We start from the raw sequence: 50,049 nt of genomic DNA on the forward strand, positions 1-50,049 counted from the left end.
CGAACTCAGAAGTGAAACGCCGTAGTGCCGATGGTAGTGTGGGTATTACCCATGTGAGAGTAGGGTGCCGCCAGACTTTTAAATTTTAGCTTTATAGACACACCAAATACGGTGGAGCGGTAGTTCAGTTGGTTAGAATACCTGCCTGTCACGCAGGGGGTCGCGGGTTCGAGCCCCGTCCGTTCCGCCACCTTATTTAGGGGCGTAGTTCAATTGGTAGAGCACCGGTCTCCAAAACCGGGTGTTGGGAGTTCGAGACTCTCCGCCCCTGCCAAAATAATTGTTTTGCCTTAATTTTAGCCGTTCAGTCGTTTTTACAAGTATAAATAAAAAAATTTTGTTTACAGATTAACTTAGTTAATTATAATTCCCGCCCAACTACTTTTACAACTTAGAGGATATAAGATGGCTGAAAGTTTTATAAGTCAACAACGTTTTTTTGATAATAAAAATTATCCTAGAGGATTTTCTCGCCACGGAGATTTTACAATTAAAGAGGCTCAAATTTTAGAAAAGCATGGCTGTGCTTTTAAAGATCTAGATACAGAAATCAGAAAGCCTGTTACAGCTGAAGAAAAATCATTTGTTGCTGTCTGTAAAGGAAAAAAAGAACCTTCCACTGAATTTGAAAAAGCTTGGTTAAAATATCTATCCCGTATTAATAAGCCAAAACGTTTTCACACATTATCAGGTGGCAAACCACAAGTAGATGTCACTGATGATTTTGTTGATACTGATGATTAATATCATTAGCCAATGTTTTTATGTAATTGAATTAATAACCTGTCCATAGAACGATAACTCAGTGCTTCTGAAATGTGTTTTCGTTTTATGGTATCAGACAAATCTAAATCAGCAATTGTACGTGATACTTTCAAAATTCTATGCCACGCTCTTGCTGATAGTCCTAATTTTATTAAAGCTTGTTCTAAAAACTCATTATCTTCTTCCGATAACTGGCAATAGCATTGAATTTCGTTAGGGTTTAGTTGATTATTTAATTTATGACTTCTTTTTAATTGCCTGTTTCTGGTTTCTAACACTCTTTTTTTGACAATTTCGGTTGTTTCCGTTGTTGTTACTTTCTTACTTAAGGTTCCTTTAGGTAAAAGCGGTACTTCTATAGAAATATCAAATCTATCTAAAAAAGGTCCTGAAAGTCGATTCAGATAACGAATAATTTGTTGTGGTGTTGTACGATTATGCGTTCCCTGATAATGACCGGTAGGACTTGGATTCATCGCAGCAATAAGTTGAAACCTTGCTGGAAATTTGATTTTAGCATTAGCTCTAGAAATAATAATTTCTCCTGATTCAATTGGTTCTCTTAACGCATCTAGAACTTTTCGATTAAATTCAGGTAATTCATCTAGAAATAGCACGCCGTTATGTGCTAAAGACACTTCACCTGGTTTAGGAATTGAACCACCACCAACTAAAGCCGCTGTTGAAGCACTATGATGAGGTGCTCTGAAAGGCCTTTGACGCCAGTTTTTAATTGTTCCATTTGCACTAACTAAACTGGTTATGGCTGCACTTTCTAAGGCTTCTTCATCTGAGAGTGGCGGTAATAGTGATGTAAGCCTTGTTGCTAGCATTGTTTTACCTGTTCCTGGCGGTCCTATAAACAAGAGATTGTGCCCACCAGCTGCTGCTATTTCTAGTGCTCTTTTAGCATGCTCTTGTCCAATAATATCCTCTAAATTCCTATCGGTGTTATAATTACTCTCATATTCCCGATATTCTACTGAAGATAAACTAGTTTGATTTGATAAATGTTGGCAGACTTCTATCAAATTATTTGTAATTAAGGTGTTGCTTTGATGTATCAACGAGATTTCAGATTGATTCTCTGCGGATATAATTAGTGTGCGTTTTTTCTTTTGTGATGAAATGGCCGCTGGAATCGCGCCTTTTACTGCTCGAATATCGCCAGTTAAAGCAAGTTCACCTAAAAACTCATAATGTAGCAATTTATCGGTTGGAATTTGTGCGGTAGCTGCAAGAATTGCGATAGCAATAGGTAAATCAAAGCGACTGCCTTCTTTTGGAAGATCCGCAGGGGACAGGTTAACTGTGATCTTTTTGGAAGGAAAAGTAAAACCACTATTAATAATTGCACTTCTAACGCGATCTTTTGCTTCTTTAACCGTTGCTTCAGGAAGACCAACTAAGACAAATCCAGGTAATCCATTACTGATATGAATTTCGACATTAATTTGAGGTGCTTGTATGCCTATTGATGCTCGAGTATAAATAATTGCAAGTGACATAGTATTTACTTTAATTAAATAATTAATTTGTGTTATTACCTTAATTACTATGCGTAATATTTAAATTAACCAATTTAATTAATTCGTTTTTAGTCACAAAAAATGTTTAATTTTTTCAAATTTTACTCGTTTTTTCACCTAAAAATAATTTTGAAATAAGCAATGATATAAAAAATAAACAAGTATTACTTAATACAACTGATGGTCCTGTTGGTGTGTCATAAATTAATGAGAATAATAACCCACAAATGATCGATAACATTCCAATGATAATGGCAATTAGTGCCATTGATTCCGGTGTTTTAGAATAGTATTTTGCTGTTGCAGCAGGAATTATCAGTAAAGATGTAATAATTAGCGCCCCAACAAACTTCATTGCAATACCGATTGTTAAAGCTAGTAATAACGTTAAAAGCAGTTTTGTAAATTGAATGTTAATACCATGACTAAATGCCAATTCTTCACTAACGGTGATAAAGAGAAAATCATTCCAACGCCATAATAATAAAATGCCTATTAATGCAACACAAATTATAATTTGATAGACGTCAATAAACGTCACTGATAAAAGATCGCCAAATAAGTATCCCATTAAATCGATACGGATATTATCCATTAAACTAATTACGACTAAGCCTAGAGAAAGTGCGCTGTGGGCTAATATTCCTAGCAATGTATCTATTGGTAATTGTTTTTGTGCTTCTAACCAAAGTAAACCTAAAGCTAGAATAAGCGTAATGAAAATAACAGAATAGAATAAATTAATATGCAGTAAAAAGCCAAAAGCGATACCAAGTAAAGCTGCATGGGATAAAGTATCACCAAAATATGACATTCTGCGCCAAACAACAAAAGTACCCAATGGTCCAGTTACTGTTGTCAGACACAAACCAGCTAACAATGAAGGTAATAATAACTCAATCATAGTTTTATGTCCTAATTAGAGCATGTAACGCAATTATTATGATGATCATCATCTTGCTTACAAAGATCATGTTGATGGTTGTGATGATGCTTGTAAACGGCAATTTGTGATGCGCCATGTTGACCAAAAAGAGAAATAAATTCAGGATCGTTAGAAACAATAGCAGGCGTTCCTGAACAACAAACATGGTGATTTAAACAAATCACTTCATCTGTCTTTGCCATAACAATATGCAAATCATGGGAAACCATTAATACACCACAATTAAACTCATTTTTGGCATTAATAATGAGATCATATAATAGCACTTGTCCGTTAACATCTACGCCTTGCGTAGGTTCATCCAGAATTAATAATTGTGGACGTTTAGCTAAGGCTTGCGCAAGTAAAACGCGTTGTAATTCGCCACCTGATAGCTGGTGCATTGATTTATCGATTAAATATTCTGCTTTAACCATTGTTAAGACTTTTAGGATATCCTCATTATTAAGTCGTTTATTTAGCCGCATAAACCGTTTTACAGTAATGGGTAAAGTTGGATTTAATTTAATGGATTGAGGAACATACCCAATTGTTAAATTGTCGGAACGATTGATTCTTCCTGAAGAATAAGGGGTTAATCCAAGGATAACTTTGACTAATGTTGATTTACCTGCGCCATTTGGTCCTAGTAAGGTGACGATTTGATTCGTACTGATAGTAAATGAAACATTATCTAATATCTTTTGTTGGTTAAGTTCAACCGAAACCCTATCAAGTGAAATTAGCTGTGTCATATTAGTGTAAATCCTTGCTCACTGACATGTTATGTTATATTATAACAATTAATGCATCTATAATATCATATTTTATGAATATAAGGTAATAATGTGAAAAAATATATATCACTAAATTTTAAACAGTTATGGCGGATTTTGATACTACTAAGTTTGGTATTTATCACACAAAGTATTGCTATTCGTGCCAATGCCAATGTCTTAACTTCAGTCAAACCTATTGGTTTTATAACTCAAGCTATAACTTATGGTGTTACCGAGACAGATATTTTATTACCCGATGGCGCTTCTCCCCATACTTATTCTTTAAAACCTTCTGATTTAGTTAAAATCAAACAAGCACAATTAATAGTTTGGGTCGGTGAGGATTTAGAAGCTTTTATGCCGACCGTTTTAAAAGGAATAGATAAAGACAAACAGATAGAATTAATGGCGATACCAGACATCAAAAAACTACTTAGAACGGGTACTCAAAATCATGAACATGGCAAGTTGGATTTCGATGATGAACATGACCATCATGGTTCATATGATGAGCATATATGGCTTTCTCCACAGATAGCGAAAATCATTGCAAAGACTGTGCACGATAAGCTTATCGACTTATATCCTGATAAAAGAGATTTAATTGATGAAAATCTAAACGAATTCACTATTAAACTAGCAGAAACGGAACAAAACATTGCAAAAAAACTGATTAACGTACAAAATAGCGGGTATTTTGTGTTTCATGATGCTTACGGGTATTTTGAGTCACAGTTCGGATTAAAAAACCTAGGAAGTTTTACCATAAATCCAGCAGTACAGCCCGGTGTTCAAACGGTTTATGCGATTAAACAAGAGTTGAAAGAACATCAAGCAGTATGTGTATTTAGAGAGCCACAGTTTAGCCCTGCAGTTATTCAAAAATTAGTGAATGGAACTGATGTTCGAATTGGGGAATTGAATCCCTTAGGTACAGATATCGCTTTATCAAAAAATGCCTATTCACAATTTTTATTGAGATTAACACAGCAACTGTTGGATTGTTTAGATAAGAATTAGTTTAGATAATAAATAGTTAAGGTTAATTTTGGCACGAAAGATTGAATCCCCTAGTATTGAAAAAAATAAATTTAAAACTCCCTATTTTTCAGTATTAGGCGTCCTTCTTATTGTTATTTTATTTACCATATTATGGCGACCACTTAATTTGGATCGTACGGAATATGTTCCTTTAACTCCTCAAGCAGAAACGACTGTCACCGATGACGTAAATTCTCCTGTTGTTGTAGGTGATGGTCGAATAGAAGTGGTCGGTGGAAAATCTAAAAATGAAGAGGTTACTGAATCATCAGATGTTCCCGAAGATGAGATTGTTAAAGATGAATTAGATGACATTATTGATGATAAAGACAACACCGTGCAATATACTATTGCGCGCGGCGATACTTTGCATGATATTTTGCAACGCTATAATGTTAATAAAAATGATGTTTATCAATTAACCACTAAATTCAAACAACTAGCAAATTTAAGAATAGGTCAACAAGTTAGTTGGACAACTGATGATGATCATAATCTACAAAGTTTTACTTGGACCATTTCTAGTAATAATATCCGTATATATGAAAAATCAGGCGATAAATTTATTGAGAGTTCTGAAACGGCAGAAGCCGTTCCAGAAAATGTGGTTATTAAAGGTGAAATTAAAGCTAATTTTGTCGCCGATGCGCGTAAAAGTGGTTTAACCAGTAGTGAAATAGGCATTATAACCCGAGCGTTACAATGGCGGTTAGATTTTAGACGATTGCAAGTCGGTGATAAATTTTCGGTAGTATTATCGAGAGAAATGCATGGTAAACGTTTATCTAATAGTCAACTATTAGGCGTTAGAATTAAAAATGGTAGTAAAGATTATTATGCCGTATTAGCTGATGATGGTAAGTATTATGATATAACTGGTGGCAGTTTATCACAAAGCTTTTTTCGGTATCCTTTAGCTAAGCAAGCGCGGGTATCGTCCAATTTTAATCCTCGTCGTTTACATCCTGTTACAGGTATTGTTACGCCTCATAATGGTGTTGATTTTGCTGTCTCTCGCGGTACGCCTGTTTTATCTGTTGGTAATGGTGAGGTCGTGATTGCCAAATATAGTGGTTCAGCAGGTAATTATGTGGCTATCCGCCATGGTCGGCAATATATGACCACTTATATGCATTTAGACAAGATTTTAGTCAAACCAGGTCAACAAGTAAAACAAGGTGAAAAAATAGCATTATCTGGTAATACTGGTCGTTCAACAGGTCCACATTTACATTTTGAATTACATATTAATAACAAACCCGTTAATCCGTTAACTGCAAGTTTACCAATTTCGGAAGGATTGACTGGTAAATCTAAAAAAGCATTCATAGAAAAAGTTAAAGATATTAAATCCCAACTTGTTTTTTAAAGCTTGTGATTTTTTAACTACTAAACTGAATACTTACTTCAAACTCTTTACACAAACAATGCCATAATATCGGCTAAAAAATATGTTATTATATGACGAGTTTCATAAAATCTAAATTTTAGGTGCAGTTTGAATACATCAACTCAAAAACGAGCCAATAAAAAAGCTAAAAAAAATAAGATGACACTAAAGCGAAGACTTTGGTCGTTATTGTTTAAACTTTTTCTTATTTTTGCTGCAGTGACCGTTCTTTACGGTATCTATCTTGATCAACAAATAAAAGAGAGAATTGATGGTAACGTATGGGAATTACCAGCGGCAGTTTATGGTCAGATCATTGATCTTGAACCTGATAGTGAATATAGTTTAAGTGATGTCGTTAGTATGTTAGTGGGCGCGCAGTATCGTCAGCAAGATACTAAAGCCACCCGCCCAGGTGAATTTATTGTTAGTAATGATTCTATTGAAATTTACCGTCGACCTTTTACTTTTCCAGATGGTGAAGAACAAGCATTTCGTGTCAAAATAACGTTTTATGAAAACCGCGTTGATCGTATTATTAATTTAGATACAGGGCGTGATTTTGGCTTACTACGCATTGATCCAAAATTAATTACCATGATGCACTCTCCAAATGGAGAACAGCGATTGTTTGTTCCATTAAAAGAATTTCCTGATTCTTTGCTGCAAACATTAATCGCCACAGAAGATAAACGTTTTTATGATCATCACGGTGTTAGCTTGTATTCGATTGGACGAGCAATTTTTGTTAACCTCACTACAGGACGTACTGAAGGCGGAAGTACTTTAACCCAGCAGACGGTTAAAAATCTTTTTTTGACTAATGAACGCAGTTTATCTCGAAAAATACGAGAAGCGTATATGGCACTAATTTTAGATGCTCGCTACAGTAAAGAACGCATATTAGAACTCTATTTAAATGAGGTCTATTTTGGGCAAGCTGGCAGTGAAGAGATTCATGGTTTTCCGTTAGCAAGTCTTTACTATTTTGGTCGCCCCGTTAATGAATTAACTTTAGATCAACAAGCTGTTTTAGTGGGTATGGTAAAAGGCGCATCACTGTATAATCCATGGACACAGCCACAGCAAGTGATTGAACGTCGAAATGTTGTTTTAAAACTGACTGAACAACAAGGAATTATAGATGATGAGCTTTATAATTTATTAAGTCAGCGTCCACTTTCAGTTTTACCTAAGGGCGGGGTTATTTCTCCTCAACCTGCATTTATGCAAGTCGTTCGTAGCGAATTACGAAAACAATTAGGTGATAAAGCTGATCACCTATCAGGCATGAAGATTTTTACCACCTTTGATCCTGTTGCTCAAGCTGCTGCGGAGCAAGCTGTTACTAACGAAATAGATGCTTTGCGTAAATCAACGAATAAAGATTTACAAACAGCGATGGTCGTTGTGAGTCGAGAAACCGGCGAAATTCGTTCCATTATTGGTAGTGCAGAGCCTCGTTACCCAGGTTATAATCGCGCTTGGTTAACAAGGCGAGCAATTGGTTCTTTAGCTAAACCATCAACTTATTTGACAGCACTAGGTCAACCTGATCGCTATCAACTAAATAGTTGGCTCAATGACACACCAATATCAATTAAACTTGATAATGGCACGTATTGGGAACCTAAAAATTATGATCGTAAATTCCGTGATAGAGTGATGTTAGTTGATGCATTAGCGCTCTCACTTAATGTGCCCACTGTTAATTTAGGGATGGCCTTGGGATTAGATGCAAGTAAAAATACATTAGAAGCCTTAGGTATACCGTCAGATCGTATTCCTAATCTACCATCACGATTACTTGGTGCTTTGGAGTTAACTCCCTTAGAAACAGCGCAGATGTTTCAAACTATTGCTAACAATGGACAACGTTCTCCGCTTACCATTTTAAGATACGTATTAACTGATAAAGGTGAATTGGTCTATCAAAGTTACCCCCAACAGTTACAAGCGGTTTCTCAACAATCAGCGTTTCTTACAACTTATGCTATGCAACAAGTTGTTGAATCCGGTACTGCGCGATCGCTAAAAACAAAATATAGTGGATTTAAGTTAGCTGCAAAAACAGGGACAAGTAATGATTCGCGTGATAGCTGGTTTACTGGTATTGATGGTAAAAATGTTGCTGTCATTTGGATTGGACTTGATGATCATTCCCCGATGAAATTAACCGGGGCAACGGGTGCATTGAAGATTTATAGTGAGTATTTACAAAATAATCCTCCGAAAAAATTGGTATTACCTATGCCACAAAATATTTTTATGATACCTATTGATAGTAATGGCAAATGGCAATGTGACGGCAGTGGTAGTAGAACATTACCTGCTTGGACTATCAACCCTCAGAGTTTGTGTTCGGGTAATAATCAATCCATGCAAGGACAGCAAGCACCCACTTGGGTCACTGATATGTTAAATAATTGAGTAACTAAATATGCCTGAATTACCTGAAGTTGAAACAACCAAAAGAGGGATTCTGCCTTATCTTAAAGGACAAACCATTAAGCAAATTATTGTTCGGCAATCTAAATTGCGTTGGCCTATCAGTGAAGCTATTTTCAACGCTCATGGCCAAGAAATTTTAGATGTAAAACGACGGGCAAAGTATTTGTTGCTCCAGTTACCTAATAATTGGATTATTATTCATTTAGGTATGTCTGGTAGTTTAAGGGTATTATTAAATCCTCAACAAGCCGCTAAACATGATCACGTAGACTTAATTCTTGAAAATGGTGTGATATTACGTTATACCGATCCAAGGCGTTTTGGTTCTTGGCTTTGGGCAAAAAACCTTGACCACGTTACTCAGTTACAGCATCTAGGGCCTGAACCATTAAGTGATGAATTGACTGCCAAATATTTATTCTCAAAAGCTCAAAATCGTCATGTGCCAATTAAAACGTTCATTATGGATAACCCTATAGTAGTGGGGGTTGGTAACATTTATGCATCAGAATCACTGTTTATGGCAAAAATAAACCCTAATCGTAAAGTAAATACTTTATCTTTATTCGAATTTGAACAGTTAGTGATAGCTATTAAACATGTTTTGGCTAAATCGATTGAACAAGGTGGTACAACCCTTAAAGATTTTCTTCAATCAGATGGTAAACCTGGCTATTTTGCTCAAAAACTGCAAGTGTATGGTCGAGATGGCGAAAAATGTTATCTTTGCCAAACCGAAATAAAATCACAAAAAATAGGGCAACGTAATACATTTTATTGTGAGATATGCCAAAAATAATAATTTTATAAAAATAAATCATAATGTTATGTTTTTGTTGTTTGTATGTAACAACTGATATATTTGTACTGGATAATCAAATAATTTTGTCTAAATATTGTATATTATTCCTCTTTCAACCTTAATAAAATCGGATTAGTATATACAACTAATCACTTAGTCATAATTGTTAATCTTAAATGTATTGATAATAGCGAGTAGGTAAAAAGTTAATATTTTGAAAATCTTTTTATTTTGAAGAGTATGGACTTGTTACGCGATATCGGCTATCTTTCTGACTGTAAAAGTTTTAATCTTTTATAAAGTTTAATATATAGTACTAAATGATTGTAATATATTAAAAAATCACGGATTTTTCTTGCGCGTTATTTCTTGTTTGCATTTATTTTTAACGCAATTTATTTTGTTTTTATTAAGGAATCTAAGATGATCAAATTTGCTTCTCGCTTTTTGATAACTTTTTTTGTGTTATTTTATACAATGATTGCGAATGCAGAAGTTCGCATTATTATTACCGATGGTGTTAGTACTGCTAAACCAATAGCTGTGGTGCCTTTTAAATGGACGGGTTCGGGCGAGCCTCCACAATTTATAGAAGACATCGTTGCTTCAGATTTACGTAATAGTGGTAAATTTAATCCTATTGATGTGAGCAGCATGCCACAAAGACCAACATCACCTTCAGAAGTTAACCCTGCATTATGGAGTAAACTAGGTGTTTCTGCTGTCGTTGTGGGTACTATTCAACCTGATGCCTCTGGAAAATATCTTATCAGTTACCAATTAATCGATACCGTAACTCGCCCGGGTGCGGTATTAGCTCAAAATCAATACGCTATCGAAAAACGTTGGTTACGTTATGCTGCACATACAGCTAGTGATGAAATTTTCGAATCACTAACTGGTATCAAAGGTGCATTTAGAACGCGTATCGCTTATGTTGTAAAAACAACTAAAGGACCGTTTACTCACGAATTGCGAGTATCTGATTATGATGGCTTTGATCAAATGACAGTACATCGTTCTAAGGAACCATTAATGTCACCAGCTTGGTCACCAGATGGAAAAAAATTAGCGTATGTAACTTTTGAGGGTGGTCATTCATCATTAGTAATCAGAACGCTAGATAGTGGAGCTTCTGAAACTGTTGCTTCTTTCCCTAAACATAATGGTGCGCCTGCATTTTCTCCTGATGGTAGTAAATTAGCGTTCGCCTTATCTAAAGATGGGAGTTTGAATTTGTATGTTATGAATTTGGGCTCTAAAAAAATCACACAAATTACATCAGGTCGCAGTAATGATACTGAACCATCATGGATGCCAGATAGCCAAACTATTGTTTATACATCAGATCAGGCAGGTAGACCTCAACTTTATAGTATCAATATTAATGGTGGAACATCACAACGCTTAACATGGGATAATACCCAAAATCAAAATGCGCGCGTTGCACCAGATGGTTCTTTCATTGCAATGATTTCAACTAACAATGGTGAACAACATATTACTCGTTATGATATGTCAACAAGTACTTATCAACGTTTAACCGATACATTCTTAGATGAAACACCAAGTATTGCACCAAATGGTACTATGATCATCTATAGTTCAACACAAGGATTAGGTACAATTTTGAATTTAGTTTCAACTGATGGTAACTTCAAAGCTAAATTACCAGCGACTGACGGACAGGTGAAATTCCCTGCTTGGTCACCTTATTTATAAGAAGAGATTAAAATTTAATCGATATTATGAATATTAAAATTGTACAAAATGTTAGGTCGTTATAATATATAGCGCTAATCTGACTAATTAGTAATAATTGTTACTGAGTAGTCAGATAAATAAAATATAAATAATAATTTATTCAAACACAAAGGAGTTAATACAATGCAATTTTCTAAATTTCTTAAAGTAGCTGCGGTTGCTTTACCATTAATCGCACTTACTGCATGTTCATCAAGCAAAAGCAGCAATGCTGGCGGTAGTGCAAACGGTTCTTTGTCAAAAGAAGCTTTAGAACAACTTCACAGATTACAACAAACTAATACTGTATATTTTGATTTTGATAAATATAATGTTAAATCTGAATATACTACATTATTAAATGCACATGCAGAATTTATGCGTGCAAATTCTTCTGTAAACGTAGTTGTTGAAGGTCATGCCGATGAACGTGGTACACCAGAATACAATATCGCTTTAGGTGAACGTCGTGCTGACGCAGTTAAATCATACCTACAAGGTAATGGTGTTTCTGGCTCACAAGTACAAGTAGTATCATATGGTAAAGAAAAACCAGCTGTATTAGGTCATGACGAAGCAGCTTATGCTAAAAACCGTCGTGCTGTAGTAACTTACCCTGGTTATTAATAGCTTGTGATAACGGCTGATAATTCAGCCGTTTTATTTTAAAGTTCACGCCGAGTATATAATATGTATAAAAAAACACTCATATTGTTCTTATTTCTTTTGTTTACCGGTTATGGTTGTGCCGCTGGTAGTTCTGAGCTCGATAGAACAGTTCAAGCTCAAGGTCAATTATTAATACAAAATCAGCAACAAATTAGTGATTTACAATCAGATTTGGATACACTTCGTGGCCAATTGGAAGAAACTAAATACCAACTCAACCAAACTATAGAACGTCAAAAGATGATTCTTCAACAAATGGTTGGTGGTTCAGGATTCTCATCAAATACTAATTCTTCACAAGATAATTCGTCTTCACCTGCACCTGCTCCATCTACTGATTCTCAATCAGCTACGCCATCTTCAGACTTATCAAGTTGGACAACATCAGGTAACGATAAAGCAGATTATAACTTTATCATGCAATATGTCTCTGAGGGTAAACAAAACAGTGATTCTATCGCTGCCTTTCAAAAGTTCATTGAAGCTTACCCAAAGTCAAGTTACCTAGCTAATGCAAATTATTGGCTAGGTCAACTTTACTATAAAGAAGGGAAAAAAGATAAAGCATCGTTTTATTATGCGACAGTCGTAAAAGATTTTTCAGCTTCTCCTAAAGCAGCAGACAGCCTTTATAAGGTTGGTATAATCTTATTGGACAAAGGCGATAAAAAAACTGCTAAAACCGTTTTTCAACAAGTTGTCAGTAAATATCCTAAAGATAAAAATACCGTTGATCTTGCTAATAAAAAATTAGCATCACTTTAGTAAAATGTATAAATAACCAGCTATTGGATGCAAAAAGCAAGAAAAGGGTTGCACTGCTTGATAATAGTAAGTAATATAGCAACCCGAAATTGCTTGTAACTTTAATTCTTAAGGACATTGCAATTGTTATCTAAAATGGGTTGTTAGCTCAGTCGGTAGAGCAGCGGACTTTTAATCCGTTTGTCGAGCGTTCGAATCGCTCACGACCCACCATCTTTCTCTTCATATTTCAAATATCAAAACAGACCAATTTAAAAGATATTAAACTCAAGTGAGTTAGTTCGATATTAATCAGTTTAGAATAGATTTCAACTTTACTTAGTATTAGACTTGAATAGCTAAAGCAAACATTTTTATTTAATGAAATTATCCTGCAAGCTAAAAAATTACTAAAAATAGTATTTTTTGAGTAATCACCGAACTAAACCACATGACCTATTTTTCTATGATCTTAATTCATCTTTATAACGATAAAAAAACTATTAATAAAGATAAATACTTATTTGATGTCACTAAAAATTGAGGTTACTTTGGTATTTGTTATCTAGCTCATGCAAATTGGTTTACAGAATTAGAAATTAATAATAAAGATTGATAAATAATAATGATAATAATCAATCTAAATGCTCTGGATTTACAGTGTAAAATGAGAGTGGTAGATTTATTTATCGCAATTTTTATAAGCCTTGTTTGCTTTAACTAATTTGTTATATAAAGAATATTGGCGGTGAAGTCGTATGTCTGGTAAGCCGTGCACCTTTTTTATGACGGTAAGTTATAAATCTAGAGTGCCGTAGCTTGCTAAATGTATGATAGATTTCAATTCAAATTAAAGTTGAAAGCAGAAAGCTGTAACTCATTGATACAATGTATAATTTAAATAGAGGGAATAATTTCCCTCTTTCATTAGATGATCAAACTTTATTTGCTAATTCGATGATTTTCATTGTTACTTCAAATGATTTAAGGAACGATGATAATGGTAAAAATTCAAAGCAAGAGTGAAAGTTATGAGCACCTGTAAAATAATTAGGTGTGGTTAATCCTCTTGCTGATAGTGCCGAACCATCAGTACCACCACGCATAGCAATAGTATTAGGCTCAATATTCAATTGTTCAAATGATTGATAAATTAAATCGATACAGCGACGATCATCACCTAAATAGTTGGCAATATTACTGTAAGTATCTGTAATTTTACATTCAATTTTAGCTCTTGGATATTTACGACTAATAAAGTCTACTACGTCTTGAATATATGCTTTACGAGCTTGATATTTTGCTAAATCAAAGTCACGAATACTCATTTTTAGTGTCGTAGTACTTTGGTTACCAACGATATCATTAAACCAAAAATAGCCTTCTTTACCTTCTGTGTGTTCAGGCGTTTCGAAACTATCAAAACAATTAATAATATCATTTGCAACGCGTATAGGATTGATTAATACATTTTTAGCTGACATTGGGTGGGCAGATACCCCTGTAATATCAATGATTGCTGAACCAGCATTAAATGTTTCGTACACCACTTCACCCAACTCACAACAATCAATAGTATAAGCAAAGTCAGGTTTGAAACGGTTCAAATCAAGTTTTTTAGCGCCATTTAAACCGACTTCTTCATCAGGTACAAAAGCTACATAGATATCACCATGAGTACAATTTTGCTTTTGTAACTGATCTAACATCGTCATAACTATTGCAATTGCGGCTTTGTTATCTGCACCTAGAACACTTGTGCCATCAGTGACAATCAACTCTTGATTAAGGTATTTATTTAATTCAGGGTGTTCATTAACTTTAAACCAGATGTCTTTATCTTTATTTAATAAAATATCCTCACCATTAAAGGTAACGCGTTGAGGGTGAATTTTATCTGATAAGGCTACATCCACCGTATCTAAATGAGCAACATAACCAATGTTAGGGGCATGTGGATTATTGCCCGGTAATTTAGCCGTAACAATACTGTGCTCATCAAGATGTACATCTTGCAAATTCAGTTCAATCAATTCTTGCTTAAGTAATTTAGCTAATTCGGTTTGTCCAGGAGTAGAAGGTACTTGCGCAGATCCAACTACACTTTGACTTGGAACACTAACATAACGCAAAAAACGTTCAACTAATTGTTCAGTAATATTCATAATAAAATGACCTCTTATTGGTACTAATTATTTACGGGTGGATAAACGTAACCACTATCAAACCCAATTGGTAGACCTAAGAACCAAAAGAGTAACAAGTTTACAGTTAATGCAATAAGCAGCGCGGCAGTATAAGGAATCATCATAGAACTTAATGTGCCTACGCCTGTGTTTTTGCAGTATTGCTGGCAATAGGCAATAATTAGCGGGTAAAACGCAAACATAGGTGTGCTTACGTTCACTGCCGAACTGATACGGTAAGCGGCTTGCGTTAATTCAGGCGAAATACCCACAGACATTAACATAGGCACAAAAATTGGTGCCAAAATAGCCCATTTAGATGAAGCAGAGGTAATTAACACATTTAACATACTGGTTAAAATGATCACACCAAATATTGTTACAACCGAAGGTAAATGTAACGCTTTCAAAAACTCAGCGCCACCAATTGCAATCAATGTGCCTATTTGAGAATTGGAAAACACATATAAAAATTGCGCACAAAAGAAAGCAAAAACAATAAAAGGAATAAGTGATTTAGTGATATTTTCCATCGATTTAACAATATCGCGAGAAGACTTAAATGCCCCAGTAATAAAGCCGTGAATCAAGCCCGGAATTGCAAAAAACACAAATAATAATGGCACAATAATTTGCATAATTGGTGCTTTATTACTTGTTAAGCTGCCATCAGGTGCACGTAATAAAGAGTCTTGTGGTAATAATAAAAGTACCAAACCAGCAGCGATGACTAAAAATACGATTGATGCAACTTTAAATGCTCGATTTTCAATAGGGGTGATTGCTGGTGAATCAGCAAGGTTATCTAACTGTAAATCAGTATTTATAGGCATATTGGCCTTTAAGCGGGGCTCAACGATTTTATCGGTAACAAACCAACAAGCTAGTAGAACAAAAAAAGTACCGCCAAAACTTAAAAAATAGTTACAAAGCACATTAACTTGATAAGATGGATCGATGATCTGTGCAGCACTTTGGGTAAAGCCTTGCATGATAGGATCGATAATTGAGGGTGTATAACTAGAGCTAAAACCACCGGCTAATCCCGCAAAAGCGGCAGCAATGCCCGCAAGAGGATGACGACCAGTGGCATAAAACATCATGGCTGATACCGGCATTAAAATAACATAAGCTGAGTCTGACGCAATATGACAAACCATGCTAACAAAAATGACTGATGGAGTGACCAATTTTTTAGGTGTAACTGCCAATAACTTTTTGAGTAACACATGAATATAGCCGCTACTTTCAGCAATACCAATACCTAATGTGGCAACGATAGTAATACCAAGAGGTGGAAAACTAACAAAATTTGGGACCATTTTAGTAAAAAAAGTTACTAAATGATCGGGTGCTAGCATATTAGCGACAACTAGTTTTTCTTTGGTAACAGGGTTGATGTAATCGAAACTGACAAAAGAAAGTAATAAAGAGGCAATAAAGCAGATAACTAAAGCATAAAAGAAAAGTGTTGTTACATCGGGGATTTTGTTGCCTATTCGTTCAATAGTATTTAAAAAGCCGCCCGTTTTTATAGGTGACGGATTTGTTGTTTGATTCATAAAAAAATTAGTGTAAATGTTGTTCGGGGCGTCAATTTATCACATATTTATAGTGCAGGCAAATAAGCAAAAACGTATGGTTTTTATACTTAAACATTATGTTAACCTTAATCACTTTTACATAAGTATGATGTTACTTCGACTTTTTTATAAATTAACTTCGTCATTGTTTGCAAAAATAGCATTTTCTTCAAAACTAAGTTTATTGAAAAAAGCATGGTGCTTTAAACGAATAGTTTGTAGACTATGTTTCATTGTCAGTGTTAAGTTATATACTTTGTATATAAATCGAATATGAATCTTTTAAAATCTTTAGCTGCCGTAAGCTCTATGACAATGGTATCGCGTGTATTAGGATTTGTACGTGATGCTATTATTGCCCGTTATTTTGGGGCAGGAATGGCAACCGATGCGTTTTTTGTTGCTTTCAAATTGCCTAATTTACTTCGACGTATTTTTGCTGAAGGTGCCTTTTCACAAGCTTTTGTACCAATTTTAGCTGAATATAAAAACCAACAAGGTGTTGACGCTACTCGTACATTTGTTGCTTATGTTGCAGGATTACTAACATTAGTATTAGCTATAGTGACATTAATCGGCATAGTAACTGCACCTTTTGTCATTATGTTAACCGCACCTGGTTTTATGCAAGAATCTACCGAAAAATTTGAACTGGCCACCAGCTTATTACAAATTACTTTCCCTTATATCTTTTTTATTTCGCTTGCGTCACTTGTTGGTGCAATACTTAATACTTGGAATCGCTTTTCTGTCCCCGCTTTTGTGCCAACTTTACTCAATGTTAGCATGATCATATTTACGCTTTTTTTAACGCCTTATTTTAATCCACCGGTGTTAGCATTAGCTGTATCGGTAGTCGTTGGTGGCATCTTACAATTACTTTATCAACTTCCTGCTTTAAAAAAAATTGGCATGCTAGTTTTACCGCGTATTAATTTTAAAGATAGCGGTGTTTGGCGTGTATTAAAACAAATGGGGCCGGCAATTTTAGGGGTCTCTGTTGGACAAATTTCGTTAATTATTAATACTATTTTCGCCTCATTTTTAATTTCTGGTTCGGTTTCTTGGATGTATTATGCTGACCGCTTAATGGAATTTCCAGCAGGTGTACTTGGCGTTGCTCTTGGTACAATTTTGTTACCTTCATTAGCTAAAAGCTTTTCGAAAGGTCATCATCAGCAATATTCAGAATTGTTGGATTGGGGATTAAGATTATGTTTTTTATTGGCATTGCCAAGTACTGTGGCGCTTGGGGTTATTTCACGACCGTTGATTTCAACACTCTTTGAATATGGACAATTTACTTTAAATGATACGTTAATGACACAACGTGCATTAGTTGCTTATTCCATTGGTTTACTTGGTCTAATTTTAATTAAAGTGTTAGCCCCCGCATTCTATTCCAGACAAGATATTAAAACGCCAGTTAAAATAGCCATTATTACGCTTATCTTAACGCAGTTGATGAATTTAGTGTTTATTGGTCCACTACAACATGCTGGTTTATCGTTATCAATTGGTGTAGCGGCATGTTTTAATGCAGGATTACTGTTCTGGCAGTTACGTAAAAAACAACTATATCAACCACAACCAGGATGGTATAAATTTTTAACTAAAGTTATTATCGCAGTCATTTTTATGTCTATAGTATTATGGCTTGGCGCACAACTATTACCAGATTGGTCAACGGGTTCAATGCTACTGCGTTTGGCACGGTTATTTTTACTGGTTATTGTTGGCGTTTTTGTCTATTTTGCATCACTTATTGCAATGGGTTTTAAATTAAAGCATTTTATTAAACGTATTGACTGATTAATAAAAGATAATTTACTAAATTATATTAGTCGTTGAACATAAACTATTATCGGCGAAGTTAGCTTTAAATATTGCGTGAACATTAGCTAAATGCCGTTATACTTTCATCATCATTATTTAGAATTTAGCCTATGATGTTGTGATTTGGGCTAAATTCTTAATCGTATTTATGCCAATTTTACTTTTGATTGTTATTTATACAGTAGGTTGACAAAGTAAATTAAGCTGGGAATTAAATTGGCTTTATCTGGATAGATTTTACGGATTTAGACGTAGTAAATAACCACAACAAATCAGGTATACACAGCATTAAATATCGATTTTATTTGTTTGCTAAATAGTTATTTGAGCAATATGAATAATCAATTTTAAAAAATTTGGACGTCAGTGTGGCAAAACAGAAGTTATAAATCACTAAACGTCCAACCTAAAAACTAATTAAAAATTTTTTTAGTTATAATCGTAATAACTATAATTTTAAATTACCTTGCTTATAAGAAGGAACGATAAGGTAATTCTGGTTCATCAGTAAAGATATCCCTAAATCCACGATAGTGTTGATAATGCATTTTATTTTTATCGGTCGGGTAAGTATATTTACCACCAACTTGCCAAAAGAATGGTGTAAATTGATATTCAAGTCGATCTTTTTTCATTTGCCAAAGCACTTCAATTTCTCGCGGATCACTTTGGAAGTTTGACCAAATATCATGATGAAAAGGAATCACAACTTTGGTGTTAAGCGATTCTGCTGCACGTAAAATATCAGCAGATGTCATCTTATCAGTAACACCACGAGGATTTTCACCATACGAGAGTAAGGCAACATCAATTTTATGATCATTACCATGTTTAGCATAATAGTTAGAGTAGTGTGAATCACCAGAGTGATAAAGTGAGCCCCCTGATGTTTCAAATAGGTAGTTAACTGCGCGATCGTTCATACCATCTAAAATGGCTTTATCTGTTGATGAAACACCCTTAGGAAGAGTAACAAGTGAAGTTCTATCAAAAGAATCTAGTATTTTAATGGTGATATCACCTACAGTGATTGTGTCACCCACTTTAGCCACAATACAACGATCTTCTGGCACGCCCCAGCTTTTCCATAACTCAACACAAGCTTTAGGCCCAATAAATTTAACTTTAGGTGAGCAATTTTGAATCACGGCTGCTGCAACATTAACATCAATATGATCAGCATGATCATGCGTTGCCATAACTGCATCGATTTCTTTAATTGCAAAAGGATCCAACACAAATGGGCTGGTTCTTAAGTTAGGTTGTAATTCACGTACTCCCCCCATTCGCATCATTTGATGTTGCTTATTCATCAATGGATTAGCATGGGTTTTTTTACCCGTACCGCACCAAAAATCGATACAAATATTGGTATTACCTGCTGATTTTAACCAAATTCCTGTACAGGCAAGCCACCACATGGTAAAGGTATTGGGCTTAACTTCGGTCGCTTCGATCTCTTCATTGAGCCAAGTTCCCCATTCAGGGAAGGTATTTAAAATCCAAGAGTCACGGGTAATTTCGTTTACTTTACTCATACTATGTTCCTTATTTAATAGTTAGACTAATATCACTTCAACTCCTTGCTTCTTAATGCATTCAATCACTTCCTTATTCGCTTGTGTGCCTGTAATTAAAATATCAATCTTGTTTACTGGGCAAAAAAGCATGCCAGAGTTTGCTTTGGTATCGATTTTTGAACTATCAACGACAACCACTAATTTTTCGGCTTTTTCTAATATTTGTTGCTCGGCTACTGCACTTAAAATTTCATTTTTGTAAAGACCGGTGGGTGTTAATGTTTTACCGCTAGTAAACATCCATTTAGCTGCATAAGAATCGGTAATGCTTGCGATTGGATTAAGAATAATGTTTTGGGTTTTGTTATATAAACCGCCCATAATAATGACGTTTTCATGATCATGTTCTATTAAGTAACAAGCGAGTGGAAAGTAATTCGTGATGATAGAGACATTTTTTCCACATAATTCCCGACCTAATAAAAATGCGGTTGAACCACAATTAATCACGACATTTTCATCGTTACCACATAATTTGGCTGCTCGAATAGCAATTCGCGCTTTTTCGTGATAATGATCAGTATTGTTGTTGGCTATTGGTGCCCAGATAGGCTTTTGCTCCTCTAAACGCATAATACCATTACGTACTTTTTTAACTCGACCTTCCTGATCTAACTTGGTGATATCTCGTCTAGCTGTTGCTGGTGATATACCGAAGTGATCAATTAATTCTGTCACTTTCACTTCACCTTTTTCATTAACTAAAGCGACGATTTCGTTATGTCGCGTTATTTCATTCATTTATGTTCCTTAATGATTTGATCAAATTTGATTACTTTGATAATAATTATCATTGCAAAACTTGTCAATTATCTTCATTGATTTATTTGTTTAAATCTAAATTTAATATTGATAAGTATAGATATAGATTTAATTTATTGTCATTATTTTTCATTGTAATGTGAAGTTGATCACAGATATTGCTGTTGGTTATTGGGAAAAGTGATCTCAATCAAAATAATCATAAATAATCATTGTGTGATTCATTATGATTATGGAATATAGCAAGCGTTAATTAAATAAATTTGATTAACAACGTACCGTATTAATTAAGCTCAAAGATTCACTTAATAGTGAACAACCATATAAAGGGCATTAGGATAAAGTTTATCTATAAATTGTAAGCGTAGTATCAACTTTCAATTTAAAAAATGCCCATAATCAATGAGAGGGGCATATGGAAGTAATCTATAACGTATTTTATATTTTTTATAGTCAAGTCATGACCAAAGCGCCTTTATTACTAGGGTTAGTAACGATGCTGGGGTACTGCCTATTAGGTAAAGACGTTACCACAATTTTAAAAGGAACCATCAAAACAATTGTCGGCTTTATGTTATTGCAAGTCGGTTCGGGTGTATTGGTTTCAACATTTAAACCCGTTATTGCCAAGTTAGCGGAATATCATGGCATTAAAGGATCGATTATTGATACTTATGCTTCGATGGTTGCTGTTGAAAATGGTATGGGAGAACATTACTCTTGGGTCGGATATGCGGTATTACTGGCACTGGCTATCAATATCCTTTTGGTTATTTTTCGACGTATTACCGGTATTCGAACCATTATGTTAACCGGTCATATTATGTTCCAACAAGTAGGACTTATTACCTTATTTTATTTTCTGTTTGGTTACGGTATGTGGGAAACCATCATCTACTCCGCAATTATTACCGCTTTATATTGGGGAATATTTTCCAACATGATGTTTAAGCCAACCGAAGCAGTAACAGGTGGGGCAGGGTTTTCTATTGGTCATCAGCAACAGTTAGGCTCTTGGATTGCCGTTAAATTAGCCCCTAAGCTTGGGGATAAAAATGATTCTGTTGATAATTTAAAATTACCAAAATGGTTACATATTTTTCACGATAGTATCGCGGCTACAGCTATTGTGATGACCTTCTTTTTTGGCATTATTTTACTGTCATTTGGTTTAGATAACTTACAAACTATGGCCGGTTCAACGCATTGGACAATCTATATTTTAGAAACAGGGCTTAAATTCGCGGTAGCAATCCAAGTTATTGTTGGTGGCGTAAGAATGTTTGTTGCTGAATTGTCTGAAGCGTTTAAAGGAATATCTGAAAAACTTATTCCTAATGCAGTATTAGCGATCGATTGTGCGGCAATTTATGCTTTTTCACCTAATGCAATGGTGTTTGGTTTTATTTGGGGTGCATTAGGGCAATTTTTAGCAATTGCTTTATTACTGGTATTTAAATCGCCGATTATGATTATTCCAGGTTTTATTCCGATGTTCTTTTCTAATGCCACTATTGGGGTGTTTGCAAACCACTTTGGCGGTTGGAAAGCGGTAATGAAGATTTGTTTTGCCATGGGCATGGTTGAAGTATTTGGTTCAGCTTGGGTTATTCATATTTTTGCACAAAATGGCACACCAATCGATTCTTGGATGGGCATGGCTGACTGGGCAATTTTATTCCCACCTATTTTACAAGGTCTATCAATTTCTCACTTATTTATCTATCTCATTATTGCTTTGGCTTTAGTGTATATGTTCTTTGCCGGTAAACAATTACGACGCGATGAAGCCAATCAAAAAATACAAGCCGACACGAATGATACCCAGCAAGATTTTAATGAACAAGTCGTTGAAAAAATGGATGAGGTAGCAATTAGCGAAGGACGTCCAATACGTATTCTTGCGGTATGTGGTAGTGGTCAAGGTTCATCGATGATGATGAAAATGAAAATTGCCAATTATCTTGATAAAAAAGGCATTGCTAATGTTATGGATTCGTGTGCGGTGACTGATTACAAATCACGATTACCGAATGTTGACATTATTGTGGCTTCTAAACACTTAATTAATGAAATTGAGGTTAATGAAGGTCAGCACGCTTTGGGGGTACAAAATATGTTAAATCCGCAAACATTTGGTGATGAACTTATTGAACTGATTAACAAAGTGCTTGCTAAATAATTTATTGAATAAAAAGGGAGTACAACATGGCTTTGAAAGAATCATTGATAGAAAACAACTCTATTTTACTTAACGCAAATGCCGCAACCTGGCAAGAAGCTGTTAAATTAGGTACTGATATGTTGGTCGCATCTAAAGCAATTCAACCCTCTTATTATGATGCGATTATTCGCTGTGTGAACACTATGGGACCTTACATCATTATTGCCCCTAATTTTGCTATGCCTCATGCCAGGCCTGAAGATGGGGTTAACCGAACTGCTTTTGCATTAGTCACACTAAATAAACCAGTCTATTTTCAAGGGGAAGAAGAACCTGTCGATGTATTAGTGACCTTAGCAGGCAGTACTTCTGATGAACATATGCAAGGCTTAATGGAGGTCACCCAAATTTTAGAAGATGAAAATAGCCCTACCGGCATCGATCTAGATAAGTTACGAGCATGTAACAATAAAGAAGATGTTTATGCTGTGATTGATAAAGCTTTATTGGGGGGTTAATTCTATGTATCAAGCTTTAAAAGAGAGAGTATTACAGGCCAATTTAGCATTACCCAAATATCATTTGGTGACCTTTACTTGGGGTAATGTTTCAGAAATTGATCGAGCAAAAGGTGTCATTGCTATTAAACCTTCTGGGGTTGAATATCACAATATGACAGTTGAGGATATTGTGGTGGTGTCATTAACCGGTGAAACAGTGGAAGGTAAGTTAAATCCTTCTAGTGATACTGCAACACATATTGAGCTTTACAAAGCGTTTGAACATATTGGTGGTATTGTCCATACCCATTCTCGTTATGCCACCGTCTGGGCTCAAGCTGAGTTAGATGTGCCAGCGTTAGGGACCACTCATGCTGATTACTTTTATGGTGATGTTCCGTGTACCCGTCGACTTACTGATAGCGAAATTACCTCTGATTACGAAAAAAATACCGGTCTGGTTATTATTGAAGAGTTTAAACGTCGAGGACTCGATCCAATGGCAATGCCTGGTGCTGTGATTTCAGGTCATGCTCCATTTTGTTGGGGTAAAAATGCTTTTGATGCTGTACATAATGCGGTTGTCCTTGAAGAAGTCGCCATGATGGCTATTGCCACTCGTCAACTCAATAAAACAATTAAAATTCAACAAGCGTTGTCAGATAAACACTATTTCCGTAAGCATGGTGCAAATGCTTATTATGGGCAAAAATAGTTCTTATAAGAGGAAAATAAAATGACAAAACCAAAACTACAAATCGCATTAGATCAAACTGAATTGCAACCCGCTTTAGCTGTCGCCAATAATGTTGCTGGATTTGTTGATATCATTGAAGTGGGTACTATCCTGGCTTTTGGTGCTGGAATTAACGGGGTAAAAACTTTACGAGAGAAGCATCCAAATCATATCTTAGTGTGTGATTTAAAAACCACTGATGGCGGTGCAATTTTAGCTAAGATGGCGTTTTCAGCAGGCGCCGATTGGCTGACAGTATCGGCAGCAGCGCATATTGCCACCATTGAGGCGTGTAAAAAAGTGGCTGATGAATTTGGGGGTGAAATTCAAATTGAACTATATGGTCATTGGACTTTCGATGATGCTAAAGCATGGCGTAAATTAGGTATTAAACAAGCTATCTATCATCGTTCTCGTGATGCCGAATTAGCTGGAGTTGGTTGGGGTGAAGAAGATTTGATTAAAATGCGTCAACTTTCTGATTTAGGTTTAGAACTTTCCATCACTGGCGGCATTGTTCCTGAAGATATTCATCTGTTTGCTGGAATAAAAACTAAAGCTTTTATTGCTGGTCGTGCGTTAGCCAATGAAAATGGACAGCAAACAGCCCAAGCGTTGAGGGAGCAAATTGCTAAATATTGGTAATTTTACATTGCAGTCGAGTAATCGACTGTTTTTGTTTTTCCTCATGTTATTGGATCATAAATTATGACTGAACAAACAATAAATTTTGTTAAACACGCGCCTGGTATTGGTATTTATGAAAAAGCGTTGCCTAATCAACTTTCATGGCAACAAAAAATGACTGAAGCAAAGTCTTTAGGTTTTGATTTTATTGAACTGTCTATTGATGAATCTCAAGAGCGTCAAGCAAGGCTAGATTGGTGTGACGATGATATTTATGCCTTACGACATTTATGTGAAAAAAATGGCATTTTTTTTCATTCGATATGCCTAAGTGCACATCGTAAGTATCCGTTTGGATCAGCGGATCCAACGATCCGCGAACAAGCCAAAATGATTATGCTTAAAGCAATTTCATTTGCTTATAAATTAGGTGTAAGAGTAATTCAATTAGCGGGTTATGATGTGTATTATGAACCTGCTGACTTACAAACCCATCAACGATTTATTGCGGGTATGCAATGGTGCGCGAAACAAGCAGAAAAAGCAGGCGTGATGTTAGCTGTAGAAATTATGGATACTAATTATCTTAACTCGTTAAGTAAATTTGAAATCCTAAAGGCAGAAATCAACTCACCTTATTTTATGGCTTATCCTGATGTGGGTAATATATCGGGATGGAACTTTGATATTAGTACTGAGCTTTTACTCAGTCGCAATCATATTGTTCAAATACACCTAAAAGATACCTATAAAGTTAAACCCAATTATGCCGGGCAATTTAGGGATTTAGTTATTGGTGAAGGAGAAGTTGATTTTGCTGCAGTATTTAACACATTGAAATTAATGAATTATTGTGCGCCACTGGTTATCGAAATGTGGGCTAATGATGATCATTGGAAAGATAATATCATCCTAGCACAGCAACGATTAAAGGCTATTGCTCAGCAGGCTGATTTTCCGCTTTTTTCTTCACTTGATTAAAATCAAAACGCTATTGATATTTTATGTTTAACTCATCACCTTTTGGGTGGTGAGGCATTTTTTTAAAATATAACCTATTGAAAAAATAAAACTATATTAAATTATGGTTTAATCACTTTTCTCATTTTATTTTTGTGATTCACCTTGTGATGAATGATATTCTAGTTGGTAATAGCGTCACCTTGTGGTATTTTGTGCAAATATTTTGGTGATTTTGCAAATTTGATATCATTGCTTGTTTAACGTGCAAATTAATCTGTTAAATTAACTTACCATCTATTTGTTATCATTAAAATTTTTATAAAAAAATAGAGAATTAACAGGTTTTAGATAGACTAATGTACAAATTATCCTTTTTTAAGTTGCCCTTTATTTTTATAACACTATTTCTTATTTCAAGTGCTTTTATTTTCAACATTAGATTTGGTATAACTTTTCTTGCTACTTTTCATGACTATAAAAATTTATGGTCTTCACTGTATAAACTTACCCCTTATCAATTGCTACGTTCAATTCCCGAATGTCTATTGTTATTTGGGGTATCTGCAATTGCATTTTATCGAATTAACGTTCATTTAGTGACCTTAAAAAATATTGTTCTTATTATAATAAATGTGTTGATTGTTTGTACTATTGGTTATTTATTAAGTGTTATAGCCGATTTAATGTTTGATGAAATATTCATCAATTATATCGATGTTGATTCATGGTTATTTATTTTAGTGCTAAGTATTATCCCTGATAGTCTATTTTATTTGTGTGCAGGTTTACTGACTTATTATTGCATTAGGGGATTAAATAATCAGTTTGAAAAGAGTGCGTTAGTTTTTGAACTTAATACGCTTAATAGCTGTAAAATTCATTTTATTTTATTTTTAGTCTTTTTCTTTTTTACTTTGATTGGTTTCCCGTCTTTTATTTTAGATATTTTGATCCAACAAGATCACTATCTTATTTCGATTGGCCGCCATATTGCCTTCCCTTTTATCTGTTATGTGTTGACTTTCTGTGTTGTTATAGTTGTTTGCAAAAACATGTTTACTCAAGTATTTATGGTATTACAGATTGATAGAATTGTGAAAAGTGTGGTTTATTCGAATCTGTTTATTTTTGTGTTTAATTTTACTCTTTTTAGCATTGCTGAAAGCTTATTTGACTTGACTGTTAGCCAAATCACTTTACATGATTACACTGCGTTAGTATTAAAAATAGCACTAGCAACTATCTCGTTTATTTTATCTTGTTTGATTGTGCGTAAAGTTACCCAGTACTATTTTTATCGAAACACTGGGTATAGCTTAACGTTATAATAGTGTTGTTTGTTGTTGCTTAAGTGAATCGGCAATGTGCTGTTGTGTTTTTAATGTTCGAATATTTTGTAATACTTGTGCCGCTTGAAAATAGTGCGATTTTAAGTAAGCTAGCCATTGTTTGATGCGCGCTGAATGATAAAGCGGTTTAACCTCTTCGATAGTTGTTGTAGCGTAATTGATTAAAATTTCTAAAATTTGTTGCCACTGTAACTCTGCATCATTAAAACGAATCATATTGGCTAAGTTTGGGATCGTTAAAATACCACGTCCAAGCATAATGTCTTGGCTTTGACTTTGGATAAGACAGTTTTGCGCATCTTTAACGGAAAAAATCTCGCCGTTAGCAATAACTGGAATATTTAATTTTTGTTTAATTTTTCCTATTGTTTGCCAATCGATTTTGTCAGCTTGATAACCGTCAGTTTTTGTTCTTCCATGAATGACAATTTCATTTGCTCCTGCCTGTTCAATCGCGTTAGCAATGTCTAAACAGTAAGATTTGTCTGTCCACCCTAAACGAATTTTGGCTGATAGTTTTGCCGTTGTGCCAATAGCGAGTCTTGTTTGTTCAACAATATTAAATATTTGTTCTGGGTATTGTAATAAGTAAGCGCCGCCGTGGCTGCCCACGACTGTTTTAGCAGGACAACCAAAATTGATATCTATTCCATACGAACCCAACTCAATAGCTTTAACCGCATTTTCTGCCATCCATTGTGGTGATTGCCCTAAAATTTGCACACGCACAGGCGTACCGGACGCTGTTTTTCCATCATGGTAAAGTTCAGGGCATAGACGGTAAAATGTTCGGTTAGATAATTTATGATGAGTCACTCTGACAAATTCTGTCACACAATAATCAAATTGATTAATTTGAGTTAAGATTTTTCTCACATTATAATCTAACACGCCTTCCATCGGTGCTAAGATGATACGATTGAATTTCATTGTCGTGCCTGCTTATTTTGTTCATTACCACAGATTGAGCAGTTAGGTTGTTTTGTCAGCTTAACTTGATTAAATTGCATGCTCATTGTATCAACCATTAGTAGTCGACCCGATAACGGTGTGCCATAATGAGTAAGCACTTTTATTGCTTCTAATGCTTGCATTGAGCCAAACATTCCCACTAAAGGGGCCATTACCCCAGTTTCAACGCAACTCAATTGATCGTCGCCAAATAAACGACTCAGGCAATGGTAACAAGGTTCATCATGCTGATAAGTAAATACAGTTAATAAACCTTCCATACGAATGGCTGCACCAGAGACTAGTGGTGTTTTAGTTTGAAAACAGCAACGATTAATTTGTTCTCGAGTGGTTAGATTGTCGCTACAATCAATCACAATTTGATGATGTTTGATAAGTGAAAGTAAGCGACTATCATCCAGTTTTTGATTCACTGTATTAATGATAGTATCTGCATTGCGTTTACTTAGCGTGTGTTTTGCAACTTCAACTTTATATTGATTGATTGTTTTTTCTGTATATAAAATTTGCCGGTTTAAATTTGATTTTGTCACGGTATCAAAATCAACTAAGGTTAACTTTCCAACGCCAGCCGCTGTGAGGTAAAGCGAAGCTGCACAGCCAAGTCCGCCTAAACCAATAATTAGTGCCGCACTATTTTTTAACACTTGCTGTTTTTCAATATCAAAACCATGCAAAGTTATTTGCCTATCGTAACGAAATAATTCTTGATCAGTTAGCGCTTGCATAATAGATAATTGTTCATCGTAAATTGCTATATTATAGCAGACACTTGACGCCTTACGGCGCCAAGCTGTTAAGATTATTTGTCAAAACCAGATAAAAAGGTGAGATATTCTTCTTTGGTCATGAGTGGTTTATAATTTGATATGAGGGTTTGTGCTGATTTTGCGTCATCAAAAAGTAAATCGATAATTGTACACGCCATCATTTGTGCAGGGCGAATATAAGCCATTTCTTCATCAAATACGACATAATCTTTTCCATGCAACACGCCTCTCACAGATCCGATCCATGGGTGACTTACTGGCATAATGTGCGACAAATCACCTGTATCAGTACTACCAGTCATATGTGGCGCAACTGAGACATTTTCTTCACCAATTAATTTTTCAGCGTTATGCTTCAAAAGTTCATTTAACGTGGCATTATTATGTAAAGGTAGATAACCTGGTAAATCTTTGATTTCACAACTAGCCCCAACAGCCATCGCCCCCGCTTGTAAGGCTTGATTAATCCGTTCATTGGCTTTAATCATTGCAGGAACGTTACCTGCACGCACATAACTTTCCATTCTTACATCACTGGGTACGACGTTGACCAAATCGCCACCTTGAGTAATTATTGGGTGGAATCGGATATAATCTTTTTCTTGAAATGTGTCACGAATTGCATTAACACCCATCAATCCCATCATCGCTGCATTTAATGCGTTAACGCCTGCATGTGGGGCTGCTGCTGCGTGAGCTGCTTCACCTTTATATTTGATTAGTTTTCCAATAAATCCATTGCTGGTTGTTGATATTTCAATAAAACCATCTTTACGTTCATTTGGTACACTAGTTAAGTGGATTTGCAGCGCCATATCGACATCATCAAATTCACCTCGGGAAATGAGTTCAGGCTTACCCCCGATGTATTTGATTTTACCTTCTTCAATAAGCCGATTTCGATAAGTGATTTCCACATATTCTTCAGCTGGTACTGCAAAAGGAACCACATCACCCGCTAAATATTGCATTGCGCCAGAATCGATTAGTCCCATCGTCACAGCCATCATATTCGCAATTTGTGCATTATGCCCACAGCAATGAGCTGCGCCAGAGGTTTCATCAGCAGCAGGGTGATCTGCACAAATTATGGCATCAAGTTCACCAATAACTGCGATGCTATATTTACTGCCTTTTCCGCCTTTTAACCGGCCTTTAACACCGGTTAACGCTAATTTATTTTTATAGGGTACGCCCAATTTTTCAAATGTTTGCTCTACTTTTTTTGCGGTTTTGTGTTCTTTGTAACCAAGTTCGGGTTCAGCCCAAATAGCTTCAGCAATGGCTTTTATGTCCGCTTTTCGGTTTGCAATAGCAAGGCAAACCTGTTGTTTAAGTTCTTCTTTATTCATGAGTTAATTCCTACTCCAGTTAAATAACACCTTCCCAATGTAACGTAATTTGTGCAATGATTGCGGCAAAAATAAACGTACCTGAAAACACCGCTAGCGAAACAGGGATAATTCGCCAAGAGATACTTTTAAATAATGCTAAATCTTTGCCAATAGCAAGCCCTGCGTAGGCAAGTACCGGTGTACAAACTGCAAGTAATGATACATTGTCCGTAATTGAAACAACTTGTTCGTGGAAAGGAAATATAGGGGATGAGGCAACGGCTGCAACTACTGACACCCATAAAATTACTGGAAATTTATTGAGTAAAGGTACTTTGCCAACAAAGTATCCAACAATTGATATAACCACTAAAATGGCTAATGCTTGTAACGATAACATAAAATCAACTTTATAGCCGACAGTGTTACCTGCTGCCATAATGATAGCGACTAAAATGAGTAAAAATAGCGTTTCTAAACTTTTCATTACAACAATCCTTCCTTAATTACGACGAAAACGAGCAAAAGTGTTATATAAAAAAGAAGCAAAAGGTAATGAAAATAGTGTATAAATGTAGATACCAACTATACTGGACATTAGATTTGCTGTTGTTGCATAGGCTTTAATTTCACTTGCCAGATCTGGATACAGATCGCTAATTGGTGCTAGTGACGCAGCCATCATACTTCCGCTACCAACACCCGCGCCCATCGCTAAAGCATAGGGATGAAGAATATCTAATTTAGCCATAATACTCGCTAAGATGCTCATCCAAATCGCACCATAAAGTGTGCCGCAAACGTACATAGCCATCACACCGCGTCCTTCGGCTGAATCTAAACCGTATTTATCTGCAACAATGGCAATATTAGGTTCACGTGCAACTGAGTAAGTGGCGCCAACCGCTTCACGTTTCATACCTAACATCATTGCTAAAGGTAATCCTAATAAAATGGTACCGGCAAAGTGACCGAGTTCTTGAAAAATGAGTGCCAATTTTGCATCTTTTAAAATCATATCGATTTTAGGACCAACGGCAACGCCCAATTTGGCAACAAGTAGCATTAATGTGACAATCATAACGGCACTTGCATGATTCATATTTTTTATGTTTAATATTTTGAGCTTAGGAAGGCTTATGATTCCGCCAATAATCATAGCATATAGCATGGGGTATAAAGTAATAATCCAAATAGATTGTTTACCAATAAACTCACAGATCAGAACGACTATCAGTGCTAACAAATGCACTCTATAGTCTTTAATAATTTCCATCCTTATAAACCTCTAATAGTTTTTATCAATAATCACTATCCATGATATCTAGAATCATAGTCAGTATTTGCATTGCATATTTAATATACATAACCTTGATTATTACCGTCAATAAACAACTGTTGTTAATTTGAAATCATACTTAAGATTACCTTTTTGATGAGCTGATTAAAACAATTCAATAATAAATATCAATAAATGCCTTTATAAGCCCTTTATTTGATTTATAATACAGACAATTTTTATAGCTTGAAATTTTAACAGGATATTTTATGCGTTCGATTTATTGTGGTCAGTTAAACTCATCTCATATTAATCAAGAAGTTACCTTATGTGGTTGGGTTAATAAACGCCGAGATTTAGGTGGTATGATTTTTATTGATATGCGTGATCGCGAAGGAATTGTACAGGTCTTTTTTGATCCTGATTATTTGCAGGCGTATCAGTTAGCGGGTGAACTACGCAATGAGTTTTGTATTCAAATTAAAGGTAAAGTAAGGGCTAGACCAGAAGGCCAAATCAATAAAGATATGGCAACTGGTGAAGTTGAAGTTTTAGCAACTGAACTTGTTATTTTTAATCGAAGTGATGTTTTACCATTAGACTTTAATCAAAATAATAGTGAAGAGCAGCGTTTAAAATATCGATACATTGATCTTCGTCGTCAGGAGATGACGGCAATTTTCAAAACACGCGCTAAAGTGACTGCTTTTGTGCGTTCGTTTATGAATGAACATGGTTTTTTAGACATCGAAACACCTATGTTAACTAAAGCCACACCAGAAGGTGCGCGTGATTATTTAGTGCCTAGCCGAATTCATAACGGTGAATTTTATGCTTTACCTCAGTCTCCACAACTATTTAAACAACTCTTAATGATGTCAGGATTTGACCGATATTATCAAATTGTTAAATGCTTTCGTGATGAGGATTTACGCGCAGATCGCCAACCTGAATTTACCCAAATTGATGTTGAAACTTCATTTATGACAGCAGAGCAAGTGCGTGAAATCATGGAGCAAATGATTCGTGAACTTTGGTTGCATGTTAAAAATGTTGATTTAGGCAAGTTCCCTGTTATGACCTTTGCAGAAGCAATGCGACGTTTTGGTAGTGATAAGCCGGATTTACGTAACCCGCTTGAAATTATTGATGTTGCAGATTTGGTTAAAGATGTCGATTTCAAAGTATTTTCAACGCCTGCTAATGATCCAAAAGGGCGTGTTGCATTACTTTGTGTGCCTAATGGCGCGCAATTAACCCGAAAACAGCTCGATGATTATACGCAATTTATTTCAGTTTATGGTGCCAAAGGTATGGCTTGGATCAAAGTTAATGAACGTAGCAAAGGACTAGATGGTGTACAAAGCCCTGTTGCAAAATTCTTTAATCAGACACAAATGGAAGCATTACTTAATCGAGCTAATGCTAAAGATGGCGATATATTATTATTTGGTGCTGATAGCTACAAAGTTGTTAGTGATGCGCTAGGCGCATTACGCTTAAAAGTTGGTAAGGATTTAGCCTTAACCGATGAAAATAGATGGGCTGTTCTTTGGGTTGTGGATTTTCCAATGTTTGAAGAAACAGATGAAGGACTTAGTGCCATGCACCATCCATTCACCTCTCCAAAAGATTTTACCCCTCAGCAGCTAATGGACAGTCCTGAAACAGCGGTTGCTAATGCCTATGATATGGTCATTAATGGTTATGAAGTAGGGGGCGGCTCAGTGCGTATTCATCGCAGTGAAATGCAACAAGCGGTATTTTCAATTTTAGGTATTAATGAACATGATCAACGTGAAAAATTTGGTTTTTTACTTGATGCCTTAAAATATGGAACCCCGCCTCATGCTGGACTGGCATTCGGATTAGATCGCTTAACTATGCTATTAACAGGCACGGATAATATTCGAGATGTGATTGCATTTCCGAAAACCACAGCTGCTACCTGTTTATTGACTGATGCACCGAGCCCGGCAAATCCAGCAGCATTAGTAGAACTAGGAATCGAAGTTTGCAAAAAATAGCGAAATGTTAAATGCAAACATTTAAAAAACCTGAATCGGTGTTAGTTGTTATTTACTGCCAAACCACTTTGCGTTGTTTGATGATGCAACGCAAAGATGATCCTAATTTTTGGCAGTCAGTAACAGGCAGTTTAGAGAATAACGAATTGCCAATTGAAACGGCAATTCGTGAAGTGTATGAAGAAACAGGTATTGATATTGTTGGTAGTAATTTGTCGTTAGTCGATGCTAAACATGTTGTTGAATTTGAAATTTTTCCACAGTTTAGACATCGATATGCACCACAGGTTAAGATAAATAAAGAACATTGGTTTTATCTGCCTCTGACCACAGAGGTAAAACCTATGTTGAGTGAACATTTAGCCTATCAATGGATGTCAATTCAAGATGCGGCTAATTTGACCTTATCGCCTAATAATCGAGAGGCAATCAAGAAGATTGTAAATTATTAAAATTCAGTTAAGAGGTCAGGCATGAAATTAAATCGTTATATTATGTCAATTTGTTTATCTTTTTTTACCCTAAACAGTTATGCTGAAATAAACATACCAAAGTGTCAGATTAACCAAAATCAATACATGATTTTTGATGAATATGATACTCAAATTGCAGAGAAGATAATTGATTATAAATTACATGATCAACCTGAAAAACGAGCAAGTAGTATTATTAAAATATTTGCTAATGATAATAGTGAAAATCGAAATTACTGGTTAGCTTCTTTTCAATTTGACGATAACACGACGCAATATTTATTCTTTCAAGTTGAACCAGAAAAGTTTATAGAAGTTGATCAAAAACAATTTCAAACCTTATTACCTAAAATTATTGAATGCAATCAGAATAAACAAACGCCCATTTATAGTGAAAATTTTGATGAAGATTAATCCAAGACAGAAGCCAAACCTCATTTAATAAACAAAACCCCTTTGGATTGGGTATCAAAGTAACAGGGAGTAATAGTGAATGAATTTTTCTAATTTTCGTGATTTTTTAACTTATCTTGAGCAACAAGGTGAATTAAAACGCATTACTTATCCTGTTAGTCCTTATCTTGAAATGACCGAAATTGCCGATAGAGTTTTACGTGCACAAGGTCCCGCATTATTATTTGAAAACCCTATTGGTTATACGATGCCTGTACTATGTAATTTATTTGGTACAACAAAACGAGTTGCAATGGCAATGGGGCAAGACGATCCCTCGGCATTACGTGAAATTGGGCAGCTTTTAGCTTTTTTACGTGAACCTGAACCGCCAAAAGGTATTCGACAATTTTTTAATGTTTTACCGAAATATAAGCAGATATTGAATATGCCGGTCAAGCGCCGATCATCGGCCCCTTGTCAAGAAGTAGTATTAAAAGATGAACACGTTGATTTAACACAATTGCCTATTATGCATTGCTGGCCAGAGGATGTAGCTCCGTTACTTTCTTGGGGATTAACTATTACTAAAGGTCCTTATAAAGAAAGGCAAAATGTGGGTATTTATCGATTGCAATTATTAGCTAAAAATAAATTAGTGATGCGCTGGTTATCACATCGAGGTGGTGCGCTTGATTTTGCCGAATGGCAACAAGCTCATCCTCACGAAAAATTTCCAGTGGCAGTGGCTATTGGTGCAGATCCTGCAACAATTTTAGCCGCAGTTACACCCGTACCCGATACTTTACCAGAATACGCATTTGCAGGGTTATTAAGGCAAGGTCGAACCGAGGTAGTTAAAGCATTGTCTAATGACTTAGATTTACCAGCCACAGCAGAAATTATTTTAGAAGGTTATATTGATCCGAATGAAGTGGTACCGGAAGGACCTTATGGTGATCATACCGGTTATTATAATGAAGTTGAACATTTTGCTGTTTTTACTGTGACCCATTTAACTCATCGCAAAGATGCTATTTATCATTCAACTTATACTGGACGGCCACCCGATGAACCGGCTATTATGGGACTCGCGTTAAATGAGGTATTTATTCCTATTTTACAAAAGCAGTTTCCCGAGATTGTAGACTTTTATTTACCGCCAGAAGGATGTTCATATCGAATAGCTGTTGTGACTATCAAAAAGCAGTACCCTGGGCATGCTAAACGTATCATGATGGGGGTTTGGTCCTACTTACGACAGTTTATGTATACCAAGTTTGTCATTGTTTGTGATGATGATATTAATGCACGCGATTGGAAAGATGTTATGTGGGCGATTTCAACACGTATGGATCCTCATCGAGACACCACATTCATTGATAATACTCCGATTGATTATTTAGATTTTGCTTCTCCGGTTTCGGGCTTAGGATCTAAAATGGGATTGGATGCCACAAATAAATGGCCAGGAGAAACTAACCGAGAGTGGGGCAAAATAATTAAAAAAGATCCTAAGGTCGTTGCTTATATTGATGAGATTTGGGATAAACTTGGCGTGTAGCCAGTTGATAACAATGTTTGATAAACAATATCTTTTACATAAATTTACTTAAAATAAACAAAAACTATCACCTTTTTATGCATTTATGTATAATTATTACCCATGTTATGGCAATTAAATAATTATGAAAAAATTTCGAATTTTATTGGCGCTTATGTTTTGGTTTTCTTATGGTGTCTTGGCAAGTGAAACCAAAACTCAGGCAGATACTGAACTGAAGGTTGCAGATCCTGGTTCATTAATCCCTTCTTTACGGGTTTCAGCTGAAAAAGGTGATGCCCAAGCTCAATTCTCATTGGGAACTATTTACAAGCAAGGCTTAGGCGTTGATGTTAGTGATATTCGAGCTTTTTTTTGGTATAAAAAAGCAGCGGATCAAGGATTAGCTAAAGCGCAAAATAATCTGGCTTATATGTATCAAAATGGTTTGGGTACCACAGCTGATCTTGTGCAGGCATTTCAATATTATAAACGCGCAGCAGACCAAAATTATGCCTTAGCTAAATATAATTTGGCGTTAATGTATAAAAATGGTGAAGGGACAACTAAAAATACGTTAAGTGCAATTGATTATTTTACTCAAGCTGGCGAGCAAGGCGTTTTAGATGCTTACCTTAATTTAGGTATCATGTATTTTTTTGGCGATGGTGTAAAAGAAGATAAAATGGTTGCGGCAGATTGGTTTAGTAAGGCCGCTAAAAATAATAATCCAGAAGCGCAATACTATTTAGGTTTGATGTCAGAACATGGTGATGGTTTAACTAAAGATTATGTCGCTGCTACTTATTTTTATACTCAAGCCGCAGAACGAGGGCATGTACTAGCGATGTATAACTTGGGCATTATGTATGCAACAGGAACTGGCACAAAATCTGATAATTCCAAAGCTGCATACTGGTTTACTAAAGCGGCTGAAGCGGGTAATGCTGATGCACAATACAATATTGGCGTGATGTATGAAGTTGGTGGCGGCGTACCAAAAGATACCAAGAAGGCTGTAGAATGGTACATTAAAGCCGCAGAACAAGGTAGTGTTGATGCGCAATATAATTTAGGTATAAAGTACCTTGAAGGCGAAGGGACTGAAAAAAATACCAATCGGGCGATTTATTGGTTTACTAAAGCAAGCGAGCAAGGTGACAAAGATGCTAAAGCTTATTTAGATCAGTTATTATCGGGAAAATAAAAAGAGCAAATTGCTCTTTTTATTTTTTGATGATCCGTTACCCTGAATTACGCATACCAGCAGCAATTCCGGATATAGTAATCATTAATCCTTGTTCAACCGTTGTATTTTCTTCTTCACTGCGATTACGCGAACGTCTCAATAATTCAGCTTGTAATAAGTTTAACGGTTCGATATATGTATTACGTAATGCAACCGATTCAGCAATCCAAGGCAAGTCAGCCATTAAGCTAATATCATCGGTGATAGTTAGTACGGTGTTAATGTCTTGAGTTAATAAATTTCTTAATTCTTCACCTAACGGCCATAAAATCGGATCGACAAGTCTTTGCTCGTAATATTCATGAATATTTGGTGCTGCTTTAGCGTAAACCATTTCTAACATACCTAAACGTGCATTAAAAAACGGCCAATTATGATACATGTCTTTAAGTAAATCTTTTTTTCCTTCTTCAATCACTTGTTTAAGTGCACTACCGGCACCTAACCAAGATGGCACCATCAAACGGTTTTGTGTCCAAGCAAAAATCCACGGAATGGCGCGTAAACTTTCAATACCGCCACCTGTTCGTCGTTTTTGTGGACGAGAACCAAGTGGTAATCGTCCAAGTTCTGCTTCTGGCGTTACTGCTCTAAAATAATCGACAAATTCGGCACGTTCACGTACATAACTTCGATAGCAACGACATGATATATCAGACATTTCATCCATAATATCACGCCATGCTTGTTTAGGCTCTGGTGGAGGTAATAAGTTAGCTTGTAAAATGGCTGATGCATATAGCATCAAACTGCTTAGAGCTACTTCCGGTAAACCCAGTTTAAAGCGGATCATTTCACCTTGTTCTGTCACGCGAAGACCACCTTTTAACGATCCTGGTGGTTGTGAAAGTAATGCCGCATGTGCGGGTGCACCGCCTCGACCTATCGATCCACCTCGCCCATGAAAGAGCACAAGATTGATATTATATTTTTCAAATAGGTGAACCAACTCTTCTTGTGAACGATATTGTGCCCACGATGCAGCGAGCGTACCTGCATCTTTAGCAGAGTCAGAATAACCAATCATGACCATCTGTTTACCTTGAATCTTTTCACGGTACCAAGGAATATCCAGAAGTTTTTGCATGACAGATTTGGCATTATTTAAATCATCTAAGGTTTCAAATAATGGAGCAACAGGGATATTTTTTTGACAGTCGACCATTTTTAAGAGTAGGTAAACCGCTAAAATATCTGAAGGCGCTTTGGCCATTGATATAACATAAGATGCAATCGATTCTTGTCCTGCCTTTTTGATAACACGGCAAGTATCTAAAACTTCTTGTACCATTTCTGGTGGTTGCCAGCGGTAAGGTAATAAAGGGCGATTTGATTGCAATTCTGTTAATAAAAATGCCTGTTTTTCATCTTCAGACCACTGGGCATAACTGCCTAGGTTCAGCTCTTTAGTTAATGCATCTAGTGCTTCAGTATGGACAGCGCTATCTTGGCGAATATCTAACCTGACTAATTGTAAACCAAAGCTTTTTATACGTCGTAACGTATCAAGTAGTGGACCATGTGCTATTGTTGACATGCCATTTTCAATTAATGATTCATAGCAGGTATAAAGTGGTGTCCACAGTTGTTCATTTTTAATTAAGATATCTGTAGGGGGGATGACTTGTTCATTATTCAGTAATGAAACAATATAACTATGGGTTTTCACTAGTCGAGCTCGTAACTGTTTCATCACTGCTCGATAAGGTTCAGAGGCAGATTTATTATTTTCATCTAACAAGTTGATAACCGCTTGGCTACATTCACTCATCGATAATTCACGAACCAGTATTTGAATGTCAGCTAAAAATAACTCAATTGCTTTTAACCTAGCTTGTAACATGACCTTTTCTGTCACTTTAGCTGTTACATTTGGGTTGCCATCACGGTCGCCCCCCATCCATGAGGTAAATTTAATTGGAACATGATCAACCGATAATTGTTCGTTAAATGCATCAACTAATTGATCATTAAATTCACGTAAAAACAGTGGCACCCCTTCCCATAAACTATCTTCAATGACTGAAAATCCCCATTTTGCTTCATCAAGCGGTGTAGGGCGTTTTTTACGGATTTCATCGGTGTACCATGCTTGGCAGACAAGTTGTTTAAGACGGCGCATGATCCGTTCTATTTCGTAATCAGCTAAATCATTATGATCTAGTTGAGATAGACAATTATTAATAGCCGTATAGGTATTAATCATTGTTCTGCGATTAATTTCGGTTGGATGAGCTGTTAATACGAGTTCAATCGAAAGATCATTAATAGCTTGTGTTATGGTTTGATTTGAAAAATTGAGTTTTTTTAATGTACTAAATAATTCCGTCATTTTTTTAGGGCTACTCGATGCTTCGCCATGAGGAGAAATACCATAATATTCGGCGGCAGTATTAACCAAATTTAAAAATTGATTAAATGCTCGAGCAACATGTAACAAATCTTCATCATTTAAATTTTCAATCAATTTAAGTAATTCATTATGGGCTTGTTTATTACCTTGCTGTGCTGATTTCGATAATTGTCTTATTTCTTCCACTAAATCAAATGTTTCATTACCAGTGGCGCGTTTAATTGCATCACCGAGTAAAGTCCCTAGCATATTGACGTTGCTTCTCATTGAGGAATATTCACTGTTCATTCTGTTCTCATTTTCATAATTATGGCTAACTAAACTTTAAACTGTAAAACGATTATTACAATTTAAAGGCTAAGATATAAGTCATTGCTAATTTGTTTAAGATATATACTTTATAACAATACCACATTGAATTTAAATCATAAAATTTTATATTCTTTATTGTTTTAATTGTTTTAATTATATTCTCATCATTATCTAAATAGATAAAAAAATTAATTAAGCGTATTTTTTAGTCAGATTATGTTTTTAAATGCTTGTTTTCTGTTAACAGATTGTCTGTAAACTGTATCTTAATAGGATTTGGGTATATACTAAGGCAATGATTAATGTATATTGGATTGTTATTTGATGCTTATTGTTTTCTATATTGCGTCGATTATTACTGTTATTGCCAGTATAAAAGTGATTAGTTGCTTACGTGTTGATAAAGCCATTTTATACCTTATTATTGCGCTTTTCGCTTCAGCTTTAATATTTATTTTACTCGATACGTATTTTTCTGCTGTTTTATACATTATTTTATTTATTGGTGGCACAGTGATGTTATTTTTATCTGTTGCAACTATTCTACGAATTCGTGTCGACAATGTTGAGAATAAAAAGCGAGGCATCAGTCCTAAAATTTGGCTAGGCCCATTAGTTTTAGCTTTTATTTTATTAGTCGTACTAATTTATGGAGTAGTGAGTACTGACTATTCTCAGATTAAAGAGTCACATGAGTTAATGCATGAAATGTCAGTATATGCTTACATTTTAATGTCTGAATTGGCTGTTTTTTTGTTGTTAGGTGCAGTTGTTATTGCTTATCATTTTATGCATCGGCTATTGTCGGAGAAATAATATGATTCCTTTAATGCATTGTCTTATTCTTGCGTCTGTATTATTTGTAATTGGCTTATTAGGGGTGATGATTCGACGTAATTTTTACTTTCTACTATTAAGCCTTATGATTATGAATAATGGCGCTATCGTCGCTGTGGTTTCTGCTAGTAGTTATTGGCAACAGCCAGAAGGACAAATTCTGGCTATTTTAGCTGTCATTACTGTATTAGCGCAAGCGTGTGTTGGGCTTGCGTTGCTGATGAAATTAATATACCGCCGTAAAATATTTAATATTGACTCATTGAGTGAAATGAAAGGATGAACTTACTTTATTTAACTATTATTGTTCCTTTAGTCTCTTTTTTATTATTAGTTTGTCTAGGGAGACATATTCGGTCAATTAATGTCATGATTATTGGCTTTAGCACAATGCTAATTGTTGCTCTTATTACGCTATTTTCATGTATTGATTTTAGTAAAAATACTGTACCTGATATGACGTTAGTCTATAGCCGACCACTTTGGAATTGGTTTTCAGTCGGTGATTTTGTTGTTCCTTTATCTTTAACGCTAGATGGTTTATCGCTTACTTTTCTGGTGTTAATTGCCTTTTTTGGTCTATTAATTTATTTTTTTGCAGCCTGTTATTTAACCTCAAAAAAAGATATTTATAATTTTTATGCGTATAGTAATTTATTAATTGCTAGTATGCTAACTATTGTACTAGTTGATAATCTCTTAGTTATGTTAATTGGTTGGGAGGGGGTAAGTTTAAGTACTTACTTACTTATTGGTATTTATTATAAGCAGGTGCGTAATGGTTATGCTGCTGTTAAAGCCTTTGTTATCATGCATTTAACCGATATCTTTCTTATTATTGGTATTTTTTTACTGTATCAAACTTTAGATACGTTAAATATTCGTGACATTTTAACTCAAGCTCATGATAATCTAGCTATCGATTCAGATGTTATTTTTTGGATAACATTGATGTTATTTTTAGGGGCAATAAGTAAATCTGCACTATTCCCTATGCACTCATGGTTTGTTGAAACAACATTAGCACCTATGCCAGCAGTGGCTTTGCTGCAATCATCTACGGTTATTTTAGCAGGGGTATATTTGGTTCTACGTTTAAGTAATTTGTTTATGATGTCGAGTGATACGTTAGCCATTATGACAATTATTTCTTCGTTAACCGTATTATTTGCTAGTTCAATTGCTCTAGTTCAAAGTGATATTAAGCGTATAATCACTTTTACTAACCTTGCTCAGCTTAGTTACTTATTTTATGCGTTTTCCACACAAAGTTGGAATTTATCACTCAATTGTTTAATCAATTATGCGGTAACCAGCTCTTTACTCATTTTTGCCTCTGCGATTTTAATTAAAAAATGTCATGGTGAGCGTGATATCAATAAGCTTGGTGGATTAGTCAAATCATTCCCAATGTTGTATGCCATATTTTTGCTTGTTATGTTGTCATTAAGTGCCATGCCTTGGATCTCCGCCTCTTTTTATATCAAAGGTGATATTATTTGGGGGCTAATGGCTAAAGATCATCTCATGGCTGGTACTATTGGTTTATTAGGTATTTTGTTATCTAGTTTAAGTATTTGGCGACTAATTTTTACCGCATTTTATCATAAACCAAAGATTTTTGACTTTAATAGAACTATGTGGATAAGTTATTGTCCAGCCTTTATCCTATTGATTTTTACAACAGCAATTTTTATCTATTTCCCGCTACCTGTTCAAGGGCTTATTCCTATTGCTGAACTTGATACTAACGGTCAGTTATCGTTTCAATTACTACTCGCTGCTGTAACATTATTGAGTTTTCTTATCGCCTATATTTTGTACGCACATCCGAATAGTGAAGTGCAAGAAATACTTAATACACCAATGATTAAATTCTTTGCGCGATTATGTAATGGCGATTGGCGCTTTGATTATGTTGTCAGTTACCTATTTGTTAAACCTTATCTATTTTTAGCTAACCTACTTAAACAAGATCCTTTAGCATTATGGGATAATTGGATAATGTTAGGGATAAAGAAAGTTAACTCATATATTGTCAGCTTAGAAAATGGGCATATAAGGTGGTATATGGTTTCAATTGTCATGGGAAGCATTATTATATTAATGTTACTCGTTTTTATTTAATAAAGGTGTAATCTTTCATGTTGTTATCGCTTGTATTCTTACCTGTAATAGGCGGATTTATTAGTTGGTTATGCCATGTTTTTTTATTGCGAATTGTTAGAACTTCTTATCTACCATCGCGTTGGTATAAGTTACCAATGGTCATTGCATTTCTGACAATTTTAATTACGTTAATGCTTGCTTTAATCTTATGGTTAGATGGATTAACGGTATTACAACAAGGTAATAACTGGCTTGAAGAAGTGAATATTGAATGGATTCCTTTGCTAAATATTCATTTCCATTTGGTATTAGATGGCTTATCGTTGGTGATAATTGCTTCCACACTTTTTATTGTATTACTGACAATTGTTTATTCCAGTAAAGAAAGTTTGAATAATTTTGGTTTGTTTTATTTATGCATTTTATTTATGACATCAGCTATTATGATGTTATTTGTTATCACCGATCTGTTTTTGATGTTCTTTTTTTGGGAAGCGGTAGCAATTCCTATTTATTTTATCATTTCTTTATGGGGGCGTCGCGACTCAAGTTCCCAATTGCGTTTTAATGGTGCGAGCAAATTTTTGATTTATACTCAAATTAGTAGTTTGTTAATGTTAATATCCATTGTGTCATTAGCGTTAATTAATTGGAATTTAACGGGTCATTGGACTTTTGATTATCAAGTTTTAACCAAAACCCCCATTTCTAGCTATACTGAATTTTTACTAATGCTCGGTTTTTTAGCCGCTTTTATTGTACGCATCCCTTTTGTACCATTTCATCGCTGGTTTATTGATGCCCATATTGAATCATCCACTTCGGGATCAATGATGATTAGTGGTTTACTTCTGACAACAGCTACCTTTGGGCTATTTAGAATTGTGATTCCTCTGTTTCCAAATGCTTCAGTTATGATTATGCCATTAATCTTAATATTAGCATTATTTACTTTGGTTTATGCAGCGCTATTAGCGTTTAATCAAACTGATATCAAAAAGTTAATTGCTTATGTACATATTGCTTTAATGGGCTATATGACAGCAATTATCTACAGTGGTTCAGTGATTGCTTATCAAGGTATTGTGATACAAATGATTGCCATTAATTTAGTTATCGTTGGCATGTTTATAATTAGTGGACTGTTAGTTGAATGTTACTCAACGCGTAATATTAATCAATTTACAGGTCTTAAACAGAAAGTTCGTTATCTTTCTACATTTACCTTATTTTTTATTTTGGCTATTTTAGGTATTCCAGGTACTGCTAATTTTGTTGGCAACTATATGATGTTACTTGGTAGCTATACATCATTCTCTTATTACACTATTTTGTTAGTGATTGGTTTACTCTTATTGTCAATTTCATTGATTATTCGCATGCAACCAATTTTTTATGGTGTTGTAGAAAGAAATCATTCAGCTAAATATCACCTTAGTAGAAAAGATATTTCATTATTAACTAGTGTATTAATGGTATTAGTTTTTATTGGCTTATACCCACAAATAGTGTTGGATATGTCATATTCTGTTGTCAACCAAACCCAACAATACATTACAGCAGAGCGCGCGGGAGAGTAATAACTTATGATAGCCTTATCGCCGATATTTGTTTTAAGCTTTACTATCATTGTTTTGCTTATTGCCCTATTTTTTCTGAAAATGAACACAAAAGGGTGTGCTTTTTTAACCGTGTGTGGTTTAGTTTGTGCATTGCTATGTTCTTCTATGATTGGTTACAAAATATCGTTCAATACTCAGATGATAACAGATATAAGCAGCGATAATATGCAAATATCTTTAAATTCGGATGTAACAACCAAAGCAGACTCTGTACCAAATAATGAGGAAACGATTGCTGTTGATGCTGTGCCCACTGAGCCCGAAACAAAGGCTGATGATAACGCTCAACAAAACAATCAAACTGATGTTAATTCCAACACAACCTCAGATACTAATAATGGAAATATTGAAGATAAATCGAACACAGATCCTTCAATGGAAGAATGGAAAGCGCATCAAATTACTGCCTTATTTACTTGTGATGGTTATGGATTGCTTTATACCAGTTTAATTTTAATCATTGCAATTACAGTATCTTGCTTAGCCTATCGTTGGTTTGTCCATGAAAGAATTGCTCATGGTTTGTTTTATGTTATTTTACTCTTTATGACATTAGGCGGCGTTACACTAGTCTATGCTAGCCATTTGATCTCTTTTTTTGTTGGCATTGAATTACTTTCAATTCCATTTGTTGGGTTAATTGGCTATCAATATATACAAACTCACTCCTTAGAGGCTGCCGTTAAATATATGATTTTATCCGCTGTGGCTAGTGTGTTTTTATTGATGGGCATTGCCTTTTATTATGCAACAACTGGCGAGCTAACTTTTAGCGGGTTAAGTTACCAACTTTCAACTATGTCTTACCCAAGTAATTTATTACTAATGGGCGTTTGTTTAATGTTAGTTGGGATTGGTTTTAAACTTTCATTAGTGCCTTTTCAGTTATGGTTGCCCGATGTTTATCAAGGTGCACCGACAGTTGTTGCTCTATTATTATCAACAGTAGGAAAGGTCGCACTATTTTGTGCTATTGCAAGGTTGTTTTTATTGGCACCGATTGTTAATAATGAAACCATTCGAATGATACTTGTTATCATGGCACTATTATCAATACTATGGGGAAATTTAATTGCTTTAATGCAAAGTAGTCTAAAACGGCTATTAGCGTATTCCTCCATTGCACATTTTGGTTATTTACTCATTGCCTTAATTGCTGTGCAATATCAAGTATTAGCTTTAGAAACAATTGGGGTATACTTAATTAGCTATATTTTAGCCAATATCTGCATATTAGGTGTGATTAGTTTAGAATCACATTCTGATGAATTGCAAGATCATGAAAACGAAGTGGATTTATCGGGATTATTCTGGCGTAGACCTATCTTAGCATTAACGATGGCCGTTGGATTATTATCGTTAGCTGGAGTCCCCCTTACAGCAGGGTTTGTTGGTCGTTTTCTATTAGTACTGTTGGGGGTAACTGCTGAATTATGGTGGTTAATTGCTGCAGTGGTAATTGGTAGCGCTCTAGGTTTATATTTTTATGCACGCTTAATTATTAATCTTTATATTAGGCCTTCTTGTCGAGACGATCAGATATTAAATAGTGCTATTATCAAACTAAAATGGCAGGATATTAAAATAAGCGAACTCATTATTGCGTTGTCTGCCTTATTAATTCTCATTTGTGGTATTTATCCTAAATGGCTATTTAATTTAGTGAGTATGGCGCAATATCTGACGACTTAATAAGCGTTTTTCGCCTTAAAAAGTTTTTACAGTTAGATTGAAATTGATTTGAACAATGTACTTGGGTCTTTTTTATATTAGAAAATATCTGTTACCTTAAACATTTTGACAAGAAATAGTTAATAATAGATTTAGTTATTGTGTTATAATTCCGACCTTTAATATTTTATTTGAATCAAGAGGACCTATATGGACTTTTTAATTTCTAATGCTTATGCAACTGAAGGGGCTGCGGCTGAAAGCAATCCTTATTTTTTACCTATCATGTTGGTTGTGTTTGGTCTGTTTTTCTATTTTATGATTATGCGCCCACAACAAAAACGTGCTAAAGCCCATCGTGAACTTATGGCTTCGATTTCAAAAGGTGACGAAGTGTTAACCAATGGTGGACTTATTGGTCGTGTATCTAAAGTTAACGACAATGGTTATATTGCGTTAGAGTTAAATGATACAACAGAGGTTGTTATCAAACGTGACTTTATCACATCTGTTTTACCAAAAGGGACAATGAAGTCACTATAATAGCAAAAGCTGTTATAGTTCATTGTGTTAATTAGCTAATTCCACAAGAGAATATGTCGTGTTAAATCGCTATCCTTTGTGGAAGTACATTATGTTGGTCGTCGTTATTCTCGCCGGCCTACTTTATGCACTTCCAAATATTTATGGTGAAGATCCCGCTATACAAATTTCCGGTTCAAATACTGCTGAAATTAATGTTGCTACCCAAGATAAAATTAAAAAACTCTTGACTGATAATCATATAGAACCTAAATCATTTGTCTTTGAAAATAAATCTATTTTAATTCGTGTAGGTGATAATGATACTCAGCTCAAAGCCAAAGAGTTAATTTCACAAGAGTTAGGGAATGATTATATTGTTGCACTCAATTTAGCACCAGCAACTCCAGCTTGGTTAACGGCTTTAGGTGCCGAACCAATGAAACTTGGTCTTGATTTACGTGGTGGTGTTCACTTCTTAATGGAAGTTGATATGACAACAGCACTCAGTAAGCTCATTGAACAATCGACTGAAAATTTAAAATTTGAGTTAACAAATAGCAAATTAAATTATGCAGCCATCAATAAAGAGGGCAATCAACAAATTGTTGTGCAATTTGCGAATATTGAAGATCGTAATAAAGCTATCACTAAAATTAATGGTTTACCAGATTATAAACTTACCTCACAAACTGAAAATAGTATTACTATCAATATCAGTGAACAGCGTTTACAACAAGCCAAAAATGATGCTGTTCAACAAAATACCACTATTTTACGTAATCGTGTAAATCAATTAGGTGTTGCTGAGCCTATTGTGCAGCGTCAAGGTTCAGATCGCATTGTGGTGGAATTACCGGGTATTCAAGATACTGCTTTAGCTAAACGTATTTTGGGGGCAACAGCCACCCTTGAGTTTAGGCAAGTAAATGAAGATAACACCCCTAATTTACCCGCTATTATCAAAGGTGATATGCGCGTTCCATATGGTTCTGAAATCAAATATATGGAAAACGGGCGCCCTGTTTTGCTCTATAAACGTGTAGTACTAACTGGTGATCACATTACTGATTCTTCATTCAGAGTCAATGAATATAGCCAACCAGAAGTTGCTATTACGCTTGATAGTTCTGGTGGTAAAACGATGCTAGATTTTACTCAGAAAAATCTCAAAAAATCGATGGCAACGTTATTTGTCGAATATAAAGATACAGGAAAACGTGACGAAAATGATAAACCTATTCTTGAAAAACAAGAGCGGGTAATCAATGTTGCGACAATTCAAGGTATTTTTAGTGATCGTTTTCAGGTGACAGGGATAAGTAGTGTTGATGAAGCTAAAAATCTATCCCTACTATTACGAGCTGGCGCCTTAATTGCACCGATTCAAATTATCGAAGAGCGTACAGTTGGACCATCAATGGGACAAGAGAATATCACACAAGGTTTAGAGTCTTGTGTTTGGGGACTACTCATTTCTGTCTTCTTTATGCTCATTGTTTATCGTCTATTTGGTGTGTTTGCTAGCCTTGCGTTGGTTGCCAACTTAATACTAATTGTGGGCGCTATGTCATTATTACCAGGTGCAACATTAAGTATGCCAGGTATTGCAGGGATTGTATTAACAGTAGGTATGGCCGTTGATGCTAACGTTCTTATCAATGAACGAATTAAAGAAGAGCTCAGTAATGGTCGCGGTGTACAACATGCCATTAATGAAGGTTATGCTGGGGCTTGGAGTAGTATTTTCGATGCGAATATTACCACATTAATTACCGCGGTTATTCTTTATGCTGTGGGTACTGGCTCGATTAAAGGATTTGCTATCACCTTGGGTATCGGTATTGTAACATCGATGTTTACATCGATCGTAGGTACTCGAGCATTAGCTAATTTGATTTATGGCGGTCGTCGCGTTAATAAGTTATCAATTTAGAGGTTTATTGTGACTGTTGATAAAAAAGAAAATCATGATGTTAGAGAACTAAATCATGGACGCAGAGTGCTCGACTTTTTAAAATTTGGTTTTATCGCTTTTGTGATTTCAATGCTACTCGTAGTCGCTTCAGTTGTCGTTATCTTTGTTAAGGGTTTTAATCTTGGACAAGATTTCACCGGCGGTACAACCGTTGAAATTACGGTGACAAAAGCAGTTAATCTTGATGATCTGCGTAATAGTTTACGGGACGCCGGTTATCATGAGCCCGTCGTGCAATACTATGGTAGCAGTAAAGATATTATCATTCGATTGGCTGCGGCCAAACAAGAAAACGGTACGGTATCATCTGTTATTGATAATGCGTTAGGCAGTAAAATTTCTAATTTAATCCATAAAGATATTGATGCTGATGCGCAGATTAAACGTATTGAATTTGTAGGTCCGACTGTTGGTGCTGAATTAGCACAAGATGGTATCTTAGCGATTTGCGCTGCGTTAATTTGTATCTTGATCTATATCGCGTTTCGTTTTGAATGGCGATTTGGTACGGGTGCAGTAGTTGCATTAGCGCATGATGTTGTGATAACTGCTGGTTATTTATCGTTATTTCAACGTGAATTAGATCTAACGATTATTGCTGCAATGTTATCCATCATTGGCTATTCTCTTAACGATACCATTGTTGTATTTGACCGAATTCGTGAAAACTTTAGAAAAATTCGTCGAGCTTCTCCTTATGATGTCATTAATATTTCGTTAACCCAGACTTTACACCGCACTCTGATGACTTCAGGAACAACGCTTGCAGTTGTGATTATCCTGTATATTTTTGGCGGTTCAATGTTAAAAGGTTTTTCTGAAACATTAGGCGTTGGTATTATTTTAGGGACAATTTCATCAATTTATGTTGCTGCTTATATGTCACTTAAATTAGGTATAAAACGCGAACATTTTATGCCACCAAAAGTGGAAGTTGAAGGCGCAGATCAACCATCGATTTTACGTTAGTTATATAAAGCTCTTTCACATAGTGAAAGGGCTTTATTTGATTGTTTTTTTAACAATTAACATCAAATAGATTGACACCTATGGTCTAGTTGCATATTATTACCACCAGTTTTTATCCCTTTCTATTTGGGGCCATAGCTCAGCTGGGAGAGCGCAACGCTGGCAGCGTTGAGGTCAGGGGTTCGATCCCCCTTGGCTCCACCAATTCAATATTTCGAAATATTCTTTTTAAACCCAGCAAAACACATCAAATCAAATCATAAGTTTAAAAGACTAGGGTAATACTACCTACTGACAGCGTGATCAATATGTTTTTATTTTAAGAATTGCCATAATCAACCCATTTACCTGTTTTTTCATCTCGTACACCCCATTCTAAACGGCTCTCTAATATGGCCTGTTGTACTTTTGGGGAATAGTCCGATAAGGTGGTTTCTTTCGGAATCGGTTTGCCTTTTCTGCCTGCTTGTCGAATGACCTTAGGCCAACGAGGTTGCCAGCATAAACACTCC

At 35.4% G+C, this 50,049-nt stretch carries 41 protein-coding genes, 4 tRNA genes and 1 pseudogene; 32 read left to right on the forward strand and 14 right to left on the reverse strand.

The window, feature by feature from the left end; translation table 11 throughout:
- Positions 1 to 113 precede the first annotated feature (113 nt).
- The 3 genes from J3U59_RS11500 (at position 114) to J3U59_RS11510 (ending at position 744) form a co-directional block, all read left to right on the forward strand.
- Positions 114 to 190: transfer RNA gene (locus tag J3U59_RS11500), tRNA-Asp, on the forward strand.
- An 8-nt stretch (positions 191 to 198) separates the two neighbouring features.
- Positions 199 to 274 (forward strand) — tRNA-Trp (locus tag J3U59_RS11505).
- Positions 275 to 405: 131 nt separating this feature from the next.
- Complete coding sequence (locus J3U59_RS11510) at positions 406 to 744, forward strand: DUF413 domain-containing protein (protein WP_267334512.1); 339 nt, start codon at positions 406 to 408, stop codon at positions 742 to 744.
- A 5-nt stretch (positions 745 to 749) separates the two neighbouring features.
- On the opposite strand, the gene J3U59_RS11515 is transcribed toward J3U59_RS11510, so the two are convergent.
- From J3U59_RS11515 to znuC, 3 genes are all read right to left on the reverse strand, one after another.
- A complete protein-coding gene (locus J3U59_RS11515) occupies positions 750 to 2,273 on the reverse strand; it encodes a YifB family Mg chelatase-like AAA ATPase (RefSeq protein WP_267334510.1) in 1,524 nt (507 codons plus the stop codon).
- Between the two features lie 115 nt (positions 2,274 to 2,388).
- The gene (gene znuB / locus J3U59_RS11520; RefSeq protein WP_267334508.1) at positions 2,389 to 3,198 is read right to left on the reverse strand and encodes a zinc ABC transporter permease subunit ZnuB; all 810 of its coding nucleotides are present in this window, start codon (positions 3,196 to 3,198) and stop codon (positions 2,389 to 2,391) included.
- Between the two features lie 11 nt (positions 3,199 to 3,209).
- Positions 3,210 to 3,974: a zinc ABC transporter ATP-binding protein ZnuC gene (gene znuC, locus J3U59_RS11525; protein WP_267334506.1), complete on the reverse strand. Its 765-nt coding sequence runs from the start codon at positions 3,972 to 3,974 to the stop codon at positions 3,210 to 3,212.
- 93 nt (positions 3,975 to 4,067) lie between these two features.
- Here znuC and znuA point away from each other — a divergent pair, with 93 nt between their 5' ends.
- The 8 genes from znuA (at position 4,068) to J3U59_RS11565 (ending at position 13,072) form a co-directional block, all read left to right on the forward strand.
- The gene (gene znuA, locus J3U59_RS11530) at positions 4,068 to 5,018 is read left to right on the forward strand and encodes a zinc ABC transporter substrate-binding protein ZnuA (RefSeq protein ID WP_267334504.1); all 951 of its coding nucleotides are present in this window, start codon (positions 4,068 to 4,070) and stop codon (positions 5,016 to 5,018) included.
- Between the two features lie 28 nt (positions 5,019 to 5,046).
- On the forward strand, positions 5,047 to 6,408 hold the full coding sequence (mepM, locus tag J3U59_RS11535; RefSeq protein WP_267334502.1) for a murein DD-endopeptidase MepM: 1,362 nt from the start codon (positions 5,047 to 5,049) through the stop codon (positions 6,406 to 6,408).
- A 129-nt stretch (positions 6,409 to 6,537) separates the two neighbouring features.
- Positions 6,538 to 8,859, forward strand: a complete 2,322-nt coding sequence (mrcB, locus tag J3U59_RS11540) for a bifunctional glycosyl transferase/transpeptidase (protein WP_267334500.1) — start codon at positions 6,538 to 6,540, stop codon at positions 8,857 to 8,859.
- Positions 8,860 to 8,869: 10 nt separating this feature from the next.
- Entirely contained in the window at positions 8,870 to 9,679 is an 810-nt protein-coding gene (gene mutM / locus J3U59_RS11545; protein WP_267334498.1) for a bifunctional DNA-formamidopyrimidine glycosylase/DNA-(apurinic or apyrimidinic site) lyase, read from the forward strand.
- Positions 9,680 to 10,108: 429 nt separating this feature from the next.
- Complete coding sequence (gene tolB / locus J3U59_RS11550) at positions 10,109 to 11,404, forward strand: Tol-Pal system beta propeller repeat protein TolB (RefSeq protein ID WP_416379616.1); 1,296 nt, start codon at positions 10,109 to 10,111, stop codon at positions 11,402 to 11,404.
- Positions 11,405 to 11,569: 165 nt separating this feature from the next.
- Complete coding sequence (pal, locus tag J3U59_RS11555) at positions 11,570 to 12,052, forward strand: peptidoglycan-associated lipoprotein Pal (RefSeq protein WP_065634268.1); 483 nt, start codon at positions 11,570 to 11,572, stop codon at positions 12,050 to 12,052.
- 63 nt (positions 12,053 to 12,115) lie between these two features.
- On the forward strand, positions 12,116 to 12,859 hold the full coding sequence (gene ybgF / locus J3U59_RS11560) for a tol-pal system protein YbgF (protein ID WP_267334493.1): 744 nt from the start codon (positions 12,116 to 12,118) through the stop codon (positions 12,857 to 12,859).
- A gap of 137 nt (positions 12,860 to 12,996) precedes the next feature.
- A tRNA-Lys gene (locus J3U59_RS11565) sits at positions 12,997 to 13,072 on the forward strand.
- A gap of 701 nt (positions 13,073 to 13,773) precedes the next feature.
- On the opposite strand, the gene pepT is transcribed toward J3U59_RS11565, so the two are convergent.
- Positions 13,774 to 15,003, reverse strand: coding sequence for a peptidase T (gene pepT / locus J3U59_RS11570; protein ID WP_267334492.1), 1,230 nt, complete (start codon positions 15,001 to 15,003; stop codon positions 13,774 to 13,776).
- Positions 15,004 to 15,026: 23 nt separating this feature from the next.
- Positions 15,027 to 16,586, reverse strand: a complete 1,560-nt coding sequence (locus tag J3U59_RS11575; RefSeq protein WP_267334490.1) for an AbgT family transporter — start codon at positions 16,584 to 16,586, stop codon at positions 15,027 to 15,029.
- Between the two features lie 294 nt (positions 16,587 to 16,880).
- On the opposite strand from J3U59_RS11575, the gene murJ reads away from it, so the two are divergent.
- On the forward strand, positions 16,881 to 18,419 hold the full coding sequence (gene murJ / locus J3U59_RS11580; protein WP_267334488.1) for a murein biosynthesis integral membrane protein MurJ: 1,539 nt from the start codon (positions 16,881 to 16,883) through the stop codon (positions 18,417 to 18,419).
- 494 nt (positions 18,420 to 18,913) lie between these two features.
- On the opposite strand, the gene ulaG is transcribed toward murJ, so the two are convergent.
- Together ulaG and ulaR are read right to left on the reverse strand one after the other, a co-directional pair.
- Positions 18,914 to 19,981, reverse strand: coding sequence for an L-ascorbate 6-phosphate lactonase (ulaG, locus tag J3U59_RS11585; RefSeq protein ID WP_065634263.1), 1,068 nt, complete (start codon positions 19,979 to 19,981; stop codon positions 18,914 to 18,916).
- 21 nt (positions 19,982 to 20,002) lie between these two features.
- The gene (gene ulaR / locus J3U59_RS11590) at positions 20,003 to 20,764 is read right to left on the reverse strand and encodes an HTH-type transcriptional regulator UlaR (RefSeq protein WP_267334485.1); all 762 of its coding nucleotides are present in this window, start codon (positions 20,762 to 20,764) and stop codon (positions 20,003 to 20,005) included.
- Between the two features lie 481 nt (positions 20,765 to 21,245).
- Here ulaR and J3U59_RS11595 point away from each other — a divergent pair, with 481 nt between their 5' ends.
- The 6 genes from J3U59_RS11595 to J3U59_RS11620 all read left to right on the forward strand — a co-directional run bounded on the left by J3U59_RS11595 (position 21,246) and on the right by J3U59_RS11620 (position 27,103).
- The gene (locus J3U59_RS11595; protein ID WP_416379627.1) at positions 21,246 to 22,967 is read left to right on the forward strand and encodes a PTS ascorbate-specific subunit IIBC; all 1,722 of its coding nucleotides are present in this window, start codon (positions 21,246 to 21,248) and stop codon (positions 22,965 to 22,967) included.
- A 26-nt stretch (positions 22,968 to 22,993) separates the two neighbouring features.
- Complete coding sequence (locus tag J3U59_RS11600) at positions 22,994 to 23,467, forward strand: PTS sugar transporter subunit IIA (protein ID WP_267334481.1); 474 nt, start codon at positions 22,994 to 22,996, stop codon at positions 23,465 to 23,467.
- 4 nt (positions 23,468 to 23,471) lie between these two features.
- The gene (locus J3U59_RS11605; protein ID WP_267334479.1) at positions 23,472 to 24,164 is read left to right on the forward strand and encodes an L-ribulose-5-phosphate 4-epimerase; all 693 of its coding nucleotides are present in this window, start codon (positions 23,472 to 23,474) and stop codon (positions 24,162 to 24,164) included.
- A 21-nt stretch (positions 24,165 to 24,185) separates the two neighbouring features.
- Positions 24,186 to 24,830, forward strand: a complete 645-nt coding sequence (locus tag J3U59_RS11610; protein ID WP_267334477.1) for a 3-keto-L-gulonate-6-phosphate decarboxylase UlaD — start codon at positions 24,186 to 24,188, stop codon at positions 24,828 to 24,830.
- A gap of 63 nt (positions 24,831 to 24,893) precedes the next feature.
- Positions 24,894 to 25,793, forward strand: coding sequence for an L-ribulose-5-phosphate 3-epimerase (locus tag J3U59_RS11615; RefSeq protein ID WP_267334475.1), 900 nt, complete (start codon positions 24,894 to 24,896; stop codon positions 25,791 to 25,793).
- Between the two features lie 338 nt (positions 25,794 to 26,131).
- Positions 26,132 to 27,103 (forward strand): hypothetical protein, encoded by a 972-nt coding sequence (locus tag J3U59_RS11620; RefSeq protein WP_267334473.1) that lies wholly within the window; start codon positions 26,132 to 26,134, stop codon positions 27,101 to 27,103.
- On the opposite strand, the gene dusC is transcribed toward J3U59_RS11620, so the two are convergent.
- The 5 genes from dusC to J3U59_RS11645 all read right to left on the reverse strand — a co-directional run bounded on the left by dusC (position 27,098) and on the right by J3U59_RS11645 (position 31,476).
- The gene (gene dusC / locus J3U59_RS11625) at positions 27,098 to 28,054 is read right to left on the reverse strand and encodes a tRNA dihydrouridine(16) synthase DusC (protein WP_267334471.1); all 957 of its coding nucleotides are present in this window, start codon (positions 28,052 to 28,054) and stop codon (positions 27,098 to 27,100) included. The two genes, J3U59_RS11620 and dusC, sit on opposite strands and share 6 nt — an antisense overlap.
- Entirely contained in the window at positions 28,051 to 28,824 is a 774-nt protein-coding gene (locus J3U59_RS11630) for a molybdopterin-synthase adenylyltransferase MoeB (protein ID WP_267334469.1), read from the reverse strand. Before J3U59_RS11630 ends, dusC begins: the two co-directional genes overlap by 4 nt.
- Positions 28,825 to 28,898: 74 nt before the next feature.
- A complete protein-coding gene (locus J3U59_RS11635) occupies positions 28,899 to 30,218 on the reverse strand; it encodes an amidohydrolase (protein ID WP_267334467.1) in 1,320 nt (439 codons plus the stop codon).
- A 19-nt stretch (positions 30,219 to 30,237) separates the two neighbouring features.
- The gene (locus J3U59_RS11640; protein WP_267334465.1) at positions 30,238 to 30,687 is read right to left on the reverse strand and encodes a hypothetical protein; all 450 of its coding nucleotides are present in this window, start codon (positions 30,685 to 30,687) and stop codon (positions 30,238 to 30,240) included.
- A 15-nt stretch (positions 30,688 to 30,702) separates the two neighbouring features.
- Positions 30,703 to 31,476 (reverse strand): DUF3100 domain-containing protein, encoded by a 774-nt coding sequence (locus J3U59_RS11645; RefSeq protein WP_267334463.1) that lies wholly within the window; start codon positions 31,474 to 31,476, stop codon positions 30,703 to 30,705.
- Between the two features lie 272 nt (positions 31,477 to 31,748).
- On the opposite strand from J3U59_RS11645, the gene aspS reads away from it, so the two are divergent.
- The 5 genes from aspS to J3U59_RS11670 all read left to right on the forward strand — a co-directional run bounded on the left by aspS (position 31,749) and on the right by J3U59_RS11670 (position 37,122).
- Complete coding sequence (aspS, locus tag J3U59_RS11650) at positions 31,749 to 33,506, forward strand: aspartate--tRNA ligase (RefSeq protein WP_267334461.1); 1,758 nt, start codon at positions 31,749 to 31,751, stop codon at positions 33,504 to 33,506.
- A gap of 11 nt (positions 33,507 to 33,517) precedes the next feature.
- A complete protein-coding gene (gene nudB, locus J3U59_RS11655; RefSeq protein ID WP_267334459.1) occupies positions 33,518 to 33,958 on the forward strand; it encodes a dihydroneopterin triphosphate diphosphatase in 441 nt (146 codons plus the stop codon).
- A 21-nt stretch (positions 33,959 to 33,979) separates the two neighbouring features.
- Positions 33,980 to 34,393 (forward strand): hypothetical protein, encoded by a 414-nt coding sequence (locus tag J3U59_RS11660; RefSeq protein ID WP_267334457.1) that lies wholly within the window; start codon positions 33,980 to 33,982, stop codon positions 34,391 to 34,393.
- A 79-nt stretch (positions 34,394 to 34,472) separates the two neighbouring features.
- Entirely contained in the window at positions 34,473 to 35,936 is a 1,464-nt protein-coding gene (gene ubiD, locus J3U59_RS11665) for a 4-hydroxy-3-polyprenylbenzoate decarboxylase (protein WP_267334455.1), read from the forward strand.
- A 124-nt stretch (positions 35,937 to 36,060) separates the two neighbouring features.
- Positions 36,061 to 37,122, forward strand: coding sequence for an SEL1-like repeat protein (locus tag J3U59_RS11670; protein ID WP_267334453.1), 1,062 nt, complete (start codon positions 36,061 to 36,063; stop codon positions 37,120 to 37,122).
- A 37-nt stretch (positions 37,123 to 37,159) separates the two neighbouring features.
- On the opposite strand, the gene ppc is transcribed toward J3U59_RS11670, so the two are convergent.
- Positions 37,160 to 39,805 (reverse strand): phosphoenolpyruvate carboxylase, encoded by a 2,646-nt coding sequence (ppc, locus tag J3U59_RS11675; RefSeq protein ID WP_267334451.1) that lies wholly within the window; start codon positions 39,803 to 39,805, stop codon positions 37,160 to 37,162.
- Between the two features lie 348 nt (positions 39,806 to 40,153).
- Between ppc and J3U59_RS11680 the strand changes: the two genes are divergently transcribed.
- The 9 genes from J3U59_RS11680 (at position 40,154) to J3U59_RS11720 (ending at position 49,741) form a co-directional block, all read left to right on the forward strand.
- Positions 40,154 to 40,645 (forward strand): NADH-quinone oxidoreductase subunit J, encoded by a 492-nt coding sequence (locus J3U59_RS11680; RefSeq protein WP_267334449.1) that lies wholly within the window; start codon positions 40,154 to 40,156, stop codon positions 40,643 to 40,645.
- 1 nt (position 40,646) lies between these two features.
- Positions 40,647 to 40,949: an NADH-quinone oxidoreductase subunit NuoK gene (gene nuoK, locus J3U59_RS11685; RefSeq protein ID WP_267334447.1), complete on the forward strand. Its 303-nt coding sequence runs from the start codon at positions 40,647 to 40,649 to the stop codon at positions 40,947 to 40,949.
- Positions 40,946 to 42,793, forward strand: coding sequence for an NADH-quinone oxidoreductase subunit L (locus J3U59_RS11690; RefSeq protein WP_267334445.1), 1,848 nt, complete (start codon positions 40,946 to 40,948; stop codon positions 42,791 to 42,793). The genes nuoK and J3U59_RS11690 overlap by 4 nt, the downstream gene beginning before the upstream one ends.
- Before the next feature lie 17 nt (positions 42,794 to 42,810).
- Complete coding sequence (locus tag J3U59_RS11695) at positions 42,811 to 44,355, forward strand: complex I subunit 4 family protein (protein WP_267334443.1); 1,545 nt, start codon at positions 42,811 to 42,813, stop codon at positions 44,353 to 44,355.
- A gap of 207 nt (positions 44,356 to 44,562) precedes the next feature.
- Entirely contained in the window at positions 44,563 to 46,089 is a 1,527-nt protein-coding gene (locus J3U59_RS11700; protein ID WP_267334441.1) for an NADH-quinone oxidoreductase subunit N, read from the forward strand.
- Positions 46,090 to 46,278: 189 nt separating this feature from the next.
- On the forward strand, positions 46,279 to 46,611 hold the full coding sequence (gene yajC / locus J3U59_RS11705) for a preprotein translocase subunit YajC (protein ID WP_267334439.1): 333 nt from the start codon (positions 46,279 to 46,281) through the stop codon (positions 46,609 to 46,611).
- 58 nt (positions 46,612 to 46,669) lie between these two features.
- Positions 46,670 to 48,526: a protein translocase subunit SecD gene (secD, locus tag J3U59_RS11710; RefSeq protein WP_267334437.1), complete on the forward strand. Its 1,857-nt coding sequence runs from the start codon at positions 46,670 to 46,672 to the stop codon at positions 48,524 to 48,526.
- Positions 48,527 to 48,535: 9 nt separating this feature from the next.
- Entirely contained in the window at positions 48,536 to 49,537 is a 1,002-nt protein-coding gene (secF, locus tag J3U59_RS11715) for a protein translocase subunit SecF (protein ID WP_267334435.1), read from the forward strand.
- A gap of 128 nt (positions 49,538 to 49,665) precedes the next feature.
- Positions 49,666 to 49,741 (forward strand) — tRNA-Ala (locus J3U59_RS11720).
- A gap of 115 nt (positions 49,742 to 49,856) precedes the next feature.
- Here J3U59_RS11720 and J3U59_RS11725 read toward each other — a convergent pair.
- Positions 49,857 to 50,049, reverse strand: a pseudogene (locus J3U59_RS11725) (hypothetical protein); the annotation flags it as partial.

Source organism: Gilliamella sp. B3783 (assembly GCF_026536125.1).
Lineage (GTDB): Bacteria > Pseudomonadota > Gammaproteobacteria > Enterobacterales > Orbaceae > Gilliamella.

Bases quoted from the DNA above. Each gene is read 5' to 3' on its own strand.
- J3U59_RS11510 (WP_267334512.1), top strand. From the start codon at position 406: ATGGCTGAAAGTTTTATAAGTCAACAACGTTTTTTTGATAATAAAAAT.
- J3U59_RS11515 (WP_267334510.1), bottom strand. From the start codon at position 2,273: ATGTCACTTGCAATTATTTATACTCGAGCATCAATAGGCATACAAGCA.
- znuB (WP_267334508.1), bottom strand. From the start codon at position 3,198: ATGATTGAGTTATTATTACCTTCATTGTTAGCTGGTTTGTGTCTGACA.
- znuC (WP_267334506.1), bottom strand. From the start codon at position 3,974: ATGACACAGCTAATTTCACTTGATAGGGTTTCGGTTGAACTTAACCAA.
- mutM (WP_267334498.1), top strand. From the start codon at position 8,870: ATGCCTGAATTACCTGAAGTTGAAACAACCAAAAGAGGGATTCTGCCT.
- pal (WP_065634268.1), top strand. From the start codon at position 11,570: ATGCAATTTTCTAAATTTCTTAAAGTAGCTGCGGTTGCTTTACCATTA.
- ybgF (WP_267334493.1), top strand. From the start codon at position 12,116: ATGTATAAAAAAACACTCATATTGTTCTTATTTCTTTTGTTTACCGGT.
- pepT (WP_267334492.1), bottom strand. From the start codon at position 15,003: ATGAATATTACTGAACAATTAGTTGAACGTTTTTTGCGTTATGTTAGT.
- J3U59_RS11575 (WP_267334490.1), bottom strand. From the start codon at position 16,586: ATGAATCAAACAACAAATCCGTCACCTATAAAAACGGGCGGCTTTTTA.
- murJ (WP_267334488.1), top strand. From the start codon at position 16,881: ATGAATCTTTTAAAATCTTTAGCTGCCGTAAGCTCTATGACAATGGTA.
- ulaG (WP_065634263.1), bottom strand. From the start codon at position 19,981: ATGAGTAAAGTAAACGAAATTACCCGTGACTCTTGGATTTTAAATACC.
- ulaR (WP_267334485.1), bottom strand. From the start codon at position 20,764: ATGAATGAAATAACGCGACATAACGAAATCGTCGCTTTAGTTAATGAA.
- J3U59_RS11595 (WP_416379627.1), top strand. From the start codon at position 21,246: ATGACCAAAGCGCCTTTATTACTAGGGTTAGTAACGATGCTGGGGTAC.
- J3U59_RS11600 (WP_267334481.1), top strand. From the start codon at position 22,994: ATGGCTTTGAAAGAATCATTGATAGAAAACAACTCTATTTTACTTAAC.
- J3U59_RS11605 (WP_267334479.1), top strand. From the start codon at position 23,472: ATGTATCAAGCTTTAAAAGAGAGAGTATTACAGGCCAATTTAGCATTA.
- J3U59_RS11610 (WP_267334477.1), top strand. From the start codon at position 24,186: ATGACAAAACCAAAACTACAAATCGCATTAGATCAAACTGAATTGCAA.
- J3U59_RS11615 (WP_267334475.1), top strand. From the start codon at position 24,894: ATGACTGAACAAACAATAAATTTTGTTAAACACGCGCCTGGTATTGGT.
- J3U59_RS11620 (WP_267334473.1), top strand. From the start codon at position 26,132: ATGTACAAATTATCCTTTTTTAAGTTGCCCTTTATTTTTATAACACTA.
- dusC (WP_267334471.1), bottom strand. From the start codon at position 28,054: ATGAAATTCAATCGTATCATCTTAGCACCGATGGAAGGCGTGTTAGAT.
- J3U59_RS11630 (WP_267334469.1), bottom strand. From the start codon at position 28,824: ATGCAAGCGCTAACTGATCAAGAATTATTTCGTTACGATAGGCAAATA.
- J3U59_RS11635 (WP_267334467.1), bottom strand. From the start codon at position 30,218: ATGAATAAAGAAGAACTTAAACAACAGGTTTGCCTTGCTATTGCAAAC.
- J3U59_RS11640 (WP_267334465.1), bottom strand. From the start codon at position 30,687: ATGAAAAGTTTAGAAACGCTATTTTTACTCATTTTAGTCGCTATCATT.
- J3U59_RS11645 (WP_267334463.1), bottom strand. From the start codon at position 31,476: ATGGAAATTATTAAAGACTATAGAGTGCATTTGTTAGCACTGATAGTC.
- aspS (WP_267334461.1), top strand. From the start codon at position 31,749: ATGCGTTCGATTTATTGTGGTCAGTTAAACTCATCTCATATTAATCAA.
- nudB (WP_267334459.1), top strand. From the start codon at position 33,518: ATGCAAACATTTAAAAAACCTGAATCGGTGTTAGTTGTTATTTACTGC.
- J3U59_RS11660 (WP_267334457.1), top strand. From the start codon at position 33,980: ATGAAATTAAATCGTTATATTATGTCAATTTGTTTATCTTTTTTTACC.
- ubiD (WP_267334455.1), top strand. From the start codon at position 34,473: ATGAATTTTTCTAATTTTCGTGATTTTTTAACTTATCTTGAGCAACAA.
- J3U59_RS11670 (WP_267334453.1), top strand. From the start codon at position 36,061: ATGAAAAAATTTCGAATTTTATTGGCGCTTATGTTTTGGTTTTCTTAT.
- ppc (WP_267334451.1), bottom strand. From the start codon at position 39,805: ATGAACAGTGAATATTCCTCAATGAGAAGCAACGTCAATATGCTAGGG.
- J3U59_RS11680 (WP_267334449.1), top strand. From the start codon at position 40,154: ATGCTTATTGTTTTCTATATTGCGTCGATTATTACTGTTATTGCCAGT.
- nuoK (WP_267334447.1), top strand. From the start codon at position 40,647: ATGATTCCTTTAATGCATTGTCTTATTCTTGCGTCTGTATTATTTGTA.
- J3U59_RS11690 (WP_267334445.1), top strand. From the start codon at position 40,946: ATGAACTTACTTTATTTAACTATTATTGTTCCTTTAGTCTCTTTTTTA.
- J3U59_RS11695 (WP_267334443.1), top strand. From the start codon at position 42,811: ATGTTGTTATCGCTTGTATTCTTACCTGTAATAGGCGGATTTATTAGT.
- J3U59_RS11700 (WP_267334441.1), top strand. From the start codon at position 44,563: ATGCAAATATCTTTAAATTCGGATGTAACAACCAAAGCAGACTCTGTA.
- yajC (WP_267334439.1), top strand. From the start codon at position 46,279: ATGGACTTTTTAATTTCTAATGCTTATGCAACTGAAGGGGCTGCGGCT.